The organism is bacterium (genome assembly GCA_017744355.1).
Classification (GTDB): Bacteria; Cyanobacteriota; Sericytochromatia; order S15B-MN24; family UBA4093; genus JAGIBK01.
In genome coordinates, this window is sequence record JAGIBK010000009.1 from 1 (window position 1) to 57,047 (window position 57,047).

The following is a 57,047-nucleotide window of genomic DNA, read 5'->3' on the forward strand; positions in this document are numbered from 1 at the left end:
GGGCCGTAGATCTCGACGACGCGGCCCTTGGGCAGGCCGCCCACCCCGAGCGCGACGTCCAGAGGCAGGATGCCGGTCGGGACGCACTCGACCTTCATCCGCGCGCTGTCCCCCAGCTTCATGATCGCGCCTTTGCCAAACTGCTTCTCGATTCCGGCGAGCGCCAACTCGAGGGCTTTCGACTTATCTGACATGGAGACTCCTTAACAGTCGGGAGAAGGGGTACGGCGTGCAGGCGCGACCGCAAAGCCACGCCAAGGTCAGCACACCATTGTAGCACGCAGCGTTCGAAAGCCCGAACGGGCGCCATTGAGCCATCCAAGCAAGGGTTGTTCAAATTCACCATAAAGCTCGGCCGATCCTTGGGCGTCCCGCCCATAGGGTCCGAGCGAGGTGGGGCTTACCATCAACTCATTACAAATCGTTACAAACCCAGTCCTCTTTCCAGCCCATCCCCCCCTCACGATAAAGGAGCGCGGCGATGATCGAAGCAGAAGTGCAACGCAACGATGAGATCCTCATGCAGCGGACCTACTACGAGCCGTCGCTCAGTCTCGAAATGGTCCTCAAGCAGCTCGAGATGTACATCGTCGCCGAGCAGCTCAACAACTGCGCCGAGTGCCTCCTGAGGGTGCGCTTCAGCAACCTCTCCAAGCAATAGGCTTTCTCCCGCCCGCCTTCCTCGGCGTGTGGGGAAAAGCCGACCAACTCGAAGCCTTTCCCCGTTCCGATCAGCCGAAGTGCTGGAAGGTGCGCGAGGTCTCGAGGCGCACGACGCGCCCGATCGCGTCCTTCAGGCTCGCGCCCGTCTCGCCTGCGCGACAGCGGCCCACCACCGTGCCCGTGGCCTGGCTTGCGGCGATCGCCGCAAGCGCCGCGGGGACGTGCGCATCGGGGCAGGTGAGGACCAAGTTGTAATCCTCGCCCCCGTACAGGGCCCACTCCAGCGGATCGACACCCGCCAGGCGCGCGGCCTCGCGGGTCTCGGCGGTGATGGGGAGGGTCTCGGCGTCGAGCTCCAGGTGCAGGCCGTTCGCGCCGGCCAGCCATAGGACCGAGCGCGCGAGCCCGTCGCTGTTATCCATCAAGGCAAGGCGTTTCCCCAGCGCCGAGAGGGCGCAGCCGGCCTCCACCTGGGGGATCGGGCGGCGGTGCGCTGCTGCCAGTGCCTCGCGCACCTGAGGTGCGAGGGGCTCGGCCTCGGCGGGGTGCTCCAGCACCCATAGCCCGGCCGCCGACGCCCCTACCGGCCCGGTCACGATCACGGCGTCACCAGCCTGAGCGTCGGTCCGCATGAGGGGCGCTCGCGCTTCGCCGACCACCGTGACGGCGATCGTGACGCCGTCACCCGAGCGCACGGTGTCGCCCCCGACGATGAAGAGGCCGTAGCGGCTCGCCAGCGCCTGGGCGCCCTGGTAGAAGGCTTCGAGCCACGCAAGGGGAACGTCGGCTGCCAGCGCCAGCGACACCGTCGCCCAGCGGGGCACGGCCCCCATACCGGCGACGTCCGAGACGTTGACCGCCATGGCCTTCCAGCCCAGATCCCATGGGGAGATGGTCGAGCGACGGAAGTGCACCCCTTCGACCAGCAGATCGGTGGTGGTGACGGCCTTGAGGCCCGCCGAGACCTCGGTCACGGCCGCGTCATCGCCGATGCCGACCCAGCCCTCGGGCATGGCCTGGACGCCGATGGCCCGGGCGATCGCCGCGATCGCGGCGTCCTCCCCCATGGATCCGACGGTTTGTGCTTCGGCCATCCCTGCTCCTCCAATCCGGGCGCCATCGCCCTGTAGCTTCACCCAAGATTAACCTATACTTGGGTCAGTTTTTCCCTCGCCTGCGCGATAACCTCAGAGAATCACCGCCGAACGGAGACGTCGCATGGTCCGAAGCCTCGCAACCTTGATCGCCGCTGCCGCCCTCACCGGGTGCGGTGCGAACGGCATGCAAGGCGCGCCCATCGGCGATGCGGCACCTCAGGTCGCCCAGGGCTGGCAATCGGTCAAGGTCGCCCCGGAGGGCACCGCGCCCTGCCTCGTTTCGCGCAAGGCCGGCGGCTACGCCCTCGCCTACGCCACCGACAAGCTGGGGGATCGCCACGTCTACTTCACCTCTTCGTCGGACGGCGAACGCTGGACCCCGCCGGTCGTGGTCGCCAAGGGTCCCCTGAGCGACGAGGCCCCCGCCCTCTGCGAGGACGCGTCGGGCACCCTCCACCTCTTCTTCGGATCCAACCGCACCGAGCGCTACGCCGTGTACGAGACCACCTCGACCGACGGCCAAGGCTGGAGCGCCCCCGAGGCCCTGCCCAGCGATCTCAAGGACGACCAGGACGGCAACTTCCCCGCGATCGCTCCTTTGCCCTCGGGCGGGCTTGCGATCGCCTACGAGACTTACGCCGGCATCCGCTTCCGCACCCGCAGCGCGCAGGGCAAGTGGAGCAACGGCGAGACCGTCGCCACCACCGCGGGTGAGCCCGCCCTGACGGCCGGCCCCGACGGCAAGATCACCCTCGCCTACGCGTCCTACCAGAAGCTCTACGTCCGCACCCGCACCGCCCAGGGCACCTGGACCTCCGCCTCGGCCCTGACGGGCGCGCCTGCCGAGAGCCCGGCGCTTGCCGCCGACGGCAAGGGCGGCCTCTGGCTGGTGCACGCTCAAGAGACGGGCGACTTCTTGAACCTGGCCGAGCGCAGCTACGCGAACGGCCGCTGGAGCGAGGCAACCGCATTCACCCTCGGCGAAACCGACGACCAGACTCCGTCGGCCCTCTTCTTGCCGGACGGAAAGCGCGCAGTGGCCTGGAGTTCGAGCAAGGCCGGACGAGCAAGCGGGCTTTACTTCGCACGATCGCAATAAATCGGCAAAAAACGCGCAAGGACGGGGCTTCCCGAGGGTATAACAACAGAGCAAGGGAAAGGACAGGAGCGAGCCAATGGCCACGATGCTTCAACCGACGATGCCGAACAAGCGCCTCTTGGGCGAAGTCCTCGTCGACGGCGACTTCATCTCCCACTCGGACCTCAACCAGGCCCTCGAGAAGCAGCGTGAGACCAACGAGCGTCTCGGCGAAACCCTGTTGCGCCTCGGCGTGCTCTCGGAGATGGAGCTCAAGGCGGTCCTCGCCAACCAGGCGGATCTCGACAGCCCCGACGCGATGGAGTCGGCCGAGGGCGTCCGTCATCGCCTGGGCGACATCCTTCTCAAGGCCAAGCGCGTCCAGCCCCGCCAGCTCGACCGCGCCCTCGAAGAGCAGAAGCGCACCAACGAGAAGCTGGGCGAAGTCCTCCTGCGCTTTGGCGTCATCACCGCCGCCGAGCTCGACGCGGTCCTGACCTGGCAGCAGGGCGCCCACTCGAACGGGACGACCGCCGTCAAGCTGATGCTCGGCGAGATCCTGGTCGCCACCGACGTCATTAGCCGCGACGACCTCAAGCGCGCCCTCGAGTCCCAGCGCCTCACCAAGAAGCAGATCGGTGAAATCCTGGTCGACACGGGCATGGTCAAGCCCAACCAGATCGCCCAGGCCCTCAAGATCCAGTCCAAGCTCTTCTCGGCCGCCCTCGTCGCGATCCTCGCCGCGGGCACCATGACCGGCTGCGGCGTGACCGCGCCTGGCATCGACGCGACCAGCCAATACGGCAACAACCAGCACGGCGCGATCGTCCAGTACAAGGCAGCGCCGGCCCAATCGGCCCAGAGCACCGACAAGGTCACCGTCTACCAGAACGGCGCCCGCGTCATCAACAACGTGCCCTTCTTCGCGCAGAACTCGCGGGACAACACCTGCGCCCAGGCCGCCTCGGCAGTGCTGTTCAACTACTGGGGCGTCGACGTTTCGTATCAGCAGGCCGTCAACGAGTCCAACCGCTTCAACCTGGGCACCACCCCCGCCACCGCCCAGAGCTACCTCAAGAGCAAGGGCCTGAACGTCCAGCCCTACCGCAAGGGCACCGTGGACTTCATCAAGTCGCTCGTCGACGCGGGCCGCCCGGCCATGGTGATCCTCGACTACGAAGGCGCCGTCCACTGGGTCGTCGTCGTCGGCTACAACGACGCGACCGACCGCCTGATCATCCACGACAGCATCAGCGGCCCGCACAGCACCATGAAGGTGAGCACGTTCGAGCAGCGCTGGCAGAACAAGACCATGACCGGGATCCCCGTCGTGGGCGGCCAGAACTACGAAGGCGTCGTCTTCGACGTCTCGAAGTAAGACTTCAAGCAGGCTTGACTTACGTTATGCCTGGGTTATAATGGGGAAACCTCGAAAGAGGCCCTGGGCGTATAACTCAGCGGTAGAGTACTACCTTCACACGGTAGGAGTCACTGGTTCGAATCCAGTTACGCCCACTCATAGAAGCCCTGGTAGAAATGCCAGGGCTTTTTTGTTTGCAGGTGACACGACGCAGGGAGCGGGGGGGCCCGCATTCTCGTTCCTCTCCCGGATCGGGACTTCGACGTGACCGAGGTCGCGACTCCCTGGCATCGCTTCAAGGAGTCCGGCTTTGAGGTCGGCTTTTCGACGATCCAGGGGGGCTGCAGGCTACGGTCCGCGACTTCTTTGCGCAAGACAGAACCGTCGGCGCCATCTGTCATGGGGTCATCGTCTTGGCCCGCACGCGCCTCCCCGAGACCGGCCAGAGTGTCATCTACGACCGACAGGTCATGGGGCTGGTCAAGAGCCTCGAGCTGACGGGCTACTTCCTGACCTTCTGGAAGTTGGGCCGCTACTACCGCACGTATGCGGCCTACGTCGAGGATGAGATCAGGGCAAACCTCGCCGATGCCTCGCAGTTCAAGCAGGGGCGGACACCTTGGATTCCAAGCATCGTCCGGGCTCGAAACCTTATTACCACGCGGTGGCCCGTCGATGCCGAGTAGTTTGCCGACGCGATCATCCAGCAGGTGGCGGGTGCTTGAGGCAGGCTTCGACTGGGTCAACCGAGGGTGTCAGTTCAATTCGATTTGGCCGCTATTAAAATCTCATCAAGAGTCGATTACTTCAGGAATGGGCTCGCTTCTCTTACCTGATAGATACTGATATCCGTGGAACGGCAGCACAGGTAGAGGAGAAGAGAGTTGTCGAATTTTGAGGTAAACAAGGGTCCTAATCCGATGACGTTCTTTGCCGCTGCTAGTGTTGAGACCCGCCTAGCCGCAGCCGTACAGCCTGCCGAGGCGTTCGTTCAGGTTTCAGTCAGGCATACGGTCAGTTCGGATCTGAACTTGGCCATGTCTGGGCTCGGCGTCCTGGTAGCTGCGGCGGGTGGTGTCCCTGCAGGAGGCAGTTCGTCAATCGCTGCAGATGCCAACGTCTCGCAGAGCACCAGTCCCAAGCAGTACGAAGCTGAGGTGGCTCTGACGGGTGCTAAGCAAGCACTCGACAACGCCGTCCAGAAGGCCAAGGCCGAACTCTTAACTCTCCAGGCTTTGGCCAGCCGAGTCCAGTTCGCCCAAGGCGGGGAGCTCGATGCGCTAGCCCCCGAGCAGCGCAAGAAAACCTTCGATAACTATCTCAGCCGGGCCCAGGCAGCGCTCGGGACGGTCCCACCGGACGCGGAGGCCTTTCGGTCGCATCTAAGTCATGCGCTGACGGTCTTCAACCCGACGACCGAGATTCAGAAGCGCTATTACGGTCCGGCGGTGCCCGGCCCCGAGTCGAGCAAAATCATGACCCAGCTAAAATCCCTGATCAAGCAGACTGGCTATAAGGGAGACGCTGCCACCAACCCGGTTAGCCTCTTTGCCTTGCGGGGTAACGTCATCGAAGCGCAATCGACGCTCGATACCATCAAGGACGCGGCGGCCCAGGCGAAACGGGTCCAGTTGAAGGCAGCCGAGGCCGACAAGGCACAGGCCCAGGCAGTAGCCTTGCGCGATAGCTACCAGGCCGTGCGCACCGAAACCTTATCGACAGTCGCCTCATTTGAATCGAGCCTACGGACTCAGCTCACGTCCCTCATGGGCCAGTACGCCAACCAGCCCGAGGTGGTCAATGCCATGGGCGAGGCTCTCATTCAACTCGCAGGCGCCGCAGATGCCTTCCGGCTCGCCCAATATGGCCAAAGCAAGCAGTTCCTAGACAAGCTCAAGCAAACCCTTACGGGACTGCCAGGGGTGGACTTAACGGAGATTAACCGCATTGCCCAGCGTGTGGTGCAAACGCAACAGGCTGCGAACCTTTCCTGGACGGCCACCCACAAGGCGACCCGTCTGTCCCAAGAGCACGAGCGCATGAACGCTGGATTTCTCAAGGCGATTGCATAATTGATTCATCAAGGCTGGTTCTAAGCTCGTCCAACCTATCCAGTTATGCCCACTACCTAAAAACTAGGCGGCAAGTCGATCCTGGCGATCAATGACTTGTCGCCGTTTCTGTGCACTGAGAGCTTTGGTCAACTCTTGGTCACAAGCTAGTTCTAAAGTCGTCCAGCCAGGCCCACTCTTGAACCCCGGATCAGCGATTCACCTCGCTTTCCGGGGTTCTATTCTTTTGACGTGTGAGACTTCTTTTTGAATCACTATCTAAAAAATTTGCTACTCGATCGAAAGATAATGCTCTATACCTTGAATTTTTGACGACCTATCCTGGAAAGATTGACTTCTTGCCGCCCTTACCGCGGCACTCACGTGAAAAGCTCAGGTGCCGGAGTCGACGGGCTCGCCATGAACGTCCAGATGGACAGGAGACTGATTGCATATGAGAAAGGCCGCGCTACCCTTCATCTTGCTCGCAACGACCTTGACGGTCGCTTGCACGTCCGATCCTGCGGGGCTCGCTGGTGCCAGGAACGCCAACGCGAAGCTGTCCCTGGTGGCCGCCGTCCAAGATGGTTCTTTCCGGACGCAAGCCGTCCTCGACCCTTACACCAGGTCCAGCATCGCTCACGTGACGTTCAAGCTTTATACGGTTTCAGGGGACCAGGAAACCGCCGTGATCCGCGACGGATCGCCGGTCGAGCTCGACGTGGCATCCGGTTCACTGGATCTGCCCTTCACCTTCGAGAATCTGCGCAACGACACCACGTACCGCGTGAAGGCTTCAGCCTACAAGGCCGCAGGGACGGCGATTGCCGACCTGATCTCGACCCAGGATGTCAGCTCGTCGCTGGATATCGCGATTGGGAAAGACGTGACTCCCGCGCTCCAACCGGTGCCGGTCAAGCTGGTCGATCGGCTCTTCGCGGCGACCGGTACCACCAACCTCGCGGTGACGGATGGCGCGTACACCTTCCAGAACGAACGAATCACCGTGGGGCCCCGGACCATTACCATCACGGGAAGCAAGGCCACGTGGTGGAGCGTTGATGGCGGGCAAACGACGTACGCCACTGTCCACACCTTCCGGCCCGTCTTCGACACGTCGAAGCTCGGAACCGCCGTCTTCAGAGGCGTGACCAAGTACGTCGTTCCGACGAACTTCATCAACTCCACCTCGAACGTCATTCAGATCCAGGATGGCCACGGCTTCAATGCGGATGGGAGCTGGACCGGACACTCCCTCGGGTTGCTGCCGAACGCCACGGGCAGTCTGAAGCTGGTCGTCGGTGACGATTCGGCTCTTAACTACTCGATCTTCTACCCCTAAGAGATCGACTGGAACATTCGGCGCCCCGCTGAATCGAGACAAGGATGTCCACATGAAACAACTCTCGCAAGCCACTCTGCTGGCCGCGAGCCTGCTGATGGTCGGCTGTGCCGACCTCAAGCCGCCGGCGTCCATGGCGCCCACTGCCACCGTGGCCGCAACCCGCAAGCTGGTCCTTGTGCCGCGCCTCGTCGATGGCGGCTACGCGGCCTCGTCCGTCGTGGCGCGGCACACCTCCCAGAGCATCGATCACCTGGTGATCAAGCTCTTCACCGTCGGCCAGGACGCCGAAACCCCCGTCTTGGGTGCCGGCGGGACGCCTGTCCAGGTGGACCTCGGGCGCGATGAGCTGAGCAACCCCATCACCATTTCGGAGTTGCATGCCAACAAGACCTACCGCGTCCGGGCCTACGCCTATCGTGCCGCCGGAACGAACGTGGCCGACCTCATCAGCGATCCAGAGGGGTCGTACGTCGACGTGACCGTCACGACCGACGATCGGCCGGCGATGGCGCAGCTCAAAGTCACCCTCACCGATGTCCCCTTCTCGGGAACGGCGACCTCGAACGGGGTGACGGTGCTCGATGGCGGTTACAGCCCGGTCGCCCCTGAGAGCATCACCATCGGAAGGCTCGGCACCCTGCAGCCCAAATCCTCGGACGTCCCCATTACGAACACCGGCGGCGGCTACTCCGAGCCCGTGCGCATCGGAAACCGCGTCTACCAAATGGGTAACAACAACGACGACAACACCAAGGTGATGGTCGCCGATGTTCGGCCTGATGGGAGCCTCTCGACCTTCGTGGAAGCGGGAGTGAACCTCACGGTGCCTCGCACGGCCTATCGTCGGGCGATCATCGGGAATCGCCTTTACGTCTTCGGCGGGTATAACGCCCTGACCGATACCTTCATGAACACCATCGAGGCAGCAACCATCCAACCAGACGGTACGCTCGGTGCCTTCCAAGTGGTGAACAGCCACTTGGTACAGCCGATGGGCAGCTTCGGGTTGCACGTGGGCGGTGGCAAAGTCTACGTCTTTGGCGGCTACAACCATGACAACGGGACGTCGACCACCCAGGTGGCGTCCATCGGCCCGGATGGGACACTTGGGAGCTTCGTGGCCTACCCGGCCATCAACCTTCCCACTGCCATGTCCGGTTTCGCGACGGTTCGTGCCAACCAGGCGCTTTACCTCCTCGGCAATGGCTTTGGGCTGCGTAACAGCGTCCTGAAGGCGCCGATCAACCCGGATGGCTCGCTCGGCAACTTCCAGGACACGGGCGTGACCCTCACGATTGGTCGCGACGCCTTGAGCGGGGCCTTCATCGGCGGCAAGCTTTACGCCATCGGTGGGTTCAGCCCCAACCCCGGCGGAACTCCGCTGTCCTCCATCGAGGCGGCCACGGTCAATGCTGACGGCAGCCTGGGAGCCTTCTCCGTCCTCGGCGGGGCCTCGCTGACCCCCGGCGAGTGGGGGCACGAGAGCGTGATCGCGGGCAACTCGCTGTACGTCTTCACCAGTGGCCACGTGCAGCGCTTCCCGATCCAGGTTCCGAACTGATCGCCCCCGCTTGCCTGCTTGAGGTAACCCCATGAAACCCATTCGATCCATGGTGCTTTTGTTTCTAGGCCTCTGCGGCTGCGCTCACGTCAGTCCGCTTGCGAGACCTGAGGCCGGCGGCGCCACGCTGACGCTCACCCCCCGCTATCAATCGGGCGGTTATCGTGCCCAGGCGGTCGTGCCCCAGGTCGACGTCACCAGCGTGAATCACCTCGTGCTCGCGCTGAACCGCGTCACGCCGGGGGGAGAAACGCCGGTCCTTAGCACGGGTGGCGTCCCCGTCACGGCCGATCTCAGTCGCGCGGAACTGAGCAATCCCATCACATTCGAGCACCTCACGCGTAACACCACGTACCGGATCCGCGCTTACGCGTACCGGGGCGCCGGGACGGACCCCAGCGACCTCATCAGCGTCACGGCGGAGTCGTACGTGGATGTGGCGGTGGGCGACGACGACCGGCCCGCGCTGAGCCCGCTGACGGTCAAACTAACGGCGACGCCGTTCGCGGCGAGCGCGAGGGTGTCACTCAGCGCGACCGGCTCGGTGCTGTTCACGTCGCTCGATCTCGGCTTCTACTCCCTTGCCGGTAACACGGAGACCCTCGTCGCGACGCGGAGCCTCCGTGCGGAGGATGTCCCCTCCACGGTCTCATTCGGGAATCTTCAGGCCATGACGACCTACCGCCTGAAGGCTCAAGCCAAGGACCTGAATGGCCAAGCGATCGCCGGTGCCGATGCCCAGCTGGACGTGGCCGTCGTCAACGACACCGATGTCACCACGAAGAGCCTGCAAGTCTCGGTTCCCTAGGCCCTTCCGTAAAGGCGGAAACGGTTCTAAATTCGCCCAGCCAGCCCCACTGAGCCGCCAACTCCAGTCTTCTGGAATTGGCGGCTTTTCTATTGAAGATAGGCTCACCGGAGGCTTTGATTGGTTTTGGGGAGTGAGTGGCGGTGACGATCGCAGAAGACACGACCGATCCTGCCTACCTCCGTGGAATGGAACGCCTCGTCGAGATGATCCAGGAACTCTCGATGGCGCGTAGCCTCGAGCGCATGATGGAAATCGTGCGCTCGAGGCCGTCCTTTACGTCCGGGACAACGGCGTTGGCTTCGACAGGGCACAAGCCGATCGCCTCTTCCGCTCCTTCGCTCGTCTCAGCTCGGACCAGGAGTTCCAGGGGACGGGGATCGGACTGGTGACGGTTCGACGCATCATTGAACGCCATGAGGGTCGCATCTGGGCAGAAAGTCAGCCAGGAAAGGGCGCGACCTTCTTCTGGACCTGGCCTGGAGCCATCACGCATCGGCAGTCCACTTAGCCCCTCTCGTGGTTCGAAAGTTGACGCCCCAGGATCGGGCGGGGGATTGCGTCCCATGCCCCGTCTTGATAGCCGCTTGCGCCAAGCCGGGTAGAATCATGGAGCAACCACCCGAATGGAGGCATGTCATGCCGCTACGCGTTCGTCAGACAGCGACCAGATGACATCGCTCGATCGCCCGAAGCTGGTCGTGACGCTGCTCAGCAGCCTCTACTTTGGAGATGTCATCCTCCACCCGACCAAGTGGCGTCTACTGGATAGTTTCAACCTGCTCGTCCATGAGGCGGGGCACCCCCTGTTCGGATTCTTCGGGGAGTTCATGGGCTTTGCCGGCGGAACCCTGATGCAACTGCTGGTGCCTATCGCCTTCCTGGTGTCGTTCTATCGCCAGGGGCAACCCTTCTCCAGCTCATTGATGCTCTTCTGGCTCGGCCAGAGCCTCATCAACGTTTCAATCTATGCGGGCGACGCCGTGGCCATGGAGCTGCCATTATTTGGGGCGGGCGATCGCATTCACGACTGGAACTGGATGCTCGGCGAGCTAAACCTCTTGGGGGCGACCCCCGTCATTGCAGGTGCGGCCCGTCTACTCGGAATGCTCAGCATCATCCTGGGGTGTCTCTGTTGTCTACGATTGGCGGGGCTCAAGCTGCCCGTCAATTCAAGCGCCCCGACTTCAACTCGGACGATTTCTCAGCGATCGCGCCAAGGCAGGACCTTCCGGCGCTAGAGGTTGTTGAATAACCTGAGGTCTAAACTCGCCCAGCCAAGCCCATCGTTCAACAGCCCCCGGGTCGAATGACTCGGGGGCTGTTGGTCTCACTTGCCTTGCGCAGGCCTTACGCTTGCGACGGCTCCAGCGGCGCCGACGTGCGGATCAGGTGGTCGAACGCCGAGAGGCTCGCCTTCGTTCCCTCGCCCATGGCGATGATGATCTGCTTGTAGGGAACCGTCGTGCAGTCCCCCGCCGCATAGACGCCAGGCAGCGACGTCTGGGCGCGCGCGTCGATCTCGACCTCGCCGTGCCGCGAGAGGTTCAGCGTGCCCTTGAGCCACTGGGTGTTCGGCAGCAGGCCGATCTGGACGAAGACGCCTTCCAACTCGATGCGGTGCGTTTCGTCGCTCTCGCGATTCAGGTAGGTAAGACCTGTCACCTTCTGGCCGTCGCCCAGGACCTCGGTGGTCTGGGCGTTCAGGTGCACCGTGACATTCGGCAGGCTGTACAGCTTGCGCTGGAGCACCGCATCGGCGCGAAGCGCGTCACCGAACTCCAGCAGGGTGACGTGGGCCACGATGCCGGCCAGGTCGATGGCCGCCTCCACGCCCGAGTTGCCGCCGCCGATGACCGCCACGCGCTTGCCCTGGAACAAGGGCCCGTCGCAGTGGGGGCAGAAGGTGACACCCTTGGTACGGTACTCGGCCTCGCCGGGGACACCCATCTCGCGCCAGCGGGCACCGGTCGCGATCACGACCGTTCGGGCCTTGAGGGTGGCGCCGCTCGCGAGTCGCACGTGGTGGATCCCATCGCCCGGGATAAGCTCCTCGGCGCGCTGGACGGGCATGATGTCGACGCCGTACTCCCGTACGTGCTGCTCCATCGCGACGGCGAGTTGCGGGCCTTCGGTATGCTTCACCGAGATGAAGTTCTCGATGGCCAGGGTGTCCAGCACCTGCCCGCCGAAGCGCTCGGCCACCACGCCGGTGCGAATCCCCTTGCGCGCGGCGTAGATGGCCGCCGCCGCCCCTGCGGGGCCGCCGCCCAGCACCAGCACGTCGAAGGCCTCCTTGGCGTCGAGCTTCTCGACCTCGCGCGCCGCCGACGCCGTGTCGAGCTTGGCAACGATCTCTTCGAGGCTCATGCGCCCCTGGCCGAAGGGCTCGCCGTTCAGGAAGACGGCGGGCACCGCCATGATCTGACGGTCCTTCACTTCGTCTTGGTACAGGGCGCCATCGACCATCACGCTCTCGACGTCCGGGTTGAGCACGGCCATCAGGTTGAGCGCCTGCACCACGTCCGGGCAATTGTGGCACGACAGCGAGATGAAGGTCTCGAACTGGAACTTGCCCCGCAGGCCCTTGATCGCCTCGATGGTCTCGGGCTCCACCTTGGGCGGATGGCCGCCGGCTTGCAGGAGCGCCAGGACCAAAGAGGTGAACTCGTGGCCCATGGGCAGGCCGGCGAAGTGAATGCGCCCCGGCTCGCCGACGGGCGCCACCGAGAAGGAGGGACGACGCGAAGCGGTGCCATCCTCGCGCGCGCTCACCTTGGGTGAGAGGGCGGCGATGTCGGAGAGCAGGGTGCTGATCTGCCGCGAGGCGTCGCTATCGTCGAGCGAAGCGACCAGTTCGATGGGGTGCTGGAGCTTTTCGAGATAGGCGGCCAGCTGAGCCTTGATCGCATCGTCGAGCATAGGGAATCTCCTGCCTGGGGATGAAAGGGGATGCCGTTTTGATGAGGGGGAGTCCTCTCCCGGGGATGGCCCCGGGAGAGGACGGGATGGTCGTTAGATCTTGCCGACCAGGTCCAGGGACGGCGCCAGGGTGGCCTGGCCTTCCTGCCACTTGGCGGGGCAGACCTCGCCCGGGTGCGAAGCCACGTACTGAGCGGCCTTGATCTTGCGCAGCAGCTCGTTGGCGTCGCGGCCGATGCCACCGGCGTTGATCTCGATGAGCTGGATCTTGCCCGAGGGGTCGATCACGAAGGTGCCGCGCTCGGCGAGGCCGGCCTCTTCGATCATGACGCCGAAGCTGCGGGTGATGGCGCCGGTCGGATCGCCCAGCATGGGGAACTGGATCTTCTTGATGGTCTCGGAGGCGTCATGCCAGGCCTTGTGGGTGAAGTGGGTGTCGGTCGAGACGGAGTAGATCTCGACGCCCATCTTCTTGAACTCGGCGTACTGGTCGGCCAGATCGCCCAGCTCGGTCGGGCAGACGAAGGTGAAGTCGGCCGGATAGAAGAAGATCACGGACCACTTGCCCAGGAGGTCGGCGTTGCTGACCTCGACGAACTTGCCGTTGTGATAAGCGGTCGTCTTGAAGGGCAGGACTTCCGTGTTGATCATGCTCAGGTTCATGCGGTTTTTCTCTCCTATGATGGGGGGCTGGGGGGAAACGGGTGAGTGGGACCGAGGGGCGGCGTCATGAGGGTTGGCGCCTGCCGCGAATCAACACCTCCATCCCCTGTACCTGGTAATCAGGCCCGAGATCGGCGTCGATCCGGACACGTTCGATAGGCAGATCGACGATCTCGCCGCTCGCGACGTCCAGGAAATGGAAGTGATCCCCAACGTTGGGGTCGTAGTGCAGGCTCTCGGAATGCGGGAGCTTCAGCTCCTTGAGCAGGCCGGCCTCCACGAGGATGCGCAACGTGTTGTAGACAGTCGCCAGACTCAACTTGGGGAAGTTTTGATCCGCCCAATGCTTGATGTCCTCCGCGGTCGGGTGATCCGCCTCGCAGAGCACGTGACGGCAGATCGCAAGCCGCTGAGCCGTCGGGTTGATCCCGGCATTGCGCAGCAGTTTCTCGATTTGCTCGCTGGTCAAGCAGTCGCGTCGGTATTGCATGGCCTTAGAATAATTCTAAATTTATCATCTGTCAACAACATGCGAGACGGTACTCCCTCTCGCCTCCCTTGAGAGCGCTGGGTCAAGCTTATTTTAATATATCGTTACAGTTCCATGCGCCTTTCGGCAGGCCCCTCATCGGGAAGGAACGCTCGGCGGGGCTTTCTTCTCTCGGGGCGGTCCGCTTATTCTTGACATAGGCTGTCATATTAGCCGTCGTATGCTCGAAGCCCTGGAGGAAGCGCCCATGCGTGCCGATCGCCTGCTCTCGATCCTGCTGCTCTTGCAAGGCCACGGCCGTCTGACGACCCGCGCCCTGGCCGAACGCCTCGAAGTCTCCGAACGCACCATCCACCGCGACCTGGAGGCCCTTTCCGGCGCCGGGGTGCCCGTGGTGGCCGACCGCGGCCCCAAGGGCGGATGGCGGCTGCTAGATGATTACCGGACCGACCTCACGGGCCTCTCGGGCGCCGAGGTCCTGGCCCTCTTTCCGCCCCGGCCGGAACGGGTGATGACCGACCTGGGCCTCGACAAGGACGCGCAGGCCGCCGCCACCAAGCTCCTCGCGGCCCTGCCCGCGCGGCACCGCGAGAGCGCCGCCTTCTTTCAAGAGCGGGTCCACATCGATACCACCGCCTGGCGTGAGCCGAGCGAGACCGTGGCGGCGTTCGGGGTGCTTCAAGAAGCGGTGTGGCGATCGCGACGGCTCGCCGTCACGTACCGGCGCGCCGACGGCGAGACGGTCTCGCGCGTCCTCGAGCCGCTGGGGCTGATCGCCAAGGGGGCCACGTGGTACCTGGCGGCCGGTTGCGACGGGGAAATCCGGAGCTACCGTGCCGCCCGCGTGGTGGAGGCCGCGCTGCTCGACGAGGCCTTCGAGCGGCCTCGTGACTTCGACCTGGCGGGTTTCTGGGCCGAAAGCGCCGCCACGTTCGTCTCGAAGCTGCCGGAGTTCCGGCTGGTCGGCCGCGTTTCGCCCGAGTTGCTGCCACAGCTACCGCATATCGGCCGCTACTCCAAGGTAGAGCGGGTGGAGGCGCCCGAGGCCGATGGCTGGTGCCGGGTACAGGTACGCGTCCAGACGGAAGAAGAGGCGATCACCTACGCGCTAGGGCTGGCGCCGCGCTTCGAGCTCCTCGAACCCCCGTCGCTACGGACGCGCCTTGCGGAGCAGGCAGCACAGGCGGCCGTCATGTACGCCGCGCCCTGAGGCCCAAGACGCCGTTTCGGGAATGGCGGCTAAGCGCGACCCATGAGGGTGGTCTGGTGCTCGGTGAGCACCTCGATCGTGGCGCGAAGCGCGGCCGATCGGGCGGCATTGGGCTGCCAGGCGAGGTAGTACTCCTCGAAATAGGGCTGCGGCGGATCCGCCACGACGGCTAGACGACCTTCACGCACGTGCGCTCGCACCGCAGGCTCCGGCACGAACACGGCCCCCACGCCCGCCTCGACGAGGGCGATCGCCGACTCGAGCTGGTCGGCCTCGGCCACGACGTTCCGAGGACAGTCGGCAGGCCAGTGATCCCCCATGTGGCGCTCGGAGGCGCATCCCCCATCCTTCGGCCAGAAGTGGCCGGGCATTACGTATTCCAGCGCGTGCCAGGGCACGGGCTCCTGGGGCCTGCCGACGATGACGTAGGGCACGCGGCTCAGCAGACGCGCGGCGAAGGTCTCGCGCGAGGGCTGGTAGGGCAGGACGATCAGGTCGAGTTCGCCGGCCGCAAGCCAGCGCTCCTGCTCCGCGGGCACCATGCCGTACAGGCGCGGTTTCAGGTGGCGGTGGCGTGCTCGCAGAGTGGCGAGCGCATCGGCGAGAAGGTACTTGTTCCCGAAGGCCGTGCTCCCGATCGAGATCGCCCCGGCCGGCTCCTCGGATTGCAGGTCCGAGAGCTGCTGCTCGACTGCATCGACCGCCTGCAGGATACCGGGAATCGCCGCTCGCAGCGTACGCCCGGCCGGCGTCAAGGTCTTGGCGCGCGGACCACGCTCGAGGAGCTTGACCTGGTAATGGCGCTCGAGGCCCGCCAGGGCGTTGCTCAGCGCCTGCGGCGTCACATGCAATCGCTCTGCCGCCTGGGCGAGGCTCGAGGCCTCGCTCATCACGATGAAGTACCGTAGCCAGTCGAGATTCATCTCGCGCGCGCTCCTGCTCTAGCCGCTAAATCTTCCTTCTCTGCTTCGTACCCTGAGCAAGCACCGGCAGCATCAAGTGTCGCTTGATAGCCCTCAACGAACACTTGCTTCAATCAAGCCGCCCGGTGCGCTAATAATAGCCACAAGGTTAAGTTGAGATTAGGAGGAAGTTATGAAGTACGCCTGGATCGTCGCCATCGGTTCCGCTCTCCTGTTGAGCGCTTGTGGCCAGCCCGGCCTCGTCTCGCCCGGCGCTTCGAAAGCTTCCCCGAACGTGAAGGCGGCCGGCCTCCCCCTCCCCGGCGGCACCGACCTCAACGGCGAAACCGATCGCGATCGCGCCATCGACGTCTTCCAGGCCTACCTGAACAAGACCTATCCCAAGAGCCGGACGGGTTTCGTCTACTGCCTGACCAAGCCCGCCCCCGGCGCAACGTACGTGCTTCAGGCCGATGTCCGCACCCCTGATAACAAGGGCGTGATGTGCGTCGTGCGCGCCACCCTGACGGGCAGCAACCCGGGTTCGGTCTGGGGCAGCAAGTACACCATCACCTCGGTCGAGGAACTGCCCCGCTAAGAGCAGATCGACGGCCCGCCTGTTGCTAGCGCAGCAGGCGGGCCTCTTTTTCAGGCGTCATCGCCGGCTGGGCGTTGAGCGGGATCGTGAACCAAAAGGCGCTACCGTGCCCAGGCTCGCTTTCGACGCCGATCTCGCCGCCGTGGGCCTCGACAATGGCCTTGGCGATGAAGAGCCCCAGACCGACGCCGCGTCCCCCCGCCTGCTCCAGCCGCTTGAAGCGCTGGAAGAGGTTCGGTTGTTCTTCCTTGAGAATCCCCTGTCCCGTGTCCACCACCTCGCACCGCAGGTGATCCGCGGTGCGCTCCGCCTTGACCCGGATGGTGCTCCCCGCGCCCGTGTGGTTGATGGCGTTGACGAGGAGGTTGCGCAGGACCTGGCCGAGGCGCTGGGGGTCACCCTCCATGTCGGGCCAATCGTCGGGCACCAGGTTCTCGAGGTGCTGGCGCTTCTGCGCGCCCAAGGGGGCGAGATCCTCGATCGCCCCCTCGACCAGCTCCCGGAAAGCGCAGGGGCGCCGGTGGAGGGTGAAGTGGCCGGCCTGTAGTTGCCCTGCGTTCAGGAGGTCGCTGATCAGCAGGGAGAGTTGCTCGGCATTGCGGTAGATCCGGCCGAGGTAGGTTTCGAGGGTCTGAGCGCTCACGGCCTGCCCATCCAACCTCAAGAAGCTGAGCGCTCCCATGATGACGCTGACCGGCGTCTTCAGCTCGTGGCTCACCAGGTTCAGGAACTGCTCCTGCATCTCCTTGGACGCCTCGAGCACCGCGATGTGGTGGGCCTGCTGCTGCTCCTTGCGCACAGCGTCGTGCAGGCTCATCCGCAGGGCCAGGGTGTGGGCCAGATCCGTGATGAGCTGGCGATCGCGCGTCGAGAAGGGCTCGCCAGATCGCTTGGTCCCGAGCTGGAAGAGGCCCAGCACTTCGCCGTGAAGCGAGATCTTGAAGGTCTCGGCATCAGGGAAGTCGGAGGGCAAAGGCAAAGGCTCCGGCGCGCCTCCGGGCAAGGTCCCGAGGACCCCTGCCAGGTGCCAGTAAGGGGGCTCGGGCACCTTCCGGAAGGCGGCGCCGTAGGTGAGGTGGAGGGCCCCGTCCAGCAGGCCGAAGAACGTCTGCGAAAGCTCCGTGATGGTCGGGGTCTCCTGGGCGCAGCGGGCGAACTCGGCGCGGATGGCGTCGGCATCGTAAGCCGAGCGGAAGAAGGTCCTGTCGAGCCAGGCCTTGGTCCGATCGCGTAGCGGGGCGAAGGCCAGCGCCACGATCGCCGTGGCCACCATGTTGGCGAACGGCGACTGGCCGCCGATCAGGGCTCCGATCAGGGCCAGGATCGAGGAGTAGAGCGTGAACAGCAGAAGGCTGATGAGCGCGTAGGTGAGGGCGGGCCTGAAGAGGAGGTCGATGTCGAACAGGCCGTGACGAACGATCGCCACCCCGATCGCGATCGGCAGCATGGCGCAGGAGGCGGCGCCAAGGTTCAACAGCACCCCGTTGCTGCCCGCGAGCAGGGCGATGACGAGCCCCACGGCCGGCAGCACGGCGAGCCCCGCCCCCCACAGGAGGATCCTGGCCTGCGCCTTCTCCGTGATCGAGCTGGTCCGACTCGTCAGGGTCCAAGCCGTGTTGACGAACAAGGCCATCCCCCCCAGTCCCGCGAAGGCGCACGGCACGATGTAGCTCCACTGCGCGTGGGAGGCCTGGGGGTAGAACAAGATGCTGTAGGCGGCCAGCAGGATGCCGGCCAACACGATGAGCGCCTTGGCGCGGCCCAAGGGCACGCCGAGCTGGCGCGGGAACAGCAGGGCCAGGTTCAAGCCGGAGGCGCCGAACGCGCCGAGGGCCAGGAGGCTCGGAACGTAGCCGGGCCAGACGTAGGTGGCGCTCGAGTCGAACAGGGTCAGAAAGTGAGCGCTGCCGCCGAGGCAGAGGGCCAGGTGGGCACGGGCCAGGGGATCGCCCGGCTTCAGAATGGAGACGACGATCCCCATCACCAGGTAGGCGATCGCCGCCAGCCAGTTGCCCAGGAAGATGGAGCACCAGTTCAGCAGGGTGAAGCGCTCGGTGGCGATGGTCCTGGTAAAGCGCTGCTCGCGGCCGTCCCAGGAGGTGCGGGCGATCTCGTATTGCAGCAGGGTCCCGACGGGCACGGAGGCGACGTGATCATAGAGCGCCTGGCTGGAAGCGAGCGGTCGCTGGTCGACGCCGATGATCCGGTCCATGGGGCGCAGGCCGGCCTTGGCCCCGCTCCAGGCATCGGGGAGCTGGAGGTCGATCTTCTGCCCCCTGAGCACCATGAAGCCGGGGAAAGGCCGATCGATCCAGGGGATGGCGACCCCCAGCATGAGGCCGGCGTAGAGGGCCAGGACGACGGAAAGTACGGCGGGCCAGAAGCCCATGCCGCGAATCGCGGTGCGAAGGCGTCCGTCCATCTGCTGAGCGCTCATGAGCCTCGTTTCCCCTCGCGTTCCTTCGCGTTGTGACGCAGCCTGGCAAGTAGGGTAAGCATAACGTATGGAGCAACCGTCCGATACCAGTCGTAAGCAGCATCGTGCCCGGGTTCTGGTCGCAGAGGACGAAGAAGACCTGCGCCTGACCATCTGCGACTGGCTCGCGATGAAGGGCTATGCGGTCCAGGGAGCCCAGGACGGCCTCGAAGCCCTGGAAATCGCCTCTCGGCAGGCCTTCGACGTCGTGGTGACAGACCTCAAGATGCCGCGGTGCGACGGCTTGCACCTTTTGAGCGCTCTCAAAGCCCGGGATCCGCTCGTCCAGGTCATCTTCCTGACCGGCCAAGCCTCGATGAACGACGCGATCGAGGCCCTGCGCCATGGGCGCAGCTTCGACTTCCTCCAGAAGCCCTTGAACGACCTTCGCCTGCTCGAGCAGGTGATCGAGCGCGCGCTCGCGCATCGCGCCCAGCAAGCGGACCTGCCGCCCGCCTCCGAGGAGGCGTCCCTTCCGGCCCAGGCGCTGCCGCCCGGCGTGAGCGAGGAGCCGGTCCTGGTCATGGCCTTCAACTTCCTCGAAGCCCACTTTCGCGAGCCCATCGGCCTGCGCGAGGTCGCAGCCGCCACGGAGTACTCCCCGGCCTACCTCACCAACCTCATGCGCCTCAAGACCGGGAAAACCATCCAGCAATGGATCCTGCACTACAAGATGACCGAGGCGCAACACCTCCTCTCCACCACCGACTGGCCCATCCAACGCATCGCTGCGGCGCTGGGCTACTCGGACGCGAATTACTTCCACCGCCAGTTCCGCCAGGCGCTCGGAAGCTCGCCGCAAAGTTGGCGTCTTGCGGGCACATCATCGGATCGCGCCTGATTCATGGCCTTGCGCACGCTTGTGCGTGCCCGACGCTGAATCGCCCTGCTGCCCGCGACATGAGCGATAGATCGTCCTACCCGATCGAAAGATCATCCATAGCAATCCACACTCCCAGTTTCCTATGCTTGCTTGAAGACAAGCGTTCATCGCATAGGAGACCTCATGTCGCGATTCATTCTCACCGCGCTGGCGGGAGCGGTGCTGCTCACGGGCTGCCCCTCTCCTGGCGGCGACACCGTGGAGCCCGGGACCTCCGATCAGCCGGACAGCGAGACCCCGGCCTTCAAAACTCAGGCGAGCGTCACGCTGAGTCTCTCGGGGGCCATCCTCCGGGTTGATCACGTCGAGACGGCGCTCTTCAGGATCGAAGGCGGCACGGAGGTGGTGGTGCCAGGAACGGGCGTCACGATCCGCCGGGACGACTTGCCCCGGACCGTTTCCTTGACCGACCTGCACGGCAGCACGACCTACCGTCTCAAGGCCCAGGCCTACGACGCCACCAACCAAGCGGCGGCGACGAACTCCACCGACATCGTCGTGGGGAGCGACACGCCCCCTGCCAGCCAGAGCCTGAAGCTCTCGATCCTCGAAATTCCCTTCGCGGGATCCATCTCGCAACCATAGGAGCACCTTGATGCGCAAGCTGAGTCTCACATTGACTCTCCTCACCACCATCTCGATGGTTGGTTGCCGCTTTCCGGGCGGCCTTCCCACCCTCAACCAGCCGGGCCTGGGAACGATCGAAGGCACTGCCGTCCGCCAGCCGGCCCCGCCCTTCGCTGGCCGCGTGACCTTCGCCCAGCGCTCCGCGCTGACGAGCATGACGGATGTCGCCAGCGGCGCGACCGTCTCGTTGATCAACACCGGCACCAACCAGACCGTCTCGACGGCCCTGACAAACGCCAACGGCGAGTTCGTCCTCAACTTCTCCAACGGCTACGTGGCCGACCCCACCGCGACCTACTTCCTCGAAGCGGTCAAGGGCATGAACGCCAACCAGGCTGGAAACCACGCGGTGCGCGTGCGGACGATCGCCAAGTACAGCACCGGCTGGACCAGCATCACCAGCGCCACCCCCGGCAGCGGCACGGTGATCAGCCCTTCGACCACCGCCCTCTCCATCGGCGCGGGGCTCGTCAACGGCAACCCGAATCCCTTCAATTTCTCGTCCTTGGTAGGCTCCTTGACCGGGGGCGCCACCGGGGCGTACCAGGCGGTCAGCGGACTTTCGGCCGATGAGCACACCGCCATCCTGGGCCTGGTCGAGACCATCCTGGCCGATGGGCAGGACCCGGTCGCCAACGTCGGGATGACCCGGGACGATGGGCAAACCCACTGGACCCGGCTCAACGTGGCTCCGGTCATCACCGCCTTCACCCCGGCTCAAGCCATGGTCGCTGCGAGCGTGACCGTGAGCGGCTCGGGCTTCAGCCCGATCGCCGCCAGCAACATCCTCAAGTTCAACGGCGAGGCAGCCGTGCCCACGAGCGCGAGCACGACCGGCCTGACGACGAATGTCCCGGCTGGTGCGACCTCAGGGCCGACCTCTCTCCAGGTCGGTAACTTGAGCGTCCTCGGGCCCAACTTCTCGGTCCTGCCGACGATCAGCGACTTCGCCCCCAAGCAGGGTGAGCCCGGAACGCTCGTCACCCTCACGGGAACGGGCTTCGACGGCAAGGTCCGGACGAACAACCTGGTCGAGTTCGACGGGGTTGCCGGCACAATCACCGAGGCCAAGGCGACCAGCCTCAAGGTCCTGGTCCCCGCGGGGGCTGGCAACGGCCGTATCACCGTGACGGTCAACGGCCAGCCGGTCACGACCACCGACACCTATTTGGCCGTCTCCGTCATCCGGACGGTTGCCGGCACCTGGGCGCCCAAGTCGACGTTGGCCGCCGACTGGCAGGCGCCCTATCAAACCATGGCCTTCGACGCCGACGGCAATCTCTACACCGCCGCATCGGCTCTCAACCTGGTGTTCAAGATTTCCACGTCGGGGATTCTCACGACCGTGGCAGGAAACGGCATCACGGGATTTGACGGGGACGGCGGGCCCGCCACTGCCGCCAAGCTGAACAATCCTCAGGGCGTGGCCGTGGATGCCCAGGGCAACCTCTACATCGCCGATACGGACAACCACTGCATCCGTAAGGTCACAAACGGTGTGATCACGACCGTGGCCGGAAACGGCGCGTCGGGATTCTCGGGGAACGGCGGGCCTGCCACCAGCGCCAAGCTGTACTATCCTCAAGGCGTGGCCGTGGACGCAACGGGCAACCTCTACATCGCCGATACGAACAATCAACGCATCCGCAAGGTCACCAACGGCACGATCTCGACCGTGGCCGGAAACGGCAGCTACGGATACGACGGAGACGACAAGGCAGCCACCAGCGCCAGGCTGGCCTATCCTCGTGGCGTGGCCGTGGACGCATCGGACAACCTCTACATCGCCGATACGAACAATGGCCGCATCCGAAAGGTCAGCAACGGGACGATCGCGACCGTGGCCGGCCGCCCCGCTTCTAGCGGAGCCCTCGCGGGCGGAAACGCCCTGAGCATTGCGCTCGGCGCCCCCTCGGCGGTGGCGGAAGCCAAGAATGGCGACCTCTACATCGCCGATTCGAACAACGACGTGGTCTGGAAACTCAGCCAGGGCAACCTCTCGGTCGTGGATACCGGCACCGAGGAGCTGAGCTATCCCCTGGGCGTGGCGGAGGCCAAGAATGGCGACCTCTACATCGCCGATTCGGGCAACAATCGAGTCCTCAAGGTCACAAGCGACGGCACCACCTCGGTCGTTGAGATTGACGGCATGTACCAGCCCAACGCCGTGGCGGTGGACAAGGACGACGCGCTCTACGTCTCCAGCGGGGACAGTAAGAAGGTCATCAAGGTCGAAGGCGAGACCATCACGACCGTATACACCGACGACAACAAGCGCCCTCGCGGCGTGGCGGTGGATGCCACGGGCAACCTCTATCTCGCCATCGCGAACGAGCCCCAGGTCCTCAAGGTCAGCCTCGACGGCACCGTCACGGTCGTGGCCGGAACCGGCGGCTACGGGTACTCGGGGGACGGCGGGCTGGCCACCTACGCTCGAATTGGCAAATCGAACGGCCTGGCGGTGGACGCCTCGGGCAACCTCTACATCGCCGACAGGGAAAACAGTGTCATCCGCAAGGTCGACCTGAAAACCGGCCTGATCTCGACCGTGGTCGGGAACGGCATGGACGGGTACTCGGGCGACGGCGGCGCGCCCGCCAAGGCCCAACTGGACGAACCGCAGGGCCTGGCGATGGGTGCATCGGGCACCCTCTACATCGCCGATACCGATAACCGGGTCGTTCGTTCCATCGGGTTCTAACCCCCGAGGAGTTTCGGAATCGGTATGCCAGAGGCAGGGGGATCACCCCTGCCTCTTTTTCGATCCCAAGGCAAGCGCTCACTCAAAATTTTGCGACACCCTTAAGCTCATTCAGGCCGCCCCCTTCATCCGCTAGCGGTAGGTCACGACGGTGAAGCCCTCATCCGGAAATGGGGGGACGAAGTACTTCGTTATTGCATCGAACTCGGCGTCACTGGTCTTGAATTCGTGAGCGCCCGTTTCGTTGCGCAGTCGCAGACGTGCCTTGCACTCCTCGTCCGAGACGTCGAGGTAGTGCAGACAATGAGTGGCCTGGACTTTCTCGACGAGCTCTCGCATCCATTGGCGACTCCCGCGCGTGTTCGCGGGAAAGTCGAGGACCACCGAGAGGCCGGCACGCAGCAATTGCTCGATATGACCGCTCATGGCATCGCGTAGCCGCGTCGTGCAGCGAACATAGTCCGCGAGGGCGCTTATCTCACCCGGATAGAGGCGATTGAGCCATTCGTCCTCGCTGATCAGGACGGTCTTCGGGGCAGCCGCCAGTTTACGGGTCAACGTCGACTTTCCCGCCGCGATCTTTCCGCACACCAGGTGCAGCGTCGGAGCTTGGGCCTTCTGTCGGGTTGGATCTTGAGCTTCCATGGAGACCTCCTGCTTGGTCGAATCGTCCCCAGGAGGTAGCAAAAAACCCGCCTCGCTGGGGCGGGTTTCGTCGACGGCACTAAAGCAAGCGAAAACCCACCATTCAATGAATGGCGGTAATGATCACGTCGGCTTGCAGGTGCGCGTAACTCATGACTCCTTTATGGCCGACATCATGGGGGGTTGTCAAGGAACTTGAAGGCCCGGGCGTCAGCGCCTCGCCTTCAAGTGCTCCTCGATGACGCGCTTCAGGACCACCGCCTGGTTGTGCTCCGTGTCCTTCGCGCCGTAGACCAGCGTGATGTGCCCATGGCGCGCAGCCGCAAGGAGCGGGCTCAGGGCCTCTGCCTTGGATGACAGCTCATCACGATAGCGCGCCTCGAACTCGCGCCACCGCTCGGGCTTGTGACCGAACCAGCGTCGCAGCTCCGTGCTCGGCCCCAGGTCCTTGAGCCAGGCGCTCAGTTTCAGGTGCTCTTTCGTGACCCCTCTTGGCCAGAGGCGATCGACCAGGAAGCGATCCCCGTCCTCAGGGGCAGGTGCCTCATAGGCACGCTTCAAGGCGATCGTCATGCTCAAGCCCCCCCGAAGATCTCGCGGAGGAACAGCAGCAGCGCCTCCCACGATCGCTTATCGGCCTGGGCGTCGTAGGCGACGCCCTTGGAAGGGTCGTTCCCAGCCGCCGGGTTCGTGAAGGCGTGAACCGCCCCCCCATAGAGGTTGATCTGGTAGTTCACGTGACCTCGACGCATCTCGTCCTGGAAGGCGAGCACGTCCTGCATGGTCACGGCCTTGTCCTCGGCGCCGTGCAGCACGAGGACCTTGCCCTTGAAGTGGCTCGCCGTCGGGTTGGGCGTATCGAGGCTGCCGTGGAAGCTCACGGTGCCGGCCATGTCGACGCCGCTGCGCGCAAGCTCAAGGGCCACGCCACCCCCGAAGCAGTAGCCCATGGCGGCCATCCGGGCGGGATCCACCTCGGGGCGCGCCGCGAGCACGTCCCAGGCCGCCCGGGCCCGGGCGCGCATCAGGGCGCGATCGCGCCGCAAGGCGCCGGCCAGCTTGCCTGCCTCATCGGGGGTGCGCGCCACCACGCCCTTGCCGTACATGTCGGCGGCGAAGGCCACGTAGCCAAGCTTGGCCAGCTCCTCGGCACGGCGCTTGGGATAGTCGTTCAAGCCCCACCACTCGTGGACCACCATCACGGCAGGACGCTTGCCCTTGTGGGCGTCGTCGAACACGAGCAGGCCCTCGAAGGTCTGGCCGTCCTGGCGGTAGGACACCGTTTCCTTGACGATTTTCGCGTCGGCTGGCGCAGGGCTCATGAGCACCCCCAGCGTGGCCATCGCGAGAACAAGATGTCGACTCATACCACCCTCCTTCGCTCATTCATGATGACCGGTGACCTTCGCTCCCTCTCAAGGCCCTGACGACGAAAATCCTCGGTACCGCGGCCAGCCTCAGGGGGACAGGGCCTCCACGGGCAGGGCGAGGGCCTGGGCTAGCTTGAGCTGGGCGGCGAAGCCGTCGAACTTGGCTGCGATCGCAGCACTCTGAGCCTGGTTGAGGGCGGTGAGGGCCTGGATCATCTCGAGATTGGTCCCGACCCCACGCTCGAAGCGCATGCGCGCCAGTTGCAGCGCCCGGTTCGCGGCCGCCAGTTGTTGCTGCGTCAGCTGGGTGCGCCCCTGGAACGCATGCAGGGCGGCCTGGGCCCGCTGGATATCGAGCGTGGCTGAGAGTCTCCCTGCATCCAGGATCGCGGCGGCGCGGGCCGCGTCTTGCTCGGCCTGCTGGACCTGGGCGCCGATGCGCCCGGAGTCGAGCAAAGTCCAGCTCAGGGTCCCCGTCACCCCGTAGCTCGCCCCACCGTAGGGGCTCGCGCCGAGATTTCCTGCGGCTTCGAGGGTCGGCAGCTTGGCGCGCGATCGCTGGCGGACGACGAGCTCCTGCAACTGCCGACCGACATCCAGCGCGCGAAGCTCCGGACGCTGCGTCAGAGCGCTCGACGCGCTCGCGGGCGGCATCTCGAGCGGCAAGAGGACCGCCTTCGCGTCGGGGTGGATCGAGGTGCCCGACTGGCCCAGCAGGGTCGCGAAGGCCAGCTGCGCGGCATCGAGGGTCGCTTGCGCCTGGAGCCTGCGGTCCTCAGCACTCGCGACCAGGGCCTGGACCTGCAGGACGTCGAGCTCGGTGCTGACGCCGCCCTTGAGGCGCATCTTCGCGACTTCGAGCTGAGCCTTGGCCTGCTGGATGTCCACGCGGCTCGCGGCCTCCAGGGCTTGCGCGCGCAGGACGTCGAAGTAGGTGCGGGCCACCTCGTACTGGAGGGCGAGGTCCGCGGCCTCGAATTCGGCCTCCGCCCTTCGCCTTGCGAGGGCAGTCTGTTGTTGCGCGTCCTGCGCCAAGAACGCGTCGAACAAACGCTGATTCAGGGAAAGCTTGGTGTCCCAGGCCCCCTGGGCGAAGGCCACCCCCGTGTCCTTGCCCGTTTGCGAGAGAGCGCTGCTGAGCAGCAGGCGCGGCCAGCGCTCAGCCTCGGCGCCGCGCTGACTCGCCTCGGTCTGGGCGATCAGCAACTTGCCCGCCTTCAAGGTCGGGCTGAAGCTCCGGGCGTGGGCGATCGCCTCACGCAGCGAGAGCTCGCCCTCAAGCGCGATCGCAGGGCCCCCAGCCGAACCGAGGACTACGAGCAGACAGCAGACGAGGAAGGAGCGCCTCATAGGAGCTGGTTCTCCATGAGCTGCCGGAAGGGGCCGTCCGCCTGGGAGAGGGTCGCGAAGTCCCCCTCCTGGGCGATGGCGCCCCCTTCCAGGACGAGGATGCGGTCCGCCTGGCGGATGGTGCTGAGGCGGTGGGCCACGGTGATCCGCGTGCACGCAAGCCGGCGAAGGCTCTGGCTGATCGTCGCCTGCGTCTTGCCGTCCAGGGCGCTGGTGGCCTCGTCGAAGAGCAGGATGGAGGGCTTGCGCGCGAGGGCGCGCGCGATGAGAAGCCGCTGACGCTGGCCCGCCGAGAGGTTGCTGCCCCCCTCGTTGATCGTGGTGTAGAGGCCCATGGGCATGGCCAACAAGTCCTCGTCGAGGCCCGCAGCCTCGCAGGCCGCGCGCACCTGCGCATAGGTGAGCCCCTGGCCCACCGCGACGTTGTCGTAGAGGGTGCCTCGGCTGATCCGGTCGTGCTGCAGCACGGTTCCGATCTGCCGGCGCACCGCCTGGAGGTCGAGCCCCGCGAAGTCGTTGCCGTCTAGGTAGATCTTGCCCGACTCGGCGCTCTCGAACCCGAGCAGGAGGCGCAGCAGGGTGGACTTGCCCGACCCCGAGGCACCGACGATGGCGACGAACTCCCCCGGGGCGATGTCGAGCGAGAGGTCGCGCAAGACGTAGGGAGCCTTTGGGCCGTAGCGGAAGGCGAGGCGCTTGAAAGCGATGCCCCCCGCCAGGGGACCCGGATCCAGGCCGCCGCGTTTGGTTTCGAGCGGCGCGTTCACGAAGCGCATCAGCTTGCGCCACTTCCGCTCGGTGTCGATCAGGTTGCCGAGGGCATTCCCCATCCCCAGGGTCCCTGTGAGGAAGCTCCCGAAGGCCGCGCTGAAGGCGATGAAGGCCCCCATCTGGGAGGTTCCCCCCGGGACGCTCGTCTGGGCGGCGAAGCCCGCGTAGAACAGGGCCATGGCGAGCAGGGGCGCCACCTCGATGAACAGGGTCAGGCGATCCTGGTAGCGCTGCACCAGGAAGTCCTCACGCTCGTTGACGGCGTACGAGGCGACGACGTTGGCGAAGGCCTGCGCCTCGGCCCTGGCGACCCGGATCTTGGAGAGGCCGTCGATGTAGTTGACGACCAGGGCCTGCGTGTTGGCCGCTGGCCGGCCGACGCGCTGGCGCTCGCGCAGGGTGAGCTTGGCCGACATCCCCATGTAGGCCACGATCAGGACCCCGACCAGCAGGCCTGCCAAGGCCATCGGGGTGCTGTAGAAGAAGAGCTGAGCGAGGAAGGTCACGGAGAAGACCCCGCTGATCACGCTCTGAACGGTCGTACCCGCGAGCGCGCGCCTGAGCTGGCTGATGGTGTTCATGCGCTGGGCCAGATCCCCGGCGGGCGTCTCGCGGAAGAACTGCGGCTGCATGCCAAGCACCCGGTCCCACAGCGCGGCGTTGAGGGCCGCCTCGGCCCGCGTTTCGGCCCTCAGAACCGCGTAGTCCTGGACCAGGCGCAGGGCGGGCAGGGCCGCCGAGATCACGAAGAGCGCGATGCCGAGTTCGAACAGGAGCTGGCGATCGCCGCTCGGGATGACGGCCGTCAGCAACCAGTAAGTGGCATGGGGCACCACGACGCCGAGCGCCGCCGAGAGGGCAGCGACCGCGAGGACCACGTGGGCCTCCGAGCGGATCACGTCCCAGGCGAAGGCGAGCAGATCCTTCTGGGTGAGGGGCTGATCCGCGAACGGGCGGTAGAAGACGATCCCATGGGTGCGAAGCCCGCGCGCGACCTCGGCGTCGACCGGCAGGCGCGCGCCGGTCGCGGGATCCAGGTAGGCGTATCGGCCGGGCGAGAGCGGCAGCAAGGCGATGGGCTGCCTGTCCTCCAGGCGATAGGCGAGCATCGGCCCGCTGTCCCGGCGCCACCAGTCGCCGCTCAGCCGTACCCGGCGGTAGCGCACGTGGGAGGCGCGCATGATCGCCTTGAACGGATCCCGGGCGGGGCTGCTCGCGCCGGCCGCCGGCCGCTGGAAGGAGATCTGCGAAGCGGCGCCGATGGCCGAGAGGGCCGCAAACAGCGGGTCGCCCTGCGGCGCGGGATCCCCGATCGGTTCGAGAATGCCCGCGAGGTCGCGGTGGGCTCGTCCCATGGCTCGCGCCTCAGCGTCCATGCGACCTGCGATCCGGGCGGCGTCGGCCGTTTCGAGCGTTGCAAGGCGGCGAACAATCGCTCGATGCGCAAAGCCTGCAAGCGCCCGGCGTCCCGCTTCCAGCTGCGCCGGCTCGGCGAGTTCACTCGGACCGAGCGCGAGTAGCTCGATCGCCCCCTGTGCGCGCAGCCAGGCGCCTTCTCCCATGGGCACCGGCCCCAGCTCGGGCGTGAGCGCCGCCTCGTTCAGGCCAAAGCAGGCGGCCTGTCCGCTCACCGCCATGACCCAGCAGCCTGCCTCGAAGCGAATGCTCTCGCCCGGTTCGAGCGCGATACGACCGGCCTCAGGCGCCGGCGAGGCGGCTTCGGGGGCCTCGGGCGCAAGCGTTGCGATGCTCGCCCCCCAGCGCAGCAAGGCCTCGGCACGCTCCAGATCAGTCGCCTCTATCCGGAGCAGGCGCGCGGCGCCGAGCGCCACCGCCACCACCTCGAAAGCGCCAATGTCGGGTGCGACCCCGCCGAGCACCCCGCCCTCGGCGACGGTGAAGAGGGGGCGCCGGGCGCCGGGGAGAGAATCGCTCTCGCCGACCAGCGCGAAGACCGCAACCTCCCCATGCGCGACCCGGAAAAGGGCGCTCGGGTCGTCGAGGCGCAGCGGCGCATCACCGGCAAGGGGCATCACCGCCTCTCGGTCCTCACGCATGCGACACCTCTTGGGCCTCGCCGAGTTCCATGGCGATCAGGTCTGCATAGAGGCCGCCTCGTGCGTAAAGGGCCTCGTGGGTGCCGCGTTCGACGACCGTCCCCTGCGAGAGGACCAGGATCTCGTCGCAGTCCCTGAGGGTGCTGAGCCGGTGGGCAACGACCAGGCACGTGCAGCCACGCGCGCGGAGGTTGCGGTCGATGCGCCGCTCGGTCCGCGAGTCGAGGGAGCTGAAGGCCTCGTCCAGGATCAGGATCGCAGGGTCCCGCACCAGGGCGCGGGCGATCTCGAGGCGCTGTCGCTGGCCTCCCGAGAGGTTCTTGCCCCCCTCGAACAGGGCGGCATCCAGGCCCTTGGGCATGGCGAGCACGTCTTCGAGCAGTTCGACGTCCGCGAGAGCCCGGAGCAGGTCGGCCTCCGGCACCGAGCGATCCCACATGGTCAGGTTGTCGCGGACGCTCCCCGCAAAGAGCACCACGTCCTGCTCCACCAGGGCGAGGGACTGGGCGAGGACCGCCTCGGGGATCGCGTGGCGCTCTCGGCCGTCGAACCGGATCGAACCGGCCCAGGGCCGGTAGAGCCCCGCCACCAGCTTCGCCACGGTGGACTTGCCCGACCCCGAGGCCCCCACCAGGGCGACGCGCTGGCCCGGAGCGAGCGAGAGGCTGAAGCCTTCGACCAGAGGCGGATCCGTGGGGCTGAAGCCGAACGAGAGGTCCGAGACGGAAAGGGCCCCTTGCAGACGCTTGGTCTCGGACTGGGCGTCCAAGGGCCCCTGGATGGCCTCGTCCGCGGGCTCGGCCAGGACGTCCTCCAGCTGAGCCAGGTCGGAGAGCACGGCCTGCAAAGAGGCGCCGAGGGTCGCCAAGCCGTTGATGGGGCCGAGGAAGGAGCCGACCATGGTCTGGAAGGCGACCAGGATGCCCATGGTGAGGTGCCCCTCCATGACCCGCGCGCCCCCGACCACCACGACCGTCGCCGTGGCCAGCGAGGAGAGCAGGCTGGGGATGCTCCCGACCGCGATCTCGAGCGCGGCGAGGCGCTGGTTGGCCTTGAGGACCTTGGCCTGATGACCCGCCCACTGGCCGAAGAAGATCCCCTCGCTCGCCGACGCCTTCAGGCTCTCGATGGCCTGGAAGCCTGCAAGCCCGATGCCCGCCAGCTCCCCTTGCTCCTGGGCCACCCGCATGTTGGCGGTCACGCGCAGGCGCCCGATCCAGGCGAGGACGAGCAGGTTCAGGGCCCCTGCGGCAAAGACGATGCTCGAAAGCAGCGGGTCGTACAGCAGCATCATGCCGCCGTAGAACACGATCATCAGCAGGTCGATGGCGGTGGTGGCCAGGCGCCCCGAGAGCAGGGTCGCCAGGCGGCTGTTGAGCTGGAAGCGGATGGCGATCGCGCCGGGGAAGCGCTGAGCGTAGAAAGAAGGCGGCAGGCTCAGAAGGTGCCGCAGGAAACCCTGGGACATGCGGGCCGCAAGCGAGGTCTTGAGGCGGTTCAAGTGGTAGAGGCGCAGCTGCGTCAGCACGCCCCTGAGCACGGCAATCGCAAGCATCCCCAAGAGCAGGGGATTGAGCCACTCCGAGCGCTGCAGGACCAGCACGTGGTCCACGAAGATCCGGGTGGTCAGGGGCACGGCGAGCCCCGGCACCACCAACAGCGCACCCAGCAGAATGAGGAAGAGCAGGGCGCGCCGCGAGCTCTTCAGCCGCGAAACGAGCGGACCGACGACCCCGAGGCCGGTTCCCCCCCGCTGAAACTCTGGCCCCGGCTGGAGCAGGATCACAAGGCCCGTGTAGCCCTTCACGAACTCGGCCATGGCGAGCCTGCGGCGACCGTGGGCCGGGTCGTTGACGTAGACCGTGTCGCCCTTGAAGCCCTCCACCACCAGGAAGTGGGTGAAGTTCCAGAAGACGATCTGCGGCACGGGCAGCTCGCTGAGCCGCTCGGGCTCCATATGGAAGGCCTTGGCCATCAGGCCATAACGACGGGCGGCCTTGAGCATGCTCGAAGCGCTGTTGCCGTTGCGCGAAACGCCGCACGCGGCCCGAAGCTCAGCCGGCGGCACCTTGCGGCCGAAATAGGCGAGCACGATGCCGAGGGCAACGGCCCCGCACTCGACCGCCTCTAGCTGGAAGCGCAGGGGCGTCCGAACGACCCGCGCCCGGCGGCCCGGGAGGCTAGTAAATCGCACTGGCCTGCCTCATCAGCGAGATGGCGAGCTGAATCGGGCTGAGGGTTTCGACCGTCACGCGGCTCGTGATGGTGGTACCCGGCGTCTGGGGAATCTGCGGCCCCTCGGAAGCCGACCAGTGGTAGCCGCTGCGCGTGTGAGGGTCCACGTCGAGCTGGGCGGTGACCTCGATCTGGGGGGTGCCGTTGGAGAGGGCCACCGCCCAGTCTTCGCTGCCCAGGGTGCTCGCCATGGCCTGCTTGGTCACCGGGAAGGGCGAGACGGTGAGCACCGTGCCCGTGATGCCGCCGAAGCGATCGCGCTTGACGGTGTCGGGGGTGGTCTGGACGTGCTGGCCCGGCAGGACCTTCTTGCCGTCGCGGATCGGGAAATAGAGCAAGGCGACCATGGGCTGGTCCTTGTCCTCGACCGCCACCGTGGCCAGGCGGGTGCCGGCGGTGATCACCTGGCCCACCATGGTCGAGACTTCGAGCACGCGACCGGTGCAGCGGCTGCGGACCAGGCCCTGGTTCGCCATCTGCTCCTTGAGCACGGCGATCGTAGCCGTCAGATCGCGGCGCTGGAGGCTTTTGGCGGTGCGCAAGTCGGCGTACTGCTGCGCCATGGTGTCGCGGCGCAGTGCGAGCTGCCGCAGCTGGGCCTCCCAGTCCGGAATCCGGTCGTGGTTGGTGCGGTAGCTCTGCTCGGCCTCGAGCATCGCATCGACGGTCAGGGCCTTGAGGTGGTAGAGGTGCTTGCGGTCCTCGTAACGGGCCTTGAGGGTGGCGTCCAGGGCCTTGGCCTGGGTTATCAGGCGCCGGTAATTGCGCTCCTGCTCGGCGATCGCCCGCTCTTCCTGCTCGTTGTGCCGAGCCTGGAGCGCGAGGTTCTGCGCGCTCTGCGCGTCCAGGAGGGCGAGCTTCGCCTCTTGCTCGGCCAGCTGGCGGCCAAGCTCGGGCAGGTCGAGCACCGCGACCACGTCGGAGACCTGGACCGTGCTGCCCGGCGAGAGCCGAAGCTCACGCAGCTTGCCGGATCCCACGGACTGGATGCCCATCACCTTGTGGGGCCGGGTCAGGATCCCCGAGCCCATGACGGTGACGGGGATGGTCCCGAAGATGGCCCACAAGACGATCAGGGCGGTGACGACCGTCAAGCACAGCACGGCGATCCAGCCCTTGGGGCTCACCACCTGCAACAGCTCGTCGAGCTGGTCGTCGGTGGCGAGGGTGGCGCGCGGTGCGGGCGGTTTGAGCGGCGAAGTCGGCATCGGCTAGTCCGGAATCAGGCGGCGGAGCATGGTTTCGAAGCGCAGGCCCGCGATCGCCACCTTGTCGAGCACGGCGGGGTCCACCTCGTGGTCCTCGAGGACATCCTCGCGAAGCGAGAAAGCGCTCCCCTGCCCCATGGTTCGGAAGGTGTTGCGCAGGCGGTCGGCGAGAAAGAGCGCGAGCGCTCGGTGAAAGCGCGCGTTGAAGCCGATGTCGGTCCGCAGCTTCTCTTCGAGGTCGGCCCGGGCGATCGCAAGCACCCGGCTATCCTCTCGCGCACGCACCGTGGCCGAGGGCGGGCCCTGGTCCACCAGCGACATCTCGCCCACGATCTCGCCCGAGCCCACGACCGCGAGCGGCTTGTCCTCGTGCGCACCCGCCACGACGGCAAACGAGCCATCCAGGATGATGAACATCGAGTCGATCGGTTGTCCCTGAACGATGATGGCGCGACCCCGGACGGCGGTCTGCGGCGAGCCGCGGGTCACCAGCCAATCCAGATCCTGCTCGGTCAGCTCGCCGAGGATGAAGAGAACCTTGCGCAAACGGGACGATCCTCGTCGAAACCCCAAGGCCGCCCTCTGGCGGCCTGCTCGTTCGCACATCATCGTAGCATACGCCGTCCTGCCGCCGAACAACTCCCATCGCTTGTCGAGAGGCCCGTTCTGTCGGATACTGAAACCGCCCAAATGCCCATCGCCGCCCGTGACGCCCACCGCCGGCCCTCACCCAGGCCTGTCCCTTCGGAGATGACGATGTCGTCCACCACCGGCCCCGTGCCCGTCTCGCTCAGCAAGAAGCTCGCGCGCACCCTGTTCCCGGGGCGAGACGACGACTTCCGGCCCATGCCGCAGTCCCTCAGAGGGCGCCTGCTGTGGTGCCTCGACCTGGCGAGCCACTGGAGCATCCTCTTCCTCGCCCTGGTGAACCTGGGCCTGGTGCTCTTCGACTACACCTACCTGGACCTGCGTCACCACTACCTGACCTACACCCCGCACTTGGTCGAGCGCTACGACCCGGTCAAAGGCGTGAGCCCGCACCGCCTCACCCAGGGCTACGTGGAGGCGGCCACCACCACCTTCGAGAAGCTGCGCGCGGGCGAAGGCGACACGGCCGCCCTCCTGGCGGACATGCGGCAGCGCAGCCAGCAGCTTTACCAGGAGGACCCGTTTTCGGGCGCCGGCTTGAGCGGGGTCTTCGAGCAGATCAAGAACCGCCTGCGGCGGCACGCCAAGGTCGACTCGGGGAAAGAGGCCTTCATGGTCTTCTGGTCGCCCAAGAACCTGACGCCCGCGCGCCTTGACCAAGAGCAGGCCTTCTTCGACCAGAGGCTTCGCCCGCTCTTGGCACGGAACTACTACCGAGCGCTGGGCGAGAACGGGCGGCCCTTCGACGCCTTCTGGATGATCGATCTGCTGTTCATCCCCTTCTTCGCGTTCGACTTCCTGGTGCGAGGCGCGCTCGAACTGAGGCGCGGCAAGTACCCGAGCTGGAAGGCATTCTGCTACGCCCGCTGGTACGACCTGGTCTACTTCGTCCCGCTCGGGCAGTACGTCGTCCCGCTCGGCCAGTCCGGCTGGCTCCACCTGGTGCGCGGGATCTCGGTGGGGCACCGCATGCGGCGGCTCGGCCTGATCAACCCGATCACCATCCCTCAGCGCGCCGCCGAGCGAGGGATCAACCTCGCCACCGACCTGGTCAGCGTCAGGCTCCTGAGCAACTACCAGGAGTCGATCCGGCGCTTCGACCTGGACGAGACCATCCGCGAGCTCTCCGCCGAGGACCGCGAGCGGTTCAACCGCTTCGTCGAACTCCACTTGCAGGCCGCCGTCACCCGCATCCTGCCCCAGGTGATCCCCGACCTCCAGACCATGATCACCTACTCCGCCCAGCAAGCCCTCAACGAGTCGCCGACCTACCAGCAATTGCGCGCCCTGCCCGTCGTCGGCGGGATGGCCGAGCGCTACCTGCCCGATCTGGTCGCCGAGATCGTCAACGGCATCCAGCGCGGCATGGGGGCCGCCCTCGAGGATCCCACCCAGCGGGACCTCTCCCGGCAGCTCGGCGACAAGCTCGTGGAGCTGATCCTCACGGAGCTTCGAACCCTCGAAACCGAGCAGGAGATCAAGCGATACTTGATCGCAAGCCTGGAACAGCAGAAGAACAAACTCCTCACCTAAAGCGGCGCTCCTCCCTTGCGGCATCCCACCCCAGGCCTCACGCGTTTTTTCATCGGAAGCGACCAAGCGCGTCCGGAGCGCGAGGCGCTAAGGTGCTGAGTAGCGATACCGTCACTCAGCAGGAGGGATGCCGTGAGTACCGAGCGTTACGCGGTCCGGTGGATCCATGGGTTGCTGACTCCCGAGAGTTGCGCCCTGGTCTTCATCGACCACCAACCCCAGATGTTCTTCGGGATCCAATCCATCGATCGCCAGACCCTTCTGAACAACACGATCGGCCTCGCCAAGGCCGCCAAGGTCTTCAAGGTCCCGACCATCCTGACCACCGTGGCCGCCGAATCCTTCAGTGGGGCCCTCATGCCCGAGTTGCAGGCCGTCTTCCCCAACCAGAAGCCCATCGACCGCACCAGCATGAACGCCTGGGAGGACTCGAACCTCCGCACGGCCGTCGAGAAGACCAATCGCAAGAAGCTGGTGTTCGCAGCGCTCTGGACCGAGGTCTGCCTCGTTTTCCCGGTCATCAGCGCCCTGGAAGCCGGCTACGAGGTCTATGTCATCACCGATGCCTGTGGCGCGACGACCGCCATGGCCCACGACATGGCCATGCAGCGCGTCATCCAGGCGGGGGCGGTTCCCATGACCTGGCTGCAGTTCATGTGCGAGCTGCAGCGCGACTGGGCCCGCACCGAAACCTACGACGCCGTGCTCAACGTGGCTGAGGAGCACGCCGGTGCCTACGGCATCGGGATCCAGTACGCCAAGGCCATGTTCGGTGGAAAAGAAGGCGCCAAGAAGCGCTAGTCGAGAAGGAGCACCCACATGGCGACCACGATTCTGCTCAACGGCAAGATTGCCACCATGGGCAAGCGGGCCCCGTTCGTCTCGGCCCTGGCCCTGAAAGATGGCCGGGTGCTCGCGGCAGGCGAGGCCCAGGACGCGCTGGCGCACCAAGAGGCCGGCTCGCGCGTCATCGACCTGGGGGGCAGGACCGTGGTGCCAGGCCTCAACGACTCGCACCTGCACATCATCCGCGAAGGCCTGAACTACAACCTGGAGCTTCGCTGGGACGGCGTCCCCTCGCTTGCGATCGCCCTCGACATGCTCCGGCGCCAGGCAGAGCGGACACCGCCCGGCCAGTGGGTCCGAGTGGTGGGCGGCTGGTCCGCCTACCAGTTCGAGGAGCGGCGCCTGCCGACCCTCGACGAGATCAACGAGGCGCTGCCCGACACCCCCGCCTTCATCCTGCACCTCTACGACCGGGCCTTCATCAACCGGGCGGGCCTCTGCGCCCTCGGGCTCGACAAACAGACCCCCGACATGCCGGGCGGAACGTTCGAGCGCGACGCCGAAGGCAATCCGACCGGCCTCGTGCTCGCCACACCGGCCGCCACCATCCTCTACGCCACCCTCGCCAAGATCCCCAAGCTGACGCCTGAGCAGCAGCGCAACTCCACCCGGCAGTTCCTGCGCGAGCTCAACCGCTTCGGCATCACCAGCGCGATCGACGCGGGCGGTGGAGCCCAGAACTACCCTGACGACTACGCGGTCTGCCGCGAGCTCGCCCGCGAAGGGCTGCTCACCGTGCGGATCGCCTACTACCTCTTCGCCCAGAACGCCCAGCACGAGTTCGAGGACTTCTCGCGCTGGGTGGATATGACGCACCCGGGCCAGAACGACGACATGTTCAAGCCCAACGGCTTCGTCACCGAGGGCGGCGGCGAGAACCTCGTCTGGGCGGCCGCGGACTTCGAGAACTTCGTCCAGCCCCGCCCCGAGCTACCCCCGACCATGGAGGCGGAGCTTACGCGCGTGATGCGGCTGCTGGTCTCCAAGCGCTGGCCTTTCCGGATCCATGCGACCTACGACGAGTCGATCGGGCGTGACCTGGACGTGTTCGAGGCCATCAACAAAGAGATTCCCTTCAACGGCCTGCGCTGGTTCATCGACCACGCCGAGACGGTGTCGGCGCGCAACCTGGCGCGCATCAAGGCGCTGGGCGGCGGGATCGCCATCCAGAACCGGATGGCCTTCCAGGGCGAGGACTTCATCGCCCGCTACGGCAAAGAGGCCGCCTCGCACGCCCCGCCCATCCAGGCCATGCGCGAAATGGGGATCCCCCTGGGGGCGGGCACGGATGCCACCCGTGTCGCCAGCTACAACCCATGGCTCTCGCTGCACTGGCTCGTGACCGGCAAGACACTGGGCGGGACCGAACTGTACCCGGCAAGCAACCGCCTGGATCGCATGGAGGCGCTCAGGCTCTACACCGAGGGCAGCGCCTGGTTCTCCCACGAGGAGGAGGTGAAGGGACGGCTCGAACCCGGCTGCTTCGCGGACCTCTGTGTCCTCACCGAGGACTACTTCACGGTGAGCGAGGACGCCATCAAGGGGATCGAGTCCGTCCTCACCCTGGTGGCCGGCGAGGTCGTGCACGCGGCGGGTCCCTTCGCAGCCTACGCCCCGGAGCCCCTGCCGGTCATGCCCGAGTGGTCGCCCGTTGCCGTCTTCGGCGGGTACTACGCGGCCGATCGCACCCGGCGACCGGGCCCGGTGACCATGCTCGGCGAACAAGAGATGCCCCAAGCGTCGCGCCCCAAGGCGGACGATTGAGGCCAGCCCAGACCACAACCCTCGCTGCGTGCCGTCAGGTTCGCTCGGCGCGCAGCCCTGCCAGGAAGCTCGTCATGAGGCGCCGGAAGCTCTCGTCGATGTCGAGCGGCATGCCGAAGCCGCCGCTCGACTCGAGCGAGGCGAAGCCGTGCACCAGGCTGCGCAGGCCCCGGATGGCATGCAGCGTACCCTCCTCGCCCAGGGCGAAGGGCTCCAGCACGCGGATGATGATCCCGAGGAGCTGGTCGCTGGCCTCGTCCCACTCGCGATCGCCGGGTTCGGGCGCGCGCAGGGTCGCAGCATAGAGGCCGGGGTGCTCCTTGGCGTAGGCGCGATAGGCCTCGGCGATCGCCATCATGGCGTCAGGCCCGGCCTTGCCGACGGCGGCCTCGGCCATGCGCCGGGCGATCGCCCGCAAGGCCAAGAGGGCAACCCCTCTTTGCACGGCCTCTAGCCCCGCGACATGCTTGTAGAGCGAAGGGGAACGAACGCCAAGCCGCTCGGCCAGGCGCGAAAGGCTCAGCCCTTCGAACCCCTCTTCATCCACCAGCTCGGCGGCCGCGCGCATCACGACCGCCTCGTCCAAGCCTGCCCTAGGAGCCATGGGGCCCCTCCGTGCGCCCCTTGCGCAAGAAGTTCACGAGGTGCGGGGTCGTGACCTCCGGCATCTCGGCGTGGGGATAGTGACCGGCTCCCTCGATCATCACGTACGAACTTTTCAGGGCATCGGCCACGCGCTTGGCCTCGACGGCCGGCTCGGAGAAGTCCGGATCCTTGGTGCCCATCACGATCAGGCTCGGGGCCTGGACCTTGGCGAGGCGCTCTTCGGCCGCGGACTTGGAGCTTGCGATCATGCCGCGCATGGCTGCAAGGCGCCCAGGCTCACCCAGGTTGGTGCGAAGCGCGTGGAGGTAAGCATCGAAATCAGCCGGCTTGCGGGTGGGGTACAGGGTCGTGTAGAACATCCCCCACAGCGACGGGCCCCAGGGCCCGATGAAAGGCCAGGAGAGGACCTGCGACTTCCAGAGCGGTCCCCCGTCCCGCACGACGGGCCCGACCAGGACGAGCTTCCCGATGCGATCAGGGGCCTCGGCCGCGGCCCAGACAGCGGCCCCCGCGGCCATCGAGGTCCCGACCACCGTCACGGGGCCAGCATCCAGGTGGCGCGCCAGGGCCACGATGTCCTTGCCGATGCCCGCAAGCGAGTAATCAGGCCAAGAGACGCTCGACTCGCCGTGGCCGCGCACGTCCATCGACACGACCCGGTAGCCCGCCTCCACCAGGCCGGGCGCCAGGTACCGATACTCGCCTCGCAGATCGCCGAGACCGGGGACGCAGAGCACCACCGGCCCCGTCCCGACGTCCTCGTAGGCAATTCGCCCTTCGCTCGTCGTCAAGAAGTGAGTCGCCATCGTCCTGCCTTTCTCGCCCTGCTGCGCCGAGGCCGCCGAAAACGACCCGGCATTGAGGGCCAAGGCCCCCGCCAAGAGCGCACCACCGAATGAACGCCATGCCATCGTCAAGCTCCTCGCATCGATTAGCTACAGTGATTAGCTTAAAGCTAAATCGATTAGCTTGCAAGGACTTTCTTGCGCATGGCCCGCAGGCTCTCCTGCACGATCGCCCTCCAGGGGCCTGGTCGTGCGATAATAGACCCTATGAACAAGCAACCTGAGTCCTCGTTCCGAGGCAATCCCCCCAAACGCGAACAGCTCGCCGAGCTCCTCAAGGACCACCTGGCCCAGTGGAACGAAGTGCGCGAGACCGTCGTCGAGATCGGCGCCACCTGGAAGTGGGCCTTCTCGGAGGCGAGCAATACCTGGACGTACCGCTCCTACCTGCCGGGCGATCGCTTCTTCGCCTCGCTCACCCCCAAGGAAGACGGCTTCGAGGTCAGCACCAACCTCAAGGCAGACGAGTGGTCGGCCATCACCCCGGCGTCTCCCGAGGACGCGGCGCTGCTCGAAAGCCTGCGGGCCAAGGCCCTCGCCTCCGGCGACGACCCGGCCTGGCTCCACGTGGCCGTGACCGGCAAGCAGACCCTGCCGCTGCTCGCGCAGATCCTGGTGGTCCGCGCCCGTCGTCCCCAGAAGCCCCGCCTCAAGGCCGGCAAGAAGCGGCGTTAGAGCCCCCATGCAGCAAGGGCCCCTGGCGATTGCCAGGGGCCCTCTATTTCGTCCTAGGGGCTAGCGCCGGACGATGATGACCTCTTGGTGAGGCCGGTGGTGGTGCCAGCCGCGGTGCTCGTAGTAACGGTGATGAGGACGCTCGCGCTCGCGGACCACGATGACCCGCTTGGGCTCGGGACGCACGACCTGCACGGGCAGTTGCACCTGAACACCGGGAATCGGCTGCACGATGACCTTGCGCTCCACCTCGCGGTATTGCTCACCCCCGCGGTACTCATGGTAGGGGCGGGCCTCGGAAGGGGCCGCCAGGAGCGCCGTCGCCCCCATCGTCGCGATCGCCAGCAGCAACATCTTTCGCATGGTTCATCTCCTCTTGGATTGGATGCCTGCTATAGATACGACGTAGCGCGCGAAAAGGTTCCAAGCGACGCGAGGATTTTCAGGATCGCACCGGCTCGAAGCAAAGCGGCAGCTCGGCTACCCCGTGAAGCAGGCCCCCCTCGATGTGGCGCAGGGCCGCCGGCGCCTCGGGATCCCGGCGGATCGCCCCGAGCCGCGCGAGCATGGCCCGCATGGCGATCGCCCCTTCCAGGCGTGCCAAGGGGGCCCCGATGCAGTAGTGAATCCCGTGCCCGAAGGAGAGGTGCGGGTTCGGGTCGCGCCGCACGTCGAAGCGGTCGGGTTCCTTGAAGACGGCCTCGTCCCGGTTGGCCGAGCCGATGAAGGCGAGGACCATCTGGCCCTCCTTGATCGTCTCGCCGCCAAGCTCCATATCCCGGGTGGCGGCGCGCGCCGTCCACTGCACCGGCGAGCGATAACGCAGCATCTCCTCGATGGCGCTCATCATGTCCTCTGGGTGCGTGCGCAGGTGCCGCATCTGGTCGGGATGGTCCAGCAGGCACAGCATCCCGTTAGTGATGAGGTTCACGGTGGTGATGTGGCCCGCCAGGAGCAAGAGCGCGCAGAAGCTCAGGACTCCCTCCTCCGAAAGGCGCTCGCCTTCGAGCTCGGCCGACAGCAAGTGACTGATGAGGTCCTCGCGCGGCCTCTTGCGGCGCTCCTCGATGATTGCCTGGAAGTAGGCGTCCATCTCCGCCTGCACCCGCCGCCCCCGTTCGAGGGCCTCCTCCCGGCGCTCGAGGAGGTTCGTGGTCCCCGAGAGCAGCTCATCCGCCCAGCGCTTGTACTGAGGGCGATCCGCAGGCGGCACCCCCAGCATCTCGGCGATCACGATGACCGGCAGAGGATGCGCGAGGTCGTTCACCAGCTCCAGTCGGCCCCCTTCCTCGATTGCATCCAGCAGCTCGCGGGTCAGGGCCTCGATGCGCGGGACCATGTCGTTGATGGCCCGAGGGGTGAAGGCCTTGGAGATGAGGCCACGCAACTGCCGGTGGCGCGGCGGGTCCATGGAGATGAGGCTCTCGCGAAAGCCCTCCGCCTCCTGGGAAGCAAGACGCTGCGAGCTGAAAGCCTGATGGTCCATGAGGACCGTCTTCACCTCGGGATAGCGGTAGACGGCCCAGGCCTGCATGGCCTCGTCGTAGGCGACGGGGCGCTCGTGGCGGCGGACCCGGTAGAAGGCGTGGGGGCTGAGTAGCTCCTCAGCCGGAGGAAAAAGCGACATGGCGATCCAACCTCTCTGTGCGCGCGGGAAACGACACCCAGAGGATAGGACCCAACCATCGCTCAGTCGCCAGCCTAACGACCAATCTTTTGAGGCGAGACTTTCGGTTGCACGCTTGAGCCGGGGCCGATCCTAGCCGATGTGCAGCAGGCGGATCACGCCCCAGCTCATCGCTGCGAGCAGACCGAAACCGGCCAAGCCAGCATAGACGACCTTCATACCGGCCTTTCGGACCATGGCGAGGTTGGTGTTGAGGCCCATGGCGGCCATGGCCATGACCATCAGGAAGATGCTGGTGTTGGAGAGCCACGCCTTGGCCTCGGCTGGCACGACCCCGATCGAGCCGACCACGCCCACCGCCAAGAAGCCGATGACGAACCAGGGGATGGGCGGCTCCTTCCAGCTGTAGCTCAGCTTCTTGCCGCTGCCGCTCAGGAGGCCGAGCACCACCAAGGCGGGCGCCAAGAGGACCACCCGGGTCAGCTTGACCAGCGTCCCCATGTCCCCGGCGGTCGTCCCCCAGGTGAAGGCCGCGGCCATGACCTGGGCGACCTCGTGCAGGGTGGAGCCCGAGAGGATGGCGAGCTGCTGGGTCGTCAAACCGAGGAACGGCCCGCCGAAGACGTAGAAGAAGACCCCGATGGTCCCCAGGATGCCGCAGAGGGCCGTCGCGAGGGTCGCGTCCTCCTCGTCGGCCCGGATGACGGGGGCCGCCGCCGCCACCGCGCTCGCCCCGCAGATGGAGGTCCCGACCGCAAGCAGCATGGCGAGCTGGGCGGGGACCTTGAAGCGGCGGGCAAGCCAAGCGATGCCCGCGATGCCGAGGCCGATGACCAGCAGATCGAGGAAGAGAACCTTGGGCCCGGCCTTCGCGATGAGGCCGAAGTCGAGCCGTGCCCCCATCAGGACGATCCCGAGCCGCAGGATGGTGCGGGCCGAGTACTTGGTGCCGGGGACGGCCCAGGTGGGCAGGCCTGCCGCGAGGCGCCAGAGGATCCCGACCAACAGCGCGACCGTCAGCGCCCCCATCACCTTGAGCCCGGGCAGCATGGCCAGATACCAGCTCGCGGTCGCAAGGCCCAGCGCGAGCAGCACCCCAAAAAGGCGGCGCGGCGTCTGGAGGGCGGGGGTCTTCTCGGCGATCATGAGCAGCCTTTCTGACTTTAGGACTTAAGAGGGCCTTCTCTGACAGTAACTCCTTGCACTCGGACTGTAAAACGAGAAGGCCTCCCTTTCGGGAGGCCCTACTGAGAGCTTAGTAAGCCACCGTGAAACGCTTGCGCAGGTGCGACGGGCGCTCGATCTCGTCGAGGATGGCCACCGCGAGGTCCGCCGCCGAGATCCGACCCGGCCCCTCGCCGGTCGAAAGGGGCTCATCGCCACCCAGGCGGTAGGCGCCGGTGCGCTCGCCCGGCTCCAGCAGGATCGCGGGCGAGAGGAAGGTCCAGTCGAGCCCATCCTCGGCCTGGATCTGGCGCAGGGCCTCGCGCGCGCCGAGCGCCCCTTCCTTCCATTCGGCCGGGAACTCCGGGGTGTCGACCAGTTGCACCCCGGGCGCCACGTAGAGGCTCCCCGCCCCGCCCACGACCAGGAGGCGCTTGAGGCCGGCCGCCTTCACCGCCGCGGTGATCGCCTGGGAGCCCGCGATGAAGCGCTCCTGGATATCGGGGGTGCCCCAGCCGGGGTTGAAGGCGCTGACGACCGCATCAGCCCCCTTGAGGGCCTCGGCGAGCGCCGCCGCGTCGAAGACGTCCACCGCCGCAGGGGTGAGCGCGTCGTGCTGAGGCAGCTTCTCGGGGTGGCGGACGATGGCTTTCACTTGGTGGCCGCGCCGCAGGGCCTCTTCGAGGACCTGGGTGCCGACGAAGCCGGTGGCGCCAATCAAAACGAGGTTCATGGGATGGTTCTCCTCTCGGATCGCGTCGCAGAAAAGGGCTGCCTTTCAGCCACATCTGCAACAATGTAATCAACACAGTTACACTTTAGGGTAAAAAAAGGGGCCTAGCTCCCGGCGGCTCCCACCTTCTCGCGCGCCAGGACCTCGCCGAGCATGCCGGCGATGGTCTTGCCCGCAAGCTCCGTTTCGAGGGCCCGCTGGGCATCGTCGACCGTCCGCTCCAGGGCGCCCTGGATGTTGCGGCCCACCAGGCAGCGCGGGTTGGGGGCCTCGTGGTGCATGGCGAAGAGGTGACCGTCCTCCACGGCCTGGTAGACCGCAAGCAGGGTGATGTCCTCGGCCGGCCGCGCCAAGAGCGCCCCGCCGCCCGCCCCGAGGCGCGAGGTGGTGAGCCCCGCCTGCGCGAGCATGGACAGCAGGCGACGTACCACCGCCGGGTTGGTGTTCACGCTCCCGGCGATGTATTCGGATGTGACGGGCTCGCCCTCCTGCAACTGAAGCAGCGTCAGGATGTGGACGGCCACGGCGAAACGGCTGCTGAAGGACATGGTTCCTCTCCGGGTCGATAAGTGAAACCATCTTAGCAACACATATCCAATCCCGCAAGCCCTCCGCCCGCGCTACAATCGTGCCGCAAGACGCCGCTAGCAGGAGCGAGACCATGGCCGGTCGATGCCGCATCGGGACCTCGGGCTGGGCCTACCCCCACTGGCGCGGGCCCTTCTACCCGCGCGAACTCGCACCCGGCGCCTGGCTCGACTACTACGCCCGCCACTTCGACACCGTCGAGATCAACCGCAGCTTCTACCGCCTGCCCACCCCGGAGGCCGCTGCGGCTTGGGCCGCGGCCGTCCCGGAGGACTTCTGCTTCGCGGTCAAGGCGAGCCGCTACCTGACCCATCTCAAGAAGCTCAAGGATCCCGCCCCCGCCCTTTCGCGCCTCTTTGCGGCGATCGCCCCTCTGGGCGACAAGCTGGGCCCCGTCCTGTACCAATTGCCACCCCGCTGGAGGTTCGACGCCGAGCGCCTCGCAGGCTTCTTGGGCGCGCTGCCGCAAGGGCTTGCCGCCGTGGAGTTCCGGGACCCGAGCTGGTACCGGCCCGAGGCCTATCGCTTGCTCGCGGATCACGGGGTCGCCCTGTGCGCGTCGAGCTTCCCAGGCCTACCCATGGTCTGGGAGGCGACGGGCGGCATCGGCTACGTGCGGCTCCACGGCACGGCGGTGCCCTACGGCGATCGCTACACGCCAAACGCGCTGGGCGTCATCGCCCAGCGCGTCCGAAACCTATTGCGGCGCGGCCTCGACGTCTACGTCTACTTCGACAACGACGCCGAGGCCTTCGCCGTGGAGAACGCCCGCGAGCTGCGAAAGCTGCTCGAATGAAGGCTTAGCGCTTGCCGTACAGCTCCTGGTACTGGACCTTCTCGCGCTGGTTGAAGGCGTCGAGCAGGCCGTCGCGACCGACCTGCTTCTCGAGGGCGACCAGATCGAGCTTGAGGTGGCCGTGGGCGTCGTACTGGCTTGCGAGCGTGCCCATGTCCCCGGTCTCGACGCGCCAGTCGGTCAGGGCACCGACGACGTAGTTGCCGAACTGGAAGGCCTCGAACTCGTTGTGGAGGGTGCAGAAGTCGCAGAAGTTGAGCTTGTTGCCCAGCTGCTTCTGCGCCTTGAAGGCGGCCTGGTAGGCGCGGGCCAGGGGCTCGGCGGCGCGCTTGGCATCGAAAGCCAGCTGGAACTGAGCCGAGTGGCGCGTCTCGTGGACCAAGAGCAACAGGGCCGTGTACGGGTTGCTCTCCTTGGCGAGCGCTTCGGGGTTGAGGATGACGCGGCCGCTGCCGGGCCTCTCGGGGTCGAAGTCGAAGAAGGCGGGCCCCTTCACCACGTCGGTTGCGATCGCAAGCTCGGGCGGCACGATGCCGAGCACCTTGCACTCCAAGTCGAAGAAGCGCTTGAGCACGGGCAACTGCTTGTCCCAGCTCAGCTGGTCGAAGCTCCGCACGCCCTGATAAAGGGCCGCATCCGAGCGAACCGCCCGCACCAGGGCCTGGCGCTTGGGATCCGACTCGCTGCCCATGGCCTGGAGCGCGGGGAAGGAGGCGGGCATGAGGGCGAAGGCCTCGGGGCTCAGGGCCATGACCTCGCGGCGGGCGAAGAACCTGGGGTCCAGTTGCTGGTCGGCCTTGGCGGCCACGCGTCCGTCGGCGGCCCCCGCGAGCGGAGTGACGAGGCCGCAGCCCGCCAGCGCGAAGAGGGCAGCGATCGAAAGGACGAGGGACTTCTTCAGCATGGTCAACTCCTGAGACGGTGAGGATTAGCAAGCAATTTCCAAGCGGGTCGATGGATATTGAGCATAGGGGCCAGGCCTCTTGCGCACCATGCGACCTGTGACACTTTCGAAACTGTCCGGAGCCTCCATGAACCTGTTTCTCAACCGCACCAGCCCGATCGCCCTGATCGACCAGCTCACCGCGCAGATCCGCCAGCAAGTGGCCTCGGGCGCCCTGAGCCCGGGCGAGAAGCTCCCGAGCCTTCGCTCGCTCGCCCAGCGGCTCGGCATCCACCACAACACGGCGCTTGCCGCCTACAAGGCCCTCGAAGCCGAAGGGGTGATCGAGATCCGCCAGGGGAGCGGCGCGCGGGTCAGGGCCTTTGCGCCTGCGCGCGAGCCCTGGCGCGAGGGGGTCGCGCTGCGCGCGTTGGCCGCGCACTTCGTGGCGCAGGCCCGCTCCCGCGGGCACGACGCCGAGGCGATCCTGGAGGCCTGCCGCGCGGCCCTCGATCCGGTGCAGATCACGCGCCTGGCCGTCGTCAACCCGCACCCCGACCTGCAAGCGCTGTACCTGCACGAGCTGGGGGACTGGCTCTCGTTGCCCATGGTCGGCATGAGCCCCGAGGAGGTGGAGGCCGCCGATGCCGCCTGGCGGACCGAGACCTGCTTCGTCACGTCCAGCAACCATGCCCTGCGCCTGCAGCAGATCCTGGGCGATGACGCGCCGCTGGCGGTCTTCAAGCTGGCCTCGGTGGAGCCGCTGCTCGCGCGCGCGAAGGCCGTCGAGGCCTCGGGACTGATCGCCCTGGTCTCCGACTCGCCGCGCTTCCGGTTCCTGATCCAGGAGCTGCTCGCCGGGGCCTGCGAGGCCGATCAGCTCCTCGTGCTCGCCGCCGAGGACGAAGATCAGCTGCGAAGCGTCGCGCGCCTGGCCTCCTTGATCGTGACGGACTCGCCTTGCTGGGAGGCGGTCTCGAAGCTGAGCCTGCAAGCGCCGTATCGCTTTCGCCTGCTCGCCGAGGACCTCTTGAGCGAGCTTGCCGAGCGGCTGCCGCCCGAGGCGTTCAACCCGCGCTAACAGCAAAAAGGGCCGGGACGGCAATGCCGTCCCGGCCCTTTCGAATCAGGGCAGGAGGGATTAGAGGCCCTTGGCCATCCCCTCGACCTCGATGCTCAGCTCGTCAGCGACCTTGACGCCGAGCATGGGCGCGGGCAGCTTGATGCCGTAGTCCGAGAGCTTGAGCTTGAAGCCGGTCGTGACCGAGACCCAGTCGCCGGGGCGGTAGTTCTTGTCCTGCTCGGGCAAGTAGACCAGGGTCACGGGAGCGGTGACGGTGCGGGTCACGCCGTGGAAGGTCATCTCACCGGTGACGGTGCCGTCGACCGGCTTCTCGGCGACCAGCTTGGGGGCCTTGAGGCTCTTCATCTTGAAGGTGGCGGTGGGGTACTTCTCCGCCTCGATGATCCCGCGCATGTGCTCGTTACGCAGCGCGATGCCGGTGTCGAACGAGGAGACGTCGACCGTCACGGTGCCCTTGGGGCTGAGCGAGGGGTTGTCCACGTTGATCTCGCTGTCGCCGTCCACCTTGGTGGTGCGGCCCGAGAGGCGAACGATCGAGGCCTTGGACGAGAAGGTGGCCATGGTCTCGGAGTGGGCGTCGGGGGTCACCTTGAAGGGGCGAGCATCCACGTTGGCGGCCACGGCGAGCGTGGCGGCGAAGGCAAGAGCGGTCACGGCGAGCTTGGAGTTCATGCGAGTTCCTTTCGGAAGCGAAGAAAGCGGAGAACCAAACGTTCTACATAGAACGACTCCATACTAGTCCTAACTAAAACGAAACGTCAAGCCCCCCAAGAGCAGAATCTTGCACTTGGACAGCAAGACCCGGCACTTAGTGCCGGGTCGCTCGAAAAAATCTTAGATGAAGGCGCGTCGGAGCTCTCTCAAGAGCTCGGTCAGTTGCTGCTGCTGCTCGGGCGACATCTGCGCCATGTAGCGGCCGAGAAAGTCGATGTGCGGCTGGAAGGTTTGCTGGAAGACGGCCTCGCCTTCGGGCGTCAGGGCGACGAAGACCTGGCGGGAGTCCTGCTCGCCGCGGGTCCGCCGGATGAGGCCCTTGGCCTCCAGGCGGTCCAGGACGCCGGTGAGCGTCCCCTTGGTGATCAAGGTGCCCTCGCCGAGCTGCTTGCAGGTCATGCCGGGGGTGTCGCCCAGGGTCGCGAGCACGTCGAACTGGGCCGGCGTCAGGCCGAGCGACTCGATGTGACGGGCACCGACACTCGCGAAGGCGTTGTAGGCTTCGGAGAGGGCCCGCAAGGGGCGCAGAAACGGCTCGGGGGCCTGGCTATAGGGAGAGGTTTCCTGTTCCATGCCTCCATATTATTCCTAACTAGAACCACCGTCAAGCCAGGCTTGGGCCTGGCATCAGGGCCAGGCAAGCAGGCTCAACCGACCGACAGGGCCGGGGTCTCGTCGTCCTCGCAGCAGACGGCGTTGCGACCGCTGCGCTTGGCGGCGTAGAGGGCATGGTCGGCCCGTTCGAGCAGGCTCAGGGGGCTATCGCTCTTGCGCAGCTGCGCCACGCCGATCGAGACCGTCACCGAGGGGATGGGCTCCTGGTCCTCGTTGTGGAAGCGCATGTCGCGCACGTGCTGACGGATGCGCTCGGCGACGATGTAGGCGCCCTGCAGATCCGTCTGGGGCAGGAGGATGGCGAACTCCTCGCCGCCGTAGCGCGCGACTTGGTCGCAGTCGCGCACCCGGCCCTTGAGGGCCTGGGCCACGCGGCGGATGACCACGTCCCCGATCAGGTGGCCGTAGGTGTCGTTGATGTTCTTGAAGAAGTCGATGTCCAGGAGCAGGAGGGTCAGGTGGTTGCCGTAGCGCTTGCTGCGGCCCAGCTCGAAGCCCAGGCTCTCCTTGAAGTGGGCGTGGTTGATGAGGCCGGTGAGCCCGTCGGTGACCGCGCGCTGGAGGGCATCGTCGTAGCGCGCTCCGAGATCGACCAGCTGGGCGTCGCGCTGGGCCAGGGTCACCTGCAGGCGGCGGTGAGAGAGCGCCAGAGCGGCGAAGGGAAGCAGACGCTCGAGTTCGCTCACGCGCTCGCGCGACTCGGGACGAGTCCCCTCCCAAACCAAGAGCAGGACCGCGTAGACACCCTCTTGGAGCGACATGGGCAGGCAGCAGGCCAGTTGCTCCGGGGTTTCCTCCCAGTGGATGCGGGCGTCGGCGATCGCATCCAGCGCGATCCCAAGCGGCATCTCGGTAGGGGGAACGGCAGGGCGGCTCGCCATGATCGTCAGATCCCCCGCCAGCAGGATCTGCCCGTACGAGGCCTCGACGAGGGTCGATAGCTCTGCGAGCAAGGCGTTCGCAAGCTCCTCGGTGGTGCCGGAAGCGAGATGCTGAGCCGCCATGCGCTCCATGACGTGCCAGGACTCGGCCAATGTCATCGCTTGCTCCATTCCGGACTCCGTGCCATCGCCGCAGAGCCCCCATTTTCTTGTTCCCCGCAAGCGGGAGTTTCTCTCAGGTCGGCCTCGATCACCGGCACCGTGAACGTGAAGGCGGCGCCTTCTCCCGGGGGGCTCTTGAGCGAGAGCCGGCCCCCGTGCAACTCGACCAGGCGCTTGGCGATGGGCAGGCCGAGGCCGGTGCCGCGAGGATGACCCTCGGGCGCCTGACGGAAGCGCTCGAAGATGCGCTTCTGGTGCTCGGGGGCGACCCCCGGGCCACTATCCTGCACCGTGAAGGCGACGAAGGCCCCCTTGCGCCCGACCGCCTTCTCGAGGAGGACCTGCAGGCGGATGGTGCCGCCGCGCGGCGAGAACTTGACGGCGTTGGAGACCAGGTTCAGGAGGATCTGGCGAATCCGGACCGGATCTGCGGCGAAGGGGGGAAGACCCTCGCTGATCAGCTGCTCGCAGCGGATCCCCTTCTCTTGGAGCAAGGGGGCCATCAGGACCGCCACGTCCTGGACCACCTCGGCCGCTTCGAGCGGTTCGAGGTACAGGTCGAGGCGGCGCGCCTCCAGGCGCTCGAAGTCGAGCACATCGTCGATCAAGCGCCGGATGAGCTCGGCGCTCTGGTTGATCATCGCCACGTAGGTGCGCGGCTCGCCGATGATGGCCGGCGCGAAGTCCTCGAGCAAGAGCTCGCAAGCCCCCGCGATCGCCGTCAGCGGGGTCCTGAGCTCGTGCGAGTAGGACGAAATGAAAGCCGCACGCCCCTTGTCGACCTCGCGCAAGGCGCGGTTGGCACGCTGGAGGGCCTCGGTCTTGGCGGCGAGCAGCTCCTGCATGTGCTGCTCGAGGCCTTCGGTCCAGCCCTCGGCCGCAAACGCCGTGCCCTCGAGGGCGCACGCCGCCTGGGGATCCAGGGCGAGGGCCTGGAAATCGGAAAACAGGCTCAGGGTGTCACGAAGGCTCTGATCGGCCGCGCGGCATGTCGCGCCCCAGAACCGCGCGCACTCGGCGAGATCCGGCGACGCCTGGTACAGGGCGACGAGCACGCGCCAGCCGGCTTCGAGGAGCCCCGGAATCGGGTGAACGGCGGCGCGCAGCGCCCACGCCTGCAGCGCGCCGCGCAGGTCGTCTGCCTCAAAGCCGTGGGGGGAAGTGGCTTCCACCTTGCTCGGCACCCTTGCCTCCATCCGGAATCGTTCAGGCTCACGATAGCATAGCAAGCATGCGCATCGCAACCCGGCTTCATAACATCTTATTAAGCAACCCGAGCGACATGTTTCAGACGAGCTGCCCGCAGTGTTGATCCATTACCCGGGCGGGTTTGCCGCGATGCATCAGGCGCGCGGATGGGCGTGCCGGTAGACCTCCCGCAAGCGCTCTTGGCTGACGTGGGTGTAGATCTGGGTCGTCGAGAGGCTCGCATGCCCCAATAGCTCCTGCACGACCCGCAGATCGGCGCCGCCCTCCAGGAGGTGGGTGGCGAAGGTGTGGCGCAGGGTGTGCGGGCTCACCTCCTTCTGGATGCCCGCGGCCCGGACGTACTTCTGGAGCATGCGCTGCACCGAGCGCTGGTTGAGGGCCTGCCCCTGCCGGTTGACGAAGAGGATCCCGTCGTCCGCACGCCCACCCACCAGCCGCGGGCGCGCCTCGCGCAGGTAGGCCCCGACCAGCTCCGCCGCATGCACGTCCAGCAAGACCAGACGCTCCTTGGAGCCCTTCCCGAAGACGACGATCTCGCGCTCGTCCCAGTCGATCTGGTCGGTCTTGAGGGCGACGATCTCGCCGACGCGCATCCCGGTCGCGTACAGCAGCTCCAGGATGGCGCGATCGCGCATGCCCAGCGAAGACTCGGGCTCGGGTGCTGCGAAGAGGGCCTCGAGCTCCTCGCGATCGAGGAACTTGGGCAGGCGGCGGGCCGCCTTGGGGCTCGCGACGCTCGCGACCGGGTTGGTGCTCACCACGCGCTCTCTGGCCAGGTATCGGAAGAAGGTCCGCAGGGCGGCGAGCTTCCTTGCGATCGTCGCGCGCTGGTAGCCGTTCTCGGAGAGCTCGCCCAGGTAGCGGCGCAGCATCAGGTAATCGATCGACTCCAGAGGCGCCTCGCCCACGAAGCGGCGGAATTGATCGAGATCCTGGCGATAGGCCTTCAGCGAGTGAGCCGAAAGGTTCCGCTCCACCTCCAGGTGCAAGAGGAAGGCGTCGCGGTGGGCGTCGAGGGCATGCAAGGGTGCGTCTCCGGTGGAAAACGAGGGTTCAAGGCCATCCTACCGCAAAGCCCGGCGGACTTGGTGCGATAATGACTACATGCACGCTCATTCCAAGCTTAAAACCATCGCCTCCTGGGTCTTCGCCCTCCTTTTCTTCTTGCTCGCCGCCGTGGCCGGCACCTATCCGCTGGCCTTCAAGCTTGGCGAGGGGGTCCTCGATCCCGGAGACGGCGTGCTCAACACCTGGATCCTGGCCTGGGGAGCCACCATCCTCGCCCGGAACCCGGGACAATTCTTCCAGGCGCCGTACTTCTACCCGGCCCGGGACGCCCTCGCCTTCTCGGAAAACCTCCTCGGCAACCTGCCCCTGTTCGGGCCGCTCCTGGCCTTCTCGGGGGACCCGGTCTGGGCCGCCAACGCCTTCCTCGTCCTCTCCGTCGCCCTGACCGGCCTCGCGACCTATGCCCTCTTGCTGCGCTGGACCGGAAGCCGCACGGCCGCTCTGGCGGGCGGCCTGCTCTTCGCCCTGAGCCCCGTCAGGATGAGCCAGGTGAACCACCTTCAGCTGTTCGGGCTCTGGTGGACACCGCTCACCTTGCTTGCGACGAGCGCCTTTCTACGCGGCGCGCGCTGGCGGCACGGTTTCGCCGCCGCCCTGTGCCTCGCCTTGCAATTTTCTAGCTCGGTGTACCTGGGCTACTTCCTGCTCATCACGCTCGCAAGCTATGTCCTCGCCAGGCTTTGGCGCACGCCCGACCTGCGCACGCGCACGCTCGCCATCCGGGGGGCGATGCTGCTCGCCGGCACGGGCCTCGCCCTCGGCGGCCTGCTATGGCCCTACCTGCGCCTCAGCCGCACCTGGGGCATGAGCCGCACCCTGCGGGACGGGACCGCCCTCGGCGCGGATCTGCTCAGCTACTTGAGCGCCTGGCCCCATAGCATCCCCTACGGCGGGCGGCTTGCGGCGGTCCTGCCGCTCTACGCCCACGAGAAGTACCTCTTCCCCGGCCTCGTCGTCCTCGCGCTCGCCGCCTGGGCCCTGGGCTGGGCCTTCAGCCGGCGCCGCGAGAAGCTCTCGCAGGAGGCCCGCGCCGTGGCCTTCGCAGGGACCGTGGCCTGGCTCTTGAGCCTGGGACCGACCCTCCAGGTACGCGGGATCATCACCTTCCTGCCCCTGCCTTACGCGGCCCTGTTCTACCTGGTGCCGGGATTCAGCGCCATCCGCGTCCCGGCTCGGCTCGGGTTGATGGTCGCCCTCTGCCTTTCCGTGCTCGCGGGCATCGGCCTGAGCCGGCTCATTGCGCGGCACGGCACCACGCCCCTGCGGCGCGGGGCGATCGCGGCAGCCGCCCTCGCCCTGGTCCTCGTGGACACCCACCACCGGCCCCTGACCCTTTATCCGCGCCCCGTGCCGTCCGCGCTCGACCGGGCCCTCTCCCGGGCCCCCATGGGCCCGGGGGTCTTCGTGCCCATGCCGACCTACAAGCGCGAGGCCGACGGCATCCTCGAATCCGGCCGGATGCTCCTCACCTTGCCCAGCGGCCGCAGCCTGGTGAACGGCTACTCGGGCTTCTTCCCGGATAGCTACCTGGAGCTCGCCCGTCATCTCGAGAACGGCCCGACGCCCGAGGCCCTGGACGCGCTCGCCGCCACCGGCGTCACGTGGCTCGGCGTCCGCTACGACCAGATGACGCCCGGCGAGCGCCTGAGCTGGGACCCCGCCGAAGTACCCGGCGGCTTGCAGCTGCTGTGGCGCGAGGCGGGGCAGGGCGCCCTCTACCGGATCGATCGCAAGCCCAAGCCGAGCCCGCTCGCCGCCACCCTCGCCCTGCCGCCCACGCTGAGTGGCGATCGCGCCTTCACCCTTGCCCTCACCCTGGAGGCCCCTCACGGCACCTGGGTGGCTCCTGCGCCTGCCGAGCGGCGCGCCCTCCGGATCAGCTGGCAGGGCGCAAGCCCTCGCACCGAGGAGCGGAAAGTCTGGCTGCCGTTGAGCCTTCAGGGATCGCGCTCGATAGGCGTCCCGATGCGCACCCCGCGCAAGGCGGGGAACTACCTGCTGACGGTCGAAGGGCCGGACTTCGTGGCGACGAGTTCGGTCGCCATTGGCTCGCAGGCCATGCCCGACACCCTCACCGCCCCCATCCAGGCCCAGGTGAGCTGGCAGAACCCACCGCCCCCTCCCCGCGTTCTGGCAGGGCAGCGCCTCTTGCTCGAAGCAACGATCCGTAACGAGGGGGGCAATGTCTGGCGTGCTGCGACCACCTGGCGCGAGCGCCTCGCTGCGCGCCCCGAGTGGCTGCGCAAGCATCCCCGCTGGATCTTCGACAACGGAGCAGGTGAAGTGGGCGTAGCGGTGCGGTGGACCGAGAAGAGCACGGGGGCCGAAATCGCCGTGGGGCAGGCCAGGCCTCGGCGCTACCCACTCGCGTTCGACGTGTTCCCGAAGGAAACCTATCGCTTCGAGGAGCACCTCTTCGCCCCGGAGGCGCCGGGCACCTACGTGGCTGAGCTACGACTCGCGGACGGCTTCGACGCCGTCGCGGCCCCGCTCGCCCAGTACGAGATCACGGTGGAGTAACCCCCTACTTGTTTTCCCCTGCCCCCTGGCGGGGCAGGGGAAAGAACTAGACGTGCTGGGGAGCTTGGCCGCCCGGCAGGGGCAGCTGCATGACCCGGCCCGGGTTGACGGGCACCACGTGGCAGGCGCGGCAGCGGGGCTCGTAGGCCTCCTGGGCGCCGATCAGGATGACCGGATCGTCCCACTCGGCGGGCGCGCCGTTGATCAGGCGCTGCGAGCGGGTCGCAGGGGCCCCGCAGACCATGCAGATGGCGGTCAGCTTCTCGACCGACTCGGCCAGCGCCAAGAGCCGTGCCGTCACGCCGAAGGGCTCGCCCCGGAAGTCCATGTCCAGGCCCGAGCAGATGACCCGCTTGCCCGAATTGGCGAGCGCCTGGCACACGTCCACCACCGCGTCATCGAAGAACTGCACCTCGTCGATGGCGACCACCGCCGTGTCCTCTTCGGTCAGGCGCCAGATCTCCTCGGCGCCGGTCGCGCGCACCGCGCGCATGCGCCCGCCCGCATGGCTCGACACGTCCTCAGGGGCGTAGCGCGTGTCGATGATCGGCTTGAAGACCTGGACCTTCTGCTTGGCGATCTCGGCGCGGCGCACCCGGCGGATCAGCTCCTCGGTCTTGCCGCAGTACATGGAGCCGCAGATGAGCTCAATCCACCCCTGGCGAAACGGCGACGCGTAGAATCCAAGCTGCATCCGGGAATCCCTCTGAGTCGAAAAACAGGCAACCGGACCATGGTAGCGCAAGAGCGGACGTTCGTGGAGCGCACGAAAAGCGATCCGCGGACCCCACAACCCCTCCTCGCTTGGAAAGACTGCGTGATCCGCGGATCGTTAAGAATATTGCTCGTGAAACAGCCGCAGGCGCTTGCTAAACCGTCAGTGCGCCCCCCAGGACGCGGTCCAGCTCGGCGAGCGCGCGCTCGGCCTGCTTCTGGTGACGCAGCTGCTTGTCCTTGACCTTGGGCCCATCCAGGGGCTCGATGATGCCCCAGTTGGAGTTCATGGGCTGGAAGTGCTTGGGGTCCGCGTGCGAGACGTAGTGCATGAGGCTGCCCAGCATGGTGGTGCGGGGCAGAACCAAAGGCTCCTCGCCCTTGAGGACCCGGGCCAGGTTGTAACCCGCCAGCGCCCCCGAAGCGGCCGACTCGGTGTAGCCCTCGACGCCGACCAGGCACCCCGCCACGAACCAGAGCGGGCGATCGCGCCACTGCAGGCTCGCATCCAGGAAGCTCGGGCTCGCGAGGTAGGTGTTGCGGTGCATCACGCCGAGGCGCACGAACTCCGCCTCTTCCAGGCCCGGGATCATGCGGAAGACGCGCTTCTGCTCGCCCCACTTGAGCTGGGTCTGGAAGCCCACCAGGTTGTAGAGGTCGCCCGCTACGTTGTCCTGGCGCAGCTGGACCACCGCGTAGGGCCAGCGACCCGTGCGGGGGTCGTCCAGGCCCACCGGCTTGAGCGGGCCGTAGCGCAGGGTATCGATCCCGCGCCGGGCGATGACCTCGACCGGCAGGCAGCCTTCGAAGAAGTTCTTCTCCTCGTCGCCCAGGTGCAGCACCGCCCCCTCGGCCTTGATGAGCTCGTTCCAGAAGGCCTCGTACTCGTCCTTGGTCATGGGGCAGTTGAGGTAGACCCCTTCGCCCTTGTTCCAGCGCGCGGCCTTGAAGATCTTGTCCTGGTTCACGCTCTCGAGCGTCAAGATGGGCGCCGCCGCATCATAGAAGTGCAGGTGCTCGACGCCCGCCGCCTTCTGGATCGCCTCCGAGAGGGCCGGCGAGGTCAGAGGACCCGTCGCGATGATGGTGGGCACCTCGGGATCGAGCGAGGTGACCTCGTCGCGGACCAGGGTGATGTTCGGGTGTTGCTCGATCGCCTCGGTGATAGCACCCGCGAACACGTCGCGATCCACCGCGAGCGCGCCGCCCGCAGGCACCGCCGCCTTCTGGGCGCTTGAGAGGATCAGCGAGTCGAAGCGGCGCATCTCGGCCTTGAGCAGGCCCGAGGCACTGCCCTCGCCGAAGGCGCCGAGCGAGTTGGAGCAGACCAGCTCGCCGAGCAGATTGGTGTGGTGGGCCTTGGTCTCGCGCACCGGGCGCATCTCGTGCAGCTCAACCGCGACACCCTGCCGCGCGAGCTGCCAGGCAGCCTCGGACCCCGCGAGGCCGCCGCCGATCACCTTTGCCTTGAGAGTCATGTCGTCGCCTTTTTCTTATGCTTCCTGGGCTTCCTTGGCGACGTCCTCGCCCTCCGCCTCGCCCTTGCCGTCGGCACTCGCGGCCTTCTTGGGGACGTTCTGGATGTTCTTGCACTCCTCGTTCTTACACAGGAGGAAGCTCCGTCCTGCCTTGGAACGCTTGAGGGCCATCCAGGTGTTGCACTTGGCGCAGAGGGTGTCGGTCGGCAGGTCCCACGAGGTGAAGGAGCACTCGGGGTAGCGCGAGCAACCGTAGAAGGTCTTGCCCGTGCGGGTCCGCTTGATGATCACGTCGCCGGCGCAGCCCGGCTCCTTGCAGCCCACCCCGGTCTTCTTGATGAGCGGCTTGGTGGTCTTGCACTCGGGGTACTTGGAGCAGGCGAGGAACTCGCCGAAGCGACCGCTCTTGATGAGCATCTCGGCGCCGCACGCCTCGCAAAACTCGCCCGAGGGGATGGCGACCGGCTGCATCTCCTTGGCAGCCACCTTGAGGGTGGCGGCAAAGGGCTCGTAGAAGTTCTTGAGCAGCTGCTGCCACTCGTTCTCACCGGTCTCGATGGTGTCGAGCTTGTCCTCCATGTCGGCGGTGAAGCCCACGTCCACGATGTCGGGGAAGTGCTTGATGAGCTGGTCGTTGACCTGGATGCCGAGCTCGGTCGGCTGCAGGGCGCGCCCGACCTTCTCGACGTAGCCGCGGTCCTGGATGGTCGCGATGGTCGGGGCGTAGGTCGAAGGACGACCGATCCCCTTCTCTTCCATGGTCTTGACCAGGGTCGCCTCGGTGAAGCGGGGGGGCGGCTGGGTGAAGTGCTGCTTGGGATTG

Annotated in this window: 51 protein-coding genes, 1 tRNA gene and 2 pseudogenes (1 of these 54 running past the window's edge); 23 read left to right on the top strand and 31 right to left on the bottom strand. The window is 66.4% G+C overall.

All coding sequences use genetic code 11. The features are described from left to right. Positions 1-194 (bottom strand): DNA recombination/repair protein RecA (locus J7643_18150; protein ID MBO9542515.1); only part of this gene is annotated, 194 nt, incomplete at its 3' end. A 287-nt stretch (positions 195-481) separates the two neighbouring features. Between J7643_18150 and J7643_18155 the strand changes: the two genes are divergently transcribed. Further along, positions 482-661: a hypothetical protein gene (locus J7643_18155; GenBank protein MBO9542516.1), complete on the top strand. Its 180-nt coding sequence runs from the start codon at positions 482-484 to the stop codon at positions 659-661. Between the two features lie 70 nt (positions 662-731). Here J7643_18155 and thiL read toward each other — a convergent pair whose 3' ends face one another. Continuing rightward, complete coding sequence (thiL, locus tag J7643_18160) at positions 732-1,757, bottom strand: thiamine-phosphate kinase (protein ID MBO9542517.1); 1,026 nt, start codon at positions 1,755-1,757, stop codon at positions 732-734. Positions 1,758-1,881: 124 nt separating this feature from the next. Here thiL and J7643_18165 point away from each other — a divergent pair, with 124 nt between their 5' ends. From J7643_18165 to J7643_18210, 10 genes and pseudogenes are all read left to right on the top strand, one after another. Then, positions 1,882-2,859, top strand: coding sequence for an exo-alpha-sialidase (locus J7643_18165; protein MBO9542518.1), 978 nt, complete (start codon positions 1,882-1,884; stop codon positions 2,857-2,859). A 76-nt stretch (positions 2,860-2,935) separates the two neighbouring features. Then, positions 2,936-4,216 carry a C39 family peptidase gene (locus tag J7643_18170; protein MBO9542519.1) on the top strand — a complete coding sequence of 427 codons (1,281 nt, stop codon included), beginning with the start codon at positions 2,936-2,938 and terminating at the stop codon, positions 4,214-4,216. A 65-nt stretch (positions 4,217-4,281) separates the two neighbouring features. Beyond that, positions 4,282-4,353: transfer RNA gene (locus J7643_18175), tRNA-Val, on the top strand. Positions 4,354-4,429: 76 nt separating this feature from the next. Next, positions 4,430-4,884 (top strand): annotated as a pseudogene (locus J7643_18180) (hypothetical protein). 198 nt (positions 4,885-5,082) lie between these two features. Then, a complete protein-coding gene (locus J7643_18185) occupies positions 5,083-6,270 on the top strand; it encodes a hypothetical protein (GenBank protein MBO9542520.1) in 1,188 nt (395 codons plus the stop codon). Between the two features lie 433 nt (positions 6,271-6,703). Continuing rightward, entirely contained in the window at positions 6,704-7,591 is an 888-nt protein-coding gene (locus tag J7643_18190; GenBank protein MBO9542521.1) for a hypothetical protein, read from the top strand. 52 nt (positions 7,592-7,643) lie between these two features. Further along, complete coding sequence (locus J7643_18195; protein ID MBO9542522.1) at positions 7,644-9,155, top strand: hypothetical protein; 1,512 nt, start codon at positions 7,644-7,646, stop codon at positions 9,153-9,155. Positions 9,156-9,186: 31 nt separating this feature from the next. Next, complete coding sequence (locus J7643_18200; GenBank protein MBO9542523.1) at positions 9,187-9,963, top strand: hypothetical protein; 777 nt, start codon at positions 9,187-9,189, stop codon at positions 9,961-9,963. 265 nt (positions 9,964-10,228) lie between these two features. Further along, positions 10,229-10,474 (top strand): annotated as a pseudogene (locus J7643_18205) (hybrid sensor histidine kinase/response regulator). Between the two features lie 160 nt (positions 10,475-10,634). Next, positions 10,635-11,204 (top strand): hypothetical protein, encoded by a 570-nt coding sequence (locus J7643_18210; protein MBO9542524.1) that lies wholly within the window; start codon positions 10,635-10,637, stop codon positions 11,202-11,204. A 109-nt stretch (positions 11,205-11,313) separates the two neighbouring features. Here the strand turns inward: J7643_18210 and ahpF are convergent, their stop codons facing one another. The 3 genes from ahpF to J7643_18225 all read right to left on the bottom strand — a co-directional run bounded on the left by ahpF (position 11,314) and on the right by J7643_18225 (position 14,038). Next, positions 11,314-12,885, bottom strand: a complete 1,572-nt coding sequence (gene ahpF, locus J7643_18215) for an alkyl hydroperoxide reductase subunit F (GenBank protein MBO9542525.1) — start codon at positions 12,883-12,885, stop codon at positions 11,314-11,316. A gap of 93 nt (positions 12,886-12,978) precedes the next feature. Beyond that, a complete protein-coding gene (gene ahpC, locus J7643_18220) occupies positions 12,979-13,548 on the bottom strand; it encodes a peroxiredoxin (GenBank protein ID MBO9542526.1) in 570 nt (189 codons plus the stop codon). Positions 13,549-13,612: 64 nt separating this feature from the next. After that, positions 13,613-14,038 carry a transcriptional repressor gene (locus tag J7643_18225; protein ID MBO9542527.1) on the bottom strand — a complete coding sequence of 142 codons (426 nt, stop codon included), beginning with the start codon at positions 14,036-14,038 and terminating at the stop codon, positions 13,613-13,615. Between the two features lie 247 nt (positions 14,039-14,285). Between J7643_18225 and J7643_18230 the strand changes: the two genes are divergently transcribed. Next, complete coding sequence (locus J7643_18230; GenBank protein ID MBO9542528.1) at positions 14,286-15,248, top strand: WYL domain-containing protein; 963 nt, start codon at positions 14,286-14,288, stop codon at positions 15,246-15,248. A gap of 29 nt (positions 15,249-15,277) precedes the next feature. On the opposite strand, the gene J7643_18235 is transcribed toward J7643_18230, so the two are convergent. Then, a complete protein-coding gene (locus J7643_18235; protein ID MBO9542529.1) occupies positions 15,278-16,171 on the bottom strand; it encodes a LysR family transcriptional regulator in 894 nt (297 codons plus the stop codon). A gap of 172 nt (positions 16,172-16,343) precedes the next feature. Here J7643_18235 and J7643_18240 point away from each other — a divergent pair, with 172 nt between their 5' ends. Continuing rightward, positions 16,344-16,748, top strand: a complete 405-nt coding sequence (locus J7643_18240; GenBank protein MBO9542530.1) for a hypothetical protein — start codon at positions 16,344-16,346, stop codon at positions 16,746-16,748. Between the two features lie 25 nt (positions 16,749-16,773). Here the strand turns inward: J7643_18240 and J7643_18245 are convergent, their stop codons facing one another. After that, positions 16,774-19,185 carry a hypothetical protein gene (locus J7643_18245; GenBank protein ID MBO9542531.1) on the bottom strand — a complete coding sequence of 804 codons (2,412 nt, stop codon included), beginning with the start codon at positions 19,183-19,185 and terminating at the stop codon, positions 16,774-16,776. Between the two features lie 67 nt (positions 19,186-19,252). Here J7643_18245 and J7643_18250 point away from each other — a divergent pair, with 67 nt between their 5' ends. The 3 genes from J7643_18250 to J7643_18260 all read left to right on the top strand — a co-directional run bounded on the left by J7643_18250 (position 19,253) and on the right by J7643_18260 (position 23,435). Continuing rightward, a complete protein-coding gene (locus J7643_18250) occupies positions 19,253-20,065 on the top strand; it encodes a response regulator (protein ID MBO9542532.1) in 813 nt (270 codons plus the stop codon). 165 nt (positions 20,066-20,230) lie between these two features. Next, the gene (locus J7643_18255) at positions 20,231-20,692 is read left to right on the top strand and encodes a hypothetical protein (protein ID MBO9542533.1); all 462 of its coding nucleotides are present in this window, start codon (positions 20,231-20,233) and stop codon (positions 20,690-20,692) included. A gap of 10 nt (positions 20,693-20,702) precedes the next feature. Continuing rightward, a complete protein-coding gene (locus J7643_18260) occupies positions 20,703-23,435 on the top strand; it encodes an IPT/TIG domain-containing protein (protein MBO9542534.1) in 2,733 nt (910 codons plus the stop codon). A gap of 132 nt (positions 23,436-23,567) precedes the next feature. On the opposite strand, the gene J7643_18265 is transcribed toward J7643_18260, so the two are convergent. The 8 genes from J7643_18265 to J7643_18300 all read right to left on the bottom strand — a co-directional run bounded on the left by J7643_18265 (position 23,568) and on the right by J7643_18300 (position 33,617). Continuing rightward, positions 23,568-24,080 (bottom strand): ATP-binding protein, encoded by a 513-nt coding sequence (locus tag J7643_18265; GenBank protein MBO9542535.1) that lies wholly within the window; start codon positions 24,078-24,080, stop codon positions 23,568-23,570. 210 nt (positions 24,081-24,290) lie between these two features. Next, positions 24,291-24,653, bottom strand: a complete 363-nt coding sequence (locus J7643_18270; GenBank protein MBO9542536.1) for a DUF488 domain-containing protein — start codon at positions 24,651-24,653, stop codon at positions 24,291-24,293. Between the two features lie 2 nt (positions 24,654-24,655). Further along, positions 24,656-25,447: a dienelactone hydrolase family protein gene (locus J7643_18275; GenBank protein MBO9542537.1), complete on the bottom strand. Its 792-nt coding sequence runs from the start codon at positions 25,445-25,447 to the stop codon at positions 24,656-24,658. Positions 25,448-25,537: 90 nt separating this feature from the next. Then, positions 25,538-26,800, bottom strand: a complete 1,263-nt coding sequence (locus J7643_18280; GenBank protein ID MBO9542538.1) for a TolC family protein — start codon at positions 26,798-26,800, stop codon at positions 25,538-25,540. Beyond that, entirely contained in the window at positions 26,797-29,628 is a 2,832-nt protein-coding gene (locus J7643_18285) for an NHLP bacteriocin export ABC transporter permease/ATPase subunit (GenBank protein ID MBO9542539.1), read from the bottom strand. The genes J7643_18280 and J7643_18285 overlap by 4 nt, the downstream gene beginning before the upstream one ends. Next, positions 29,621-31,822 carry an NHLP family bacteriocin export ABC transporter peptidase/permease/ATPase subunit gene (locus J7643_18290; GenBank protein MBO9542540.1) on the bottom strand — a complete coding sequence of 734 codons (2,202 nt, stop codon included), beginning with the start codon at positions 31,820-31,822 and terminating at the stop codon, positions 29,621-29,623. Before J7643_18290 ends, J7643_18285 begins: the two co-directional genes overlap by 8 nt. Continuing rightward, on the bottom strand, positions 31,809-33,071 hold the full coding sequence (locus J7643_18295; protein MBO9542541.1) for an NHLP bacteriocin system secretion protein: 1,263 nt from the start codon (positions 33,069-33,071) through the stop codon (positions 31,809-31,811). Before J7643_18295 ends, J7643_18290 begins: the two co-directional genes overlap by 14 nt. A gap of 3 nt (positions 33,072-33,074) precedes the next feature. Beyond that, the gene (locus J7643_18300) at positions 33,075-33,617 is read right to left on the bottom strand and encodes a cyclic nucleotide-binding domain-containing protein (GenBank protein ID MBO9542542.1); all 543 of its coding nucleotides are present in this window, start codon (positions 33,615-33,617) and stop codon (positions 33,075-33,077) included. 210 nt (positions 33,618-33,827) lie between these two features. On the opposite strand from J7643_18300, the gene J7643_18305 reads away from it, so the two are divergent. From J7643_18305 to J7643_18315, 3 genes are all read left to right on the top strand, one after another. Further along, positions 33,828-35,252 carry a hypothetical protein gene (locus J7643_18305; GenBank protein MBO9542543.1) on the top strand — a complete coding sequence of 475 codons (1,425 nt, stop codon included), beginning with the start codon at positions 33,828-33,830 and terminating at the stop codon, positions 35,250-35,252. 222 nt (positions 35,253-35,474) lie between these two features. Next, entirely contained in the window at positions 35,475-36,053 is a 579-nt protein-coding gene (locus J7643_18310) for a hydrolase (protein MBO9542544.1), read from the top strand. 18 nt (positions 36,054-36,071) lie between these two features. After that, entirely contained in the window at positions 36,072-37,862 is a 1,791-nt protein-coding gene (locus tag J7643_18315) for an amidohydrolase (GenBank protein ID MBO9542545.1), read from the top strand. A 34-nt stretch (positions 37,863-37,896) separates the two neighbouring features. On the opposite strand, the gene J7643_18320 is transcribed toward J7643_18315, so the two are convergent. After that, complete coding sequence (locus J7643_18320) at positions 37,897-38,466, bottom strand: WHG domain-containing protein (GenBank protein ID MBO9542546.1); 570 nt, start codon at positions 38,464-38,466, stop codon at positions 37,897-37,899. After that, on the bottom strand, positions 38,456-39,379 hold the full coding sequence (locus J7643_18325; protein ID MBO9542547.1) for an alpha/beta hydrolase: 924 nt from the start codon (positions 39,377-39,379) through the stop codon (positions 38,456-38,458). The genes J7643_18320 and J7643_18325 overlap by 11 nt, the downstream gene beginning before the upstream one ends. Positions 39,380-39,520: 141 nt before the next feature. Here J7643_18325 and J7643_18330 point away from each other — a divergent pair, with 141 nt between their 5' ends. Then, on the top strand, positions 39,521-39,988 hold the full coding sequence (locus J7643_18330; protein MBO9542548.1) for a DUF3788 family protein: 468 nt from the start codon (positions 39,521-39,523) through the stop codon (positions 39,986-39,988). Positions 39,989-40,048: 60 nt separating this feature from the next. On the opposite strand, the gene J7643_18335 is transcribed toward J7643_18330, so the two are convergent. The 5 genes from J7643_18335 to J7643_18355 form a co-directional block, all read right to left on the bottom strand. Further along, positions 40,049-40,351, bottom strand: a complete 303-nt coding sequence (locus tag J7643_18335; protein ID MBO9542549.1) for a hypothetical protein — start codon at positions 40,349-40,351, stop codon at positions 40,049-40,051. A 79-nt stretch (positions 40,352-40,430) separates the two neighbouring features. Then, entirely contained in the window at positions 40,431-41,615 is a 1,185-nt protein-coding gene (locus J7643_18340; protein MBO9542550.1) for a cytochrome P450, read from the bottom strand. 132 nt (positions 41,616-41,747) lie between these two features. After that, positions 41,748-42,761 carry a putative sulfate exporter family transporter gene (locus tag J7643_18345; GenBank protein ID MBO9542551.1) on the bottom strand — a complete coding sequence of 338 codons (1,014 nt, stop codon included), beginning with the start codon at positions 42,759-42,761 and terminating at the stop codon, positions 41,748-41,750. A 109-nt stretch (positions 42,762-42,870) separates the two neighbouring features. Next, entirely contained in the window at positions 42,871-43,512 is a 642-nt protein-coding gene (locus J7643_18350; GenBank protein ID MBO9542552.1) for an NAD(P)-dependent oxidoreductase, read from the bottom strand. A gap of 104 nt (positions 43,513-43,616) precedes the next feature. Beyond that, positions 43,617-44,060, bottom strand: coding sequence for an Rrf2 family transcriptional regulator (locus tag J7643_18355; protein MBO9542553.1), 444 nt, complete (start codon positions 44,058-44,060; stop codon positions 43,617-43,619). A gap of 113 nt (positions 44,061-44,173) precedes the next feature. Between J7643_18355 and J7643_18360 the strand changes: the two genes are divergently transcribed. Continuing rightward, positions 44,174-44,896 carry a DUF72 domain-containing protein gene (locus tag J7643_18360; protein MBO9542554.1) on the top strand — a complete coding sequence of 241 codons (723 nt, stop codon included), beginning with the start codon at positions 44,174-44,176 and terminating at the stop codon, positions 44,894-44,896. Between the two features lie 4 nt (positions 44,897-44,900). Here the strand turns inward: J7643_18360 and J7643_18365 are convergent, their stop codons facing one another. Beyond that, positions 44,901-45,800 carry a hypothetical protein gene (locus J7643_18365; GenBank protein MBO9542555.1) on the bottom strand — a complete coding sequence of 300 codons (900 nt, stop codon included), beginning with the start codon at positions 45,798-45,800 and terminating at the stop codon, positions 44,901-44,903. 127 nt (positions 45,801-45,927) lie between these two features. Here J7643_18365 and J7643_18370 point away from each other — a divergent pair, with 127 nt between their 5' ends. Next, entirely contained in the window at positions 45,928-46,860 is a 933-nt protein-coding gene (locus J7643_18370; protein MBO9542556.1) for a GntR family transcriptional regulator, read from the top strand. A 60-nt stretch (positions 46,861-46,920) separates the two neighbouring features. On the opposite strand, the gene J7643_18375 is transcribed toward J7643_18370, so the two are convergent. The 5 genes from J7643_18375 to xerD form a co-directional block, all read right to left on the bottom strand. Further along, positions 46,921-47,535 carry a YceI family protein gene (locus J7643_18375; GenBank protein ID MBO9542557.1) on the bottom strand — a complete coding sequence of 205 codons (615 nt, stop codon included), beginning with the start codon at positions 47,533-47,535 and terminating at the stop codon, positions 46,921-46,923. Positions 47,536-47,697: 162 nt separating this feature from the next. Continuing rightward, positions 47,698-48,150, bottom strand: coding sequence for a MarR family transcriptional regulator (locus tag J7643_18380; GenBank protein ID MBO9542558.1), 453 nt, complete (start codon positions 48,148-48,150; stop codon positions 47,698-47,700). Between the two features lie 74 nt (positions 48,151-48,224). Continuing rightward, the gene (locus tag J7643_18385) at positions 48,225-49,244 is read right to left on the bottom strand and encodes a GGDEF domain-containing protein (GenBank protein MBO9542559.1); all 1,020 of its coding nucleotides are present in this window, start codon (positions 49,242-49,244) and stop codon (positions 48,225-48,227) included. Beyond that, positions 49,229-50,419: a HAMP domain-containing histidine kinase gene (locus tag J7643_18390; protein MBO9542560.1), complete on the bottom strand. Its 1,191-nt coding sequence runs from the start codon at positions 50,417-50,419 to the stop codon at positions 49,229-49,231. Before J7643_18390 ends, J7643_18385 begins: the two co-directional genes overlap by 16 nt. Before the next feature lie 159 nt (positions 50,420-50,578). Beyond that, on the bottom strand, positions 50,579-51,469 hold the full coding sequence (xerD, locus tag J7643_18395; protein ID MBO9542561.1) for a site-specific tyrosine recombinase XerD: 891 nt from the start codon (positions 51,467-51,469) through the stop codon (positions 50,579-50,581). 79 nt (positions 51,470-51,548) lie between these two features. On the opposite strand from xerD, the gene J7643_18400 reads away from it, so the two are divergent. After that, positions 51,549-54,032, top strand: a complete 2,484-nt coding sequence (locus tag J7643_18400) for a hypothetical protein (protein ID MBO9542562.1) — start codon at positions 51,549-51,551, stop codon at positions 54,030-54,032. A gap of 46 nt (positions 54,033-54,078) precedes the next feature. On the opposite strand, the gene J7643_18405 is transcribed toward J7643_18400, so the two are convergent. The 3 genes from J7643_18405 to topA all read right to left on the bottom strand — a co-directional run. Further along, entirely contained in the window at positions 54,079-54,726 is a 648-nt protein-coding gene (locus tag J7643_18405) for a thymidine kinase (GenBank protein MBO9542563.1), read from the bottom strand. A 175-nt stretch (positions 54,727-54,901) separates the two neighbouring features. Next, positions 54,902-56,224 carry a methylenetetrahydrofolate--tRNA-(uracil(54)-C(5))-methyltransferase (FADH(2)-oxidizing) TrmFO gene (trmFO, locus tag J7643_18410; protein MBO9542564.1) on the bottom strand — a complete coding sequence of 441 codons (1,323 nt, stop codon included), beginning with the start codon at positions 56,222-56,224 and terminating at the stop codon, positions 54,902-54,904. 15 nt (positions 56,225-56,239) lie between these two features. Next, a protein-coding gene (topA, locus tag J7643_18415) for a type I DNA topoisomerase (GenBank protein ID MBO9542565.1) crosses the window boundary here: on the bottom strand, positions 56,240-57,047 show its end. Its footprint extends 1,364 nt past the window's final position; the window shows 808 of its 2,172 coding nt (coding positions 1,365-2,172); its start codon lies off the right edge, out of view; the stop codon is at positions 56,240-56,242.

Coding starts and splice junctions, on each gene's coding strand:
- J7643_18155 (MBO9542516.1), top strand. CDS start 482: ATGATCGAAGCAGAAGTGCAACGCAACGATGAGATCCTCATGCAGCGG.
- thiL (MBO9542517.1), bottom strand. CDS start 1,757: ATGGCCGAAGCACAAACCGTCGGATCCATGGGGGAGGACGCCGCGATC.
- J7643_18165 (MBO9542518.1), top strand. CDS start 1,882: ATGGTCCGAAGCCTCGCAACCTTGATCGCCGCTGCCGCCCTCACCGGG.
- J7643_18170 (MBO9542519.1), top strand. CDS start 2,936: ATGGCCACGATGCTTCAACCGACGATGCCGAACAAGCGCCTCTTGGGC.
- J7643_18190 (MBO9542521.1), top strand. CDS start 6,704: ATGAGAAAGGCCGCGCTACCCTTCATCTTGCTCGCAACGACCTTGACG.
- J7643_18195 (MBO9542522.1), top strand. CDS start 7,644: ATGAAACAACTCTCGCAAGCCACTCTGCTGGCCGCGAGCCTGCTGATG.
- J7643_18200 (MBO9542523.1), top strand. CDS start 9,187: ATGAAACCCATTCGATCCATGGTGCTTTTGTTTCTAGGCCTCTGCGGC.
- J7643_18210 (MBO9542524.1), top strand. CDS start 10,635: ATGACATCGCTCGATCGCCCGAAGCTGGTCGTGACGCTGCTCAGCAGC.
- ahpF (MBO9542525.1), bottom strand. CDS start 12,885: ATGCTCGACGATGCGATCAAGGCTCAGCTGGCCGCCTATCTCGAAAAG.
- ahpC (MBO9542526.1), bottom strand. CDS start 13,548: ATGAACCTGAGCATGATCAACACGGAAGTCCTGCCCTTCAAGACGACC.
- J7643_18225 (MBO9542527.1), bottom strand. CDS start 14,038: ATGCAATACCGACGCGACTGCTTGACCAGCGAGCAAATCGAGAAACTG.
- J7643_18230 (MBO9542528.1), top strand. CDS start 14,286: ATGCGTGCCGATCGCCTGCTCTCGATCCTGCTGCTCTTGCAAGGCCAC.
- J7643_18235 (MBO9542529.1), bottom strand. CDS start 16,171: ATGAATCTCGACTGGCTACGGTACTTCATCGTGATGAGCGAGGCCTCG.
- J7643_18240 (MBO9542530.1), top strand. CDS start 16,344: ATGAAGTACGCCTGGATCGTCGCCATCGGTTCCGCTCTCCTGTTGAGC.
- J7643_18245 (MBO9542531.1), bottom strand. CDS start 19,185: ATGAGCGCTCAGCAGATGGACGGACGCCTTCGCACCGCGATTCGCGGC.
- J7643_18250 (MBO9542532.1), top strand. CDS start 19,253: ATGGAGCAACCGTCCGATACCAGTCGTAAGCAGCATCGTGCCCGGGTT.
- J7643_18255 (MBO9542533.1), top strand. CDS start 20,231: ATGTCGCGATTCATTCTCACCGCGCTGGCGGGAGCGGTGCTGCTCACG.
- J7643_18260 (MBO9542534.1), top strand. CDS start 20,703: ATGCGCAAGCTGAGTCTCACATTGACTCTCCTCACCACCATCTCGATG.
- J7643_18265 (MBO9542535.1), bottom strand. CDS start 24,080: ATGGAAGCTCAAGATCCAACCCGACAGAAGGCCCAAGCTCCGACGCTG.
- J7643_18270 (MBO9542536.1), bottom strand. CDS start 24,653: ATGACGATCGCCTTGAAGCGTGCCTATGAGGCACCTGCCCCTGAGGAC.
- J7643_18275 (MBO9542537.1), bottom strand. CDS start 25,447: ATGAGTCGACATCTTGTTCTCGCGATGGCCACGCTGGGGGTGCTCATG.
- J7643_18280 (MBO9542538.1), bottom strand. CDS start 26,800: ATGAGGCGCTCCTTCCTCGTCTGCTGTCTGCTCGTAGTCCTCGGTTCG.
- J7643_18285 (MBO9542539.1), bottom strand. CDS start 29,628: ATGCGTGAGGACCGAGAGGCGGTGATGCCCCTTGCCGGTGATGCGCCG.
- J7643_18295 (MBO9542541.1), bottom strand. CDS start 33,071: ATGCCGACTTCGCCGCTCAAACCGCCCGCACCGCGCGCCACCCTCGCC.
- J7643_18305 (MBO9542543.1), top strand. CDS start 33,828: ATGTCGTCCACCACCGGCCCCGTGCCCGTCTCGCTCAGCAAGAAGCTC.
- J7643_18310 (MBO9542544.1), top strand. CDS start 35,475: ATGTTCTTCGGGATCCAATCCATCGATCGCCAGACCCTTCTGAACAAC.
- J7643_18315 (MBO9542545.1), top strand. CDS start 36,072: ATGGCGACCACGATTCTGCTCAACGGCAAGATTGCCACCATGGGCAAG.
- J7643_18320 (MBO9542546.1), bottom strand. CDS start 38,466: ATGGCTCCTAGGGCAGGCTTGGACGAGGCGGTCGTGATGCGCGCGGCC.
- J7643_18325 (MBO9542547.1), bottom strand. CDS start 39,379: ATGGCATGGCGTTCATTCGGTGGTGCGCTCTTGGCGGGGGCCTTGGCC.
- J7643_18330 (MBO9542548.1), top strand. CDS start 39,521: ATGAACAAGCAACCTGAGTCCTCGTTCCGAGGCAATCCCCCCAAACGC.
- J7643_18335 (MBO9542549.1), bottom strand. CDS start 40,351: ATGCGAAAGATGTTGCTGCTGGCGATCGCGACGATGGGGGCGACGGCG.
- J7643_18340 (MBO9542550.1), bottom strand. CDS start 41,615: ATGTCGCTTTTTCCTCCGGCTGAGGAGCTACTCAGCCCCCACGCCTTC.
- J7643_18345 (MBO9542551.1), bottom strand. CDS start 42,761: ATGATCGCCGAGAAGACCCCCGCCCTCCAGACGCCGCGCCGCCTTTTT.
- J7643_18350 (MBO9542552.1), bottom strand. CDS start 43,512: ATGAACCTCGTTTTGATTGGCGCCACCGGCTTCGTCGGCACCCAGGTC.
- J7643_18355 (MBO9542553.1), bottom strand. CDS start 44,060: ATGTCCTTCAGCAGCCGTTTCGCCGTGGCCGTCCACATCCTGACGCTG.
- J7643_18360 (MBO9542554.1), top strand. CDS start 44,174: ATGGCCGGTCGATGCCGCATCGGGACCTCGGGCTGGGCCTACCCCCAC.
- J7643_18365 (MBO9542555.1), bottom strand. CDS start 45,800: ATGCTGAAGAAGTCCCTCGTCCTTTCGATCGCTGCCCTCTTCGCGCTG.
- J7643_18370 (MBO9542556.1), top strand. CDS start 45,928: ATGAACCTGTTTCTCAACCGCACCAGCCCGATCGCCCTGATCGACCAG.
- J7643_18375 (MBO9542557.1), bottom strand. CDS start 47,535: ATGAACTCCAAGCTCGCCGTGACCGCTCTTGCCTTCGCCGCCACGCTC.
- J7643_18380 (MBO9542558.1), bottom strand. CDS start 48,150: ATGGAACAGGAAACCTCTCCCTATAGCCAGGCCCCCGAGCCGTTTCTG.
- J7643_18385 (MBO9542559.1), bottom strand. CDS start 49,244: ATGGAGCAAGCGATGACATTGGCCGAGTCCTGGCACGTCATGGAGCGC.
- J7643_18400 (MBO9542562.1), top strand. CDS start 51,549: ATGCACGCTCATTCCAAGCTTAAAACCATCGCCTCCTGGGTCTTCGCC.
- J7643_18405 (MBO9542563.1), bottom strand. CDS start 54,726: ATGCAGCTTGGATTCTACGCGTCGCCGTTTCGCCAGGGGTGGATTGAG.
- trmFO (MBO9542564.1), bottom strand. CDS start 56,224: ATGACTCTCAAGGCAAAGGTGATCGGCGGCGGCCTCGCGGGGTCCGAG.